Below are 47,703 nucleotides of genomic sequence, written 5' to 3'. Positions count from 1 at the left end.
TGCATTAAATAAACCTTCCATTATAAACACTCCTCATTACATTATTTAGAATAAATAATCTGCTATTTTTTAAAATCCGAAAAGTTTTCCTAGTAAACCTGCACCACTTGAAACGATATCTACAATACTTGTACCTAATTCTGAACCGTTACCTGATTTTGCTGCTTCTACTGTGTTTGCAATTGCTTCTGCTAATTTAGTCATAATTTATTTCTCCTTTATTATTTATATATTTATATTAGAATCCAAATAATTTACTTGCTAAACCTACTCCGTTTTCTACGATACTTACGATACTTGTACCTAATTTAGCACCGTCTCCTGCTATGCCAGCTTGTACTGTATCTTTAATTGCATTAAATAAACCTTCCATTATAAACACTCCTTATTATAAGATAAATGCTTATGACTGCTTTTTATGTTTTAAACGATACTGTTAATTTGTTATTTAATTAAGTATCGTTTGTTATCTATAACTATAAGACATTTGCATATAAATTTGTGTTTTATTTCATACTTCGTTAAATAGTAGTAAAAACTGTAGCAAAAGATACATTGGTTTACAGTTTTGAATGCCCAACTGTATTTTACGCAATTCCATGTCATACAATTTACAAAATAGAATTTATTTATAAAATTTATATATAAATAAAATTAACAAATGCTTTAACGATGATTATATTTGTTGTGGTATTTCTCAATATTTTTATCTGACAGTTTATACATGCATTTATTGATTCGATACAAACATCAAAAAAGCGCCACTTCAAATTGAAGTAGCGCAAACGCAAATAATCATTAAATTATATTACCTTATAGTTATATATTCAATACCACTTAGCATTAGCCTAAAACATATTTATTGTCTTAATCGTCTATATACAATTTAAGCAACTAATAAATTTAAATGATTACAACAATATATAATAATAATTGTTATGCCATAACTATATGATCAAAGCCGCGTTTAAATTTACTAGCTAAAGCATTACTTTCTGACAAAACTTTCATATATTTTGAGTATAATTTACTTGATTCAATAACAAATTTCATAAGTAACCCTATTTTGCAATTAGCAGTTTAACTTTATTAAGCCATAAATTAACAGTATATGTTGTTCACTGCGCATGTAAAAAAACAAAAAAAGACCGCTAATATATTAGCGATCTAGTCAGTAAACACATAATTTATTATGTATTTTACGTTATTAGCGTCCTGGGAGATGTTTATACACATTTACTTGATGAACATAAAAAAGAGCAGGGCCAACGTGTCAGAGAAATATTCCCTTGACACATATTTGACACCTGCAGGCTTGAAACGTTGTCATAACAACGGGTTATAGCGTCCTGGGAGGGATTCGAACCCCCGACCGATGGCTTAGAAGGCCATTGCTCTATCCAGCTGAGCTACCAGGACATTATCTTTTGAACACAAGAATAATTATATCTAATTTACACTGATAAAGCAATACTCTATCCCTTAAAAATAAATATGATTTTTCACTATTGTAAACTTTTTATCATAATATTGCTAATTTATTTAAATTCTTTAAATAGTACAATCCATTAACGTGAGCACTATTTTTACAACACTGAAATGTAAAATGTTTCTTACATTCAACGCTTTACAGTAATACGAAGATGAACCTACGATTCAATCATTTCTAGACGTAGATTCACCCCACTTATTTAGAGTACAAAATTTTCACTACTGATGATTTCATGATTTCGATTACGGAAATTTAAAGTTGCTTCTAATCTCGTATCATCAATAAGCAATTCAACATATGTTTCTTCAATATTACTTCTCGACTGTGAAATACTACCTGGATTTATGACATGCACACCATTTATTGTTTCATGTTTAGCAACATGTGTATGACCATAAAAAGCAAATTTACAGTCTGCTGCTTTTGCTTGTTCCGCTAAAGGCATTCTTGTACGATTCACTTGATATAAATGACCGTGAGTTAAAAATGCCTTAATACCATTTATATCGATTGTTTGCTCATTTGGAAACTCAGGATAAAAATCAGTATTCCCTTTCACTCTATAAAAGTAACTGAGTTCACTATCATCATAAGCGAATTCAGAGTCACCTAAGTGAATGGCAGCATCTATATCCTCATGCTGATTTATAATATCAAATAGCACACCTTGTTCAGTATGATTGTCACTAACTATAATCCATTTCGACATTATTGATCACCTTCTAGATATTCTTGTAGCTGTTCTATTGCTTTACCTCTATGACTAATTTGTCCTTTTTCTTCTGCAGTTAGCTGAGCCATTGTTTTATTTTTGTCTTCTACAAAAAAGATAGGATCATATCCAAAGCCATGTTCACCAATTTTATTTAGTGTGATTTCTCCTTGTACAGTTCCTTTAAATTGTACTGTATCTTCACCCGGTGCGCTCATGCTAATAACACAAACAAATTGTGCACTACGGTCTGTTTCATCACCTAACTGAGTTAGGAGTTTTTCAATATTTGCATTATCATCTTTTGTTTCTCCAGCATAACGCGCTGAATATATACCTGGCTCTCCATTTAAAGCAAAAACTTCCAATCCACTATCATCAGCAATAACACGCTTATTTAATGCTTCTGCAGCTGCTTCAGATTTTAGTCTTGCATTTTCTTCAAACGTGTCACCTATTTCCTCAACGTCAAAATCTTCGATGAGTTCTGAAATGCCTATAACATTATAATCAGGGAAAATAACTCTAAAATCATTTATTTTCCCTTTATTATTTGATGCAATAACAATATCTTCCATTTTTTACGCCTCACTTTAAACTTCTATTTTTTCAACTGTTGCTTTCATATTTAACCATTCTTCAATAATACGTTCGATATGTTCTGTTTCTCCTGTCGCAAAAAATTTATGTGCGGGCTGTTTCTTATAACCTGCGTGTTCATTACTGAATGTTAATAATGCACTCACTTCTCTGGCTGTTTCTAGTCCAGATGAAATAACTACTTTTTCTCCGTGAAAATAATCATTAATCGGCTGATAAAGTAAAGGATAATGTGTACATCCTAAAATAACTGTATCTGCTTTGCTATTTCTCCACTGTTTTAACGTTTGATGTATAACGATACTCGTAATCGTTGGATCCTTGTATCTCATTTGTTCTACGAGAGGCACAAAGCCTGGGCATGCCACACCAGATACTTCTACATTTGGATTTATTTGTTTAATGTGATGTCGATATGCCTCTGATTTAATCGTACCTTCTGTACCTAATATTAAAACATTCTGATTTTTTGTTGTCATAATCGCTGTTCTAGCACCTGGTTCAATAACGCCAATAACAGGTATTGCCAATAAGTTTTGTAAATGTTTTAATGCCACTGCCGTTGCAGTATTACATGCAATCACTAACATCTTGATATCAAACGTCATGAGTTTTTCAGCTAATTCTGTAGTAAATTGTCTTACCTCAGAAGCTTCTCTTGGTCCATATGGACAGCGTTTTATATCTCCTAAATAATAAATGGTTTCATTTGGTAATTGGCGCATGATTTCTTTAGCAACTGTTAAACCTCCAACGCCAGAGTCAATAACTCCAATTGGTTTCTCCATATCTTGTTCATCCTTATATATTTACTTGTCTTTTATTGTAGCATAGCTGCGTTTTCAAAATCATTTTCCAAGACCTAAAATACAAAATAGCAGACAATTCAAATGTTATACTTATCAATAGGTTAGCATCATTGATTCATAGAGTCACATCAGTGCTTCGCTATTTAACAAAATTCACAATATTACTAATGGAAAATTTTTATATAATCAGATTATCTATATATTAATATTTTAATACACTAATAACTTAAATTTTTTATTATATTATATATACTTTTTTAAAGCTTAATCACTGTATTAAATTTGTATCTATAAAATATTTCATAAAAAAATGCCAACAAAGTTTAAACTTTGTTGGCATTTTCATTATATATTAGTTTACTTGGTGGTCTGAACCAAAGAATGATTTGAACATATGGAAAGAAGTTTCACGGTTTAATGCAGCAATTGATGTCGTTAAAGGAATGCCTTTCGGACATGCGTTAACACAGTTTTGTGAGTTACCACACTCTTGTAACCCACCTGCACCCATCAATGCATTTAAACGTTCATCTTTAGTCATTGAACCTGTTGGGTGTAAGTTAAACAATCTAACTTGTGAAATAGCCTGCGCACCAACAAAATCGTTGTTTCTTGTAACGTTTGGACAAACTTCTAAACATACACCACACGTCATACATTTAGATAATTCATATGCAGTTTGACGTTTTTTCTCTGGCATACGAGGACCTGGTCCAAGGTCATACGTACCGTCAATCGGTACCCATGCTTTCATACGTTTCAAATTATCAAACATTCTACTACGATCAACTTGTAAGTCACGAATAACTGGGAATGTACTCATTGGTTCTAACTTTATTGGTTGTTCCAATTGATCAACAATTGCTGTACAAGATTGTCTTGCTTTACCATTGATAACCATAGAACAAGCACCACAAACCTCTTCTAAACAGTTCATATCCCAAATAACAGGTGTTGTTTTCTCACCTTTACTATTGACTGGATTACGTCTAATTTCCATTAAACAAGCAATAACATTTAAATTCTCTTTGTAAGGAATTTCAAATTCTTCTTCATAAGGATTAGACTCTGCATCATCTTGTCGTTTAATGATGAGCTTAATTGTATTTTGATTTTGTTGTTGGCTTTGTTGTTCGTCTTGCGCTTGAGTTTCATTTACTTCTTTAGTATCTGCCATTTTATTTACCTCCTTTAGAACTACTTGAATAGTCACGTTTACGAGGTGGGATTAAACTTACATCTACTGGCTCGTATGTAAATTTAGGCGCTTCTGTTTTTCCTTGATATGATGCTAAAGTCGTTTTTAACCATTCTTCGTCGTTTCTTTCAGGGAATTCAGGTTTATAATGTGCCCCACGAGACTCATTTCGGTTATATGCACCGATTGTAATTACACGTGCTAATACTAACATATTCCATAACTGACGCGTAAAGAATACCGCTTGGTTACTCCAAGTTTGAGTATCTTCAATATCAATATTTTGGTAACGTTCCATCAATTCTACGATTTTCTTGTCTGTTTCCAATAATGCTTTATTATCACGTACAACAGTAACGTTTGCTGTCATGACTTCACCAAGTTCTCTATGAAGTTTATACGCATTTTCTGTACCGTTCATTTTCAATAAATTATCGAATTTATCTTGTTCTTCTTTAACACGTTTTTCATAAATACTATCATCTAAATCAGTATATGATTTTTCAATATTAGCGACATATTCAATCGCATTTGGTCCTGCAACTGTTCCACCGTATATGGCAGATAACAATGAATTAGCACCTAAACGGTTACCACCATGTTGTGAGAAATCACATTCACCAGCTGCAAATAAACCTTTGATATTTGTCATTTGATCATAATCTACATAAAGTCCACCCATTGAATAGTGCACCGCTGGGAAGATTTTCATCGGTACTTTTCTTGGATCGTCACCAGTGAATTTTTCATAAATTTCAATGATTCCGCCCAATTTTACATCCAACTCATGCGGATCTTTATGTGAAAGGTCAAGGTAGACCATGTTTTCACCATTAATACCTAATTTTTGATTCACACATACATCAAAAATTTCACGTGTAGCTATATCACGAGGTACTAAATTACCATAATCTGGATATTTTTCTTCTAAGAAGTACCATGGTTTACCATCTTTATATGTCCAAATTCGGCCACCTTCACCACGAGCTGATTCACTCATCAATCGTAGTTTGTCATCGCCAGGAATTGCTGTTGGATGAATTTGAATAAACTCACCATTTGCATAAATCGCACCTTGTTGATAGACGATTGACGCAGCAGAACCAGTATTAATCATTGAGTTAGTTGTTTTACCAAATATGATACCTGGACCACCAGTAGCCATAATAACTGCATCTGAACCGAATGATTTTATTTCAGAAGATGTCATGTCTTGAGCCACAATACCTCTAGCCATATTGTCATCATCTTTGACAATGCCCAAGAATTCCCATCCTTCATATTTTGTAACTAAACCATCCACTTCATAGCTACGTACTTGTTCATCTAAGGCATACATTAATTGTTGACCAGTTGTTGCTCCAGCATATGCCGTTCTATGATACATGGTACCACCGAAGCGACGGAAATCTAGCAAGCCTTCATTTGTTCTATTGAACATTACACCCATACGATCAAGTAAATGTATAATGTTTGGCGCTTCCTCTGCCATTGCTTTTACTGGTGGTTGATTCGCTAAGAAATCTCCACCGTAAACTGTATCATCAAAGTGAACAGCAGGTGAGTCACCCTCACCTTTTGTATTCACTGCTCCGTTTATGCCACCTTGTGCACATACAGAGTGTGAACGTTTAACAGGCACTAATGAGAACAAGTCAACATGTGCGCCTTGTTCTGCTGCTTTAATTGTTGACATCAGACCGGCAAGTCCTCCACCGACAACAATAATTTTCTTCTCTGCCATAAATAGTCACTCCCCTAAATATATCTGAAACATTTTTAAATTATACGAAAGCAAGGATAGCACTTATTCCGATATATGAAACTACGATAAATACAACAAGTGATACCCATGTAAAGATTTGTTGTGATCTTTTAGATTGTAAAACACCCCATGTAACTAAAAATGACCATAAGCCATTTGCAAAGTGGAATGTTACAGCAAGTAAACAGATGATATAGAAAATTAACCAAATTGGATTAGATACAATATCATGTACCATATCGAAGTTAACTTCTTCACCTAATGCACGCTGAATACGTGTTTGCCACAAATGTATTCCGATGAAAATAAACGTTATAATACCAGTCAAACGTTGTAATAAGAACATCCAATTTCTAAATTGAGAATAATGTCCTACGTTTTCTTTTGCCGTAAAGGCAATATGTACACCATATACCGCATGATAAAGAATTGGAATATAAATCACGATAAACTCCAATGCAATCAAGAATGGTAAAGATTCCATAAATCCAGCAGCCTTGTTAAACGCTTCAACGCCTTTTGTAGCTTGATGGTTAACAAGTAGATGCACTAATAAGAATCCACCTATCGGTATTACGCCTAACAAAGAATGTAAGCGTCTTAAATAGAATTGATTTTTCGAATATGCCAAAAGGAAGTCCCCCCTGTGAAACAATTAATTTTTTGGTATCTTTTTTTAAAGTATAAATGTGATGATACTTATCAACTAAAACTAAACAACAACATGTTATGCAATCGCTTTATATTTATAGCAATATAAACTTCAACATGTATGTATAAAACAATGAAGTAATACCCCTAGTTGAATTTGACAATTGTTTTATTATTTAGATTTAAGTGATAACTTTTCTCAATTAGTAAACGCTTCCATATACTTTTAAAAAAAGAATTCCTGTTATTTGCTATTGTAACACTAATTCATAAAATTTTGGGCATGAGAATGATTCTCATGCCATATTCTTTTTTATCTATTTGTTATATAGTGCGTGATGAAGATTCTCAGCAACTTTTTGAGGTAAACCAGAAGATTTTAAATCCTCAATGCTTGCCTCTTTCATTTTCTTTATGGAACCAAAAGTTCGTAATAATTTAGTTTTTCGTTTAGAACCAATACCATCGACGGTATCTAATACTGATTGCAAGCCAGTTTTTTGGCGAGTTTGTCTATGAAATGTAATTGCAAATCTATGAACTTCGTCTTGTATTCTTTGAAGTAAATAAAATGCTTGGCTATTTTTTTTCAAAGGTACAATCTCTGCACTTTCACCGTACAAAATCTCTGAAGTTTGGTGTTTATCATTTTTACGCAACCCAGCGACTGGTATATCCAAACCTAATTCGTTTTCAAGCACATCGATAACCCCGCTCATATGACCTTTACCACCATCAACGATGATTAAATCTGGTAATGGAGTACCTTCATTTAAAACACGAGTATAACGTCTACGCACAACTTCCCTCATAGATTTATAATCATCTGGGCCATCTACCGTTTTGATTTTATATTTGCGGTATCCTTTTTTATTTGGTTTACCATCAATAAACGACACCATGGCTGAAACTGGGTGTACACCTTGGATGTTTGAATTATCAAAAGCTTCTATACGAATAGGTGTCTGAATTCCCATGCGGTCACCTAATTCTTCAATCGCCTTCACGGTACGTGATTCATCTTTAGCAATGAGTTCAAATTTATTCTCTAAAGTAACTTCAGCATTATGATTTGCTAAATCAATCATTTCTTTTTTCTTGCCCTTAATCGGCTGAACTATTTTTGTATCTACAACCGATTGGATAATATCTTTGTTTAAATTTTTAGGAATATGCACTTCTTTAGGGAGAATATGTTGATTTAAATCATAAAACTGACCTATAAAAGTATAAAATTCTTCTTCTTCCGTTTGCTGCAGCGGAATCATAGTAGCATCTCGTTTAATCATATTCCCTTGTCTTATGAAAAACACTTGAATACACATCCAACCTTTTGACACACTGTAGCCAAATACGTCTCTTATAGTATTATCTGAAGTAGTGATTTTTTGTTTCTTAGTTAAATTGTGAATATGTTGGATTAAATCTCGATACTCTTTTGCTCTTTCAAAGTCTAACGATTCACTCGCTTCGTTCATTTTCTGTTCTAAGTTATTCAGTATTGTTTTATCTTCACCATTTAAAAAATCAGTGATTTCTTTAGTCATTTCCGCATATTTATTTAAATCTACCGGGTAAACACAAGGTCCTAAACACTGACCAATATGGTAATATAAACACAATTTGTCGGGCATTTTATCACATTTTCTAAATGGATAAATTCTATCTAATAACTTTTTTGTTTCTTGAGCTGAATAAGCATTAGGATAAGGTCCAAAATATTTTCCTGTCCCTTTTTTAACTGTGCGTGTCACGATTAAACGAGGATACTTTTCTTTTGTAATTTTGATAAAAGGATAACTTTTATCGTCTTTCAACAAAATGTTATATCTCGGTTGATATTGTTTAATCAAATTAAGTTCGAGTAGTAAAGATTCTGTTTCACTCGAAGTTACAATATATTCAAAGTTTCTAATTTCTGAAACAAGTCGTGTCGTTTTAGCATCATGTGCACCTGTAAAATAAGACCTTAATCTATTTCTTAATTTTTTAGCCTTGCCGACATAAATGACTTGATCATTTCGATCTTTCATTAAATAGCAACCTGGTTCAGTGGGGACTACCGTTAATTTTTGTTTAATATCTTCTTGGTATTTTTCCATTTAAGTTCCCCTCCTTTCTTAATAAAAGTACATTGTTAAAATAGTAATTATAAAAATTTGCATAACAGTTATATAGAGATTAACGCTTGTTTGCAAATAAAACTTTTCAATTCTTACCTACATTATAGAATATACATTAGCATTAAACCAAAGTATTCATTTCCATATCAAAAATCTAACAACTAGATATTTTAATTGTTATTCATAAAATGCTTTCATCCTCAAAATGGAAGTGTGGCTCTGAAAAAAGACACTTCAAACAACTTTGGCTTCAGTTGGAATAACAAAAAGTCACAGAAAAAACCTGAGACATTCATAGATGCCCCAGGTCGTTGCGTTGTACTTTTATAAATGTTTCTCAATAACTTCTGCTAAGTTTTCTTTAGGTTGGAAACCTACAACTTTATCGACAGGCTCGCCATCTTTAAATAAGATTAAAGTTGGGATACTCATTACTTCAAATTTAGCAGCTGTTGATGGATTTTCATCTACATCAAGTTTTAAAATATTAGCTTTTCCATCATAATCACCAGCTAATTCTTCTAATACTGGAGCAATCATCTTACATGGGCCACACCAAGTTGCCCAAAAATCTACTAAATTGACACCTGATTGAATATTTTCATCAAAGTTTGAATCTGTTACTTTTACGATTGCCATAACTGCCAATCCTCCTTAAATTTCAAATGATGAAGAAATTATAACAGACTTTAAGCAAATCTGCATACCTCTTGCTCACATTTATTTCAATTCTGCGACGGTCACGCCAAATCCACCTTCACTTGGCATGCCGTTCCTATATGATGACACATTTTTATGTTGTTTTAAATGTTTTTGCACACCTTTTTGCAACGCACCAGTTCCTTTACCGTGAATAATATATACTTGTTCGTAATTACTTAACACTGCTTGATCTAAATACTGATCAACGGCAACCATTGCTTCATCATAACGGTAGCCACGTAAGTCTAGTTCCATTTTAATACTTTGACGATTTTCACGTTTAACCATTTTAGAAGGTGCTTCTTTTGTCTTTTTTGTTTTTTCTAAATCGCTGGTAGGTAATTTCATTTTAATGATGCCCATTTGAACAACTGCTTCATTATCATCTAGTAACTCTAATATTTCACCTTTTTGCCCATATGTTAGAACTTTTACTTCATCGCCAACTTTAATTTCATCCCATTTTTTCTTTTCAACATTTTGTTTCAATGATTTGGCTTCATATTGATCATCTAACTGTTTCTTTTTATTGATGAGCTCATGTTCTTTTACATCGGCACCTTTTTTGTCTCTAAGTTCACGTAATTCTTTAATAATCTCATCAGCTTCTTTAGTAGCGGCTTTCACACGCTGATTGGCTTTGTCTTTCGCCTCGCTCATTAATTGTTTCTCATGATTACGATATTTATCGTATTCTTTTTCAAGTTCATCATGTGTTTCTTGAGCTTCTCTCAGTAAGCTATCTAATTCAATTCTCTGTTCGTCTACACGTTTAGAATTTTTCTCTAATGAAGCAATCATTTCATTTATTTCTTGTTCATCTTGTCCAATCATTGCTTTCGCATTTTGAATCACTTTCATATTAAGGCCTAATTTTTTTGAAATATCGAAAGCATTAGAACGGCCCGGCACACCCATGAGCAACTTATATGTTGGGCTTAATGTATTTACATCAAACTCTACACTAGCATTCATTACTCCTGATCTGTTGTAACTATATGCTTTAAGTTCAGGATAATGCGTTGTCGCCATAACTAATGAGCCTATTTCATGAACATAATCTAGGATACTCATAGCTAAAGCAGCACCTTCACTTGGATCTGTTCCAGCACCAAGTTCATCAAAAAGTATCAAACTATTTCTGCTTGTATGCTGTAAAATTTCAACAATATTTTTCATGTGTGATGAAAATGTTGATAGTGATTGTTCAATAGATTGTTCGTCTCCGATATCACAATAAACATTTTCAAAAATGCTTAATTTACTCCCGTCTAAGGTAGGTATCAACATCCCTGATTGTGCCATCAAAATTATAAGTCCCAGTGTTTTTAACGTTACTGTTTTACCACCTGTGTTAGGTCCAGTGATGATTACCGTTTCAATATCGTCGGCAAATTCAATCGTATTAGCTACAACCGTGTCTCTATCTAATAAAGGATGAAATGCTTTAGGTAAATAAACAGTTCGTTCACTTGTAAATTCAGGTTTCGTGCCTTTGATTGAACGTGCATAGCGCGCTTTAGCAGTTAAAAAGTCAATTTGTCCCATAATATTTTCCGAAATTAAGCAGGCATCTGCTTCAGCGGCTACATAACCTGTTAACTCAGTTAAAATTCGTTCACTTTCAGCCGCTTCCTCATTGCGCAGACGACTAATCTGATTATTCATTTCAACAATAGACGCAGGTTCAATATAGAGTGTTTGACCAGAAGCTGATTGGTCATGAACGATACCATTAAAATCTTGACGATATTCTGCTTTTACTGGAATAACATTGCGGTCATTACGTACCGTTATAATAGCATCTGACAATTTTTTCTGATTTGCTTGACGTTTTACAATTTTATCTAAGTTTTGTTTTATCCGTTGCGTCGTACCAGAAATTTTACTCCGGATACCTTGTAGTTCATAACTCGCATTATCGAATAAATCATTAGCATCACATTTTTGATGAATATGTTGATACAACTCTGAAAGTACAGGCAATTGTTCCATCCTATCATGTAGAATAGCATAATTCACTGCTTCCTCTTCTTCCAATAAATTATTATAAAATGTTTTATATTGATTTTGAATTTGAATTAATCTTTTAATTGTATTAAGTTCTTTAACACTTAATACACCACCAATTGTAGCCCTATGAATCAATGATGAAACCTTTGATAATCCACTCAAACTAGGTAAACGGTGTTTATTGTATATTTGAGCAATTTCATCTGTTTCATTCATTTGAAATTCGACTGTTTGAATATCAGTTGCTGGTTCCATTTCAACAACTTTCTCTCTCCCTAAATCACTCATTGTTTCTTTTTCAACAAGTGTTTTAATTTTATCGAACTCTAGGACATTTAATGATTTTTGTCTCATACAATCCCTCTATTTCTTCAATTTTATATTATTGTCAATAAATGCTTTAAAAGATTCTCGATCCATTGTGTTTATAACTCTCTCTTTATTTACAAATCCTTTTTGTGCAGTAGCTATACCGTATTTCATAAACTCTAAATGGTCTACGTGATGCGCATCAGTATTAATCGTTAGTTTCACATTCGTATGCTTTTTAACTATATCTGAATTTAAATCTAAGCGTTTAGGATTCGCATTGATTTCTAAAATAGTATTTGTTTCTTCTGCGATTTCACATAATTTATCAATATCAGGCCCATAACCTGCACGTTTACCTATGATACGCCCCGTTGGATGTGCAATATGACGGACATAAGGATTACGACATGCTTGCTCTAGACGAAACATGATATCTTCTTGAGATTGGTTGAAACTTTGATGTATCGCTGCAATGACATAATCTAGCTGTGCTAATATTTCATCATCATAGTCTAATCGTCCATCAGGTAAAATGTCCATTTCAATGCCTGAGTATATATCAATATCATCATATTTTTCGTTTAGTGCTTTAATTTCTTCATTTTGTCGCAACAACCGTTCAACAGAAAGTCCATTTGCTACTTTTAAACTCTGAGAATGATCTGTAATAACCATAAACTGGTAACCTTTAGCGATATTAGCCTCTATCATATCTTCAATACTAAACGCGCCATCACTATATGTTGTATGCATATGAATATCACCATTGATGTCATTGATATTGATTATATCTGTTAAATCTTTGTCAAATTCACTACCATCTTCACGTATTGAAGGTGCAATCCAATTTACTCCAAAATGATTATAAATTTCTTGTTCACTGTTATATTGAATTAATGAACCATCCGCTTCTTCTATACCATACTCACTAACCTTCTCGTTTTTTTCTTTAGCCAATTGACGGATTCGAATATTATGTTCTTTTGAACCTGTAAAATGCTGTAGTGTATGGTAAAAAGCAGATGGCTCGATTAATCTAAAATCTACACCAATGGTTTCATCATCATAGGTTAACTCTAACGAAATTTTCGTTGCTCCAACTGCTACTTCTTTAACCTTGTTAGGGATTTTTAATAAAGCTTTTTGAACTTCTAATGGTTGTTCTGTGCTTATAATATAATCTAAGTCCTTACTCATTTCTTTATAGCGACGGAAACTCCCTGCAACTTCGTATTTTTCTATCGACTCGATTGAGGATAAATAATCGCTAACTTCTATATTGAGTCCTCTCATTTGATCAATTGGATAACGCTCTTTTTTCGCTCCTAACGCTTTTACTGCTTCAAGGATATTTTGTTCAGTTTTTTTAGCGAATCCACTTAGCTCACTTACTTTTCCTTCTTCACATGCTTTTTGCAATGCTTCTTTTCCATCAATATTAAGCGCTTTATATAATTTCGCTATTTTTTTGCTACCGAGTCCTTGTATTTTAAGTAGAGGAATTAATCCTTCTGGCACTTCTTCTTGTAATGTTGCTAAAGTCGTAGAATGACCTGTTTCTCTATATTCATTAATCACCTCTCCTACGCCTTTACCAATACCTTTTAACTCTGTAACATCTTCGATTTGGTCTAAAGGACGCTCATCTATTTCCAAGCTTTGAGCGGCTTTTCTATAAGCAGAAATTTTGAAAGTGTTTTCGCCTTTTATTTCCATATATACCGCAATTTTTTCTAATAATTGAATAATTTCTTTTTTAGTCATTTGTTTCACTCCATAGAAAAAGGTCAAGACAGCATCACCTAACCATTTTGGTATTTAAGTTATGCCTTGACCTCCTAGTTTTTTAAAGCTATAAATTTCACATCACTATTTTTATAGTTGTGTGATAAACATTGAGATAAACGGAATATGTAATAATATATGTTCTGTTATAATCGAATTAGATAGTTGTTGCTGTATCATCCTATTAGGATATATGGCACAACTATACAACAAAATTATATTAATAGTTACTGATGGAATAATACTTAACATCATACCAAATAACCTGCTTGTTATATTCGGTAATTTTTGTTTAAGGGTATAATCGAATATAACGATAATGCCATAACATATGACTTTTGTAATCAGCGCTATCGTTACAAATGCGACAATATGCTCAAATCGTTGCTGCAAATCTGCAAATTGAAATGCAAAATTCATATCGTAAGCGCGTGTCTTAGGATATGGCACAAATAACTCCAAACGCTGTGCTATCTGTAAATAATATTTTTGAGCCATCCACAAAGCAAAAATAGTTGCACTTAGATGTATCGTCGATAACCACACGCCTCTTCTAAAGCCAATGATGCCAATATATATGAAGATGACAACTATCGCTAAATCAAAAATCATTAATCTTCACTATGCTTCAATTGATTTATTTCTTGTCTTAAACGGTCATTTTCTTCTTCTACTTGCACTTTTTCATGCATGATATTAACCGCAGTAAGAATTGCTTTTCTAGTTGTATCTAAACCTGCACTTTTACTTGCTAACTCTTTGAGTCTCTCATCTACCAAATGTGCTACGTAACGGATATGCTCAGGATTATCTTCTCCGACTATTGTATAATGTTGATCATTTATAGTTACGTTAATCCGATTTTTAAACTCACCCATATAATAACTCCTGACTTTTAAATTTTATTTCTAATCTGAATGATTTTACTTTATTTATATTTATATGTTGGTAATTTATAATATTTATTACGAACTATTATACACGACAAGATATTTTTTTGTAAGAGGTGTGAATTGTTCTATTTGAAATATTTAATGATTATACAACAATTATTTAAATCATTTTTATTTCATATCATATTGCCATTTATATCATAAATAGCTAACTTATTTAAATTTATGATATGATATGCATTATCCAATTTTAAAATAAGTTATTTGAACAAAGAGAGGTCACTAAATGGCTAATATAGTACAAAAATTAACAAACCAAGAAATACAACAATTAATGACTAAAATTGATTTTAATACGACTAATCTTTCACAAGGTATGAAAGCACGGACGAAATATCGTAACACCGCTATTACGATATACAATTCTAATAAAGTAATGTTTCAAGGTAAAGATGCCGAATCTGTAGCAAACGCTATGTTGCCTAATAAATCAATACCTTCAAAAAGCGACACCAAACACAATCAAAGCAAACAAACTAAACAGCACATCTCCTATAATCAATTTCAATGTATCGGCAGCGACGAAGCAGGTAGTGGTGATTATTTCGGGCCACTAACGGTTTGTGCAGCCTATGTATCCAAAAAGCACGCTCAAATTTTAAAAACACTTGGTGTAGATGATTCTAAAAGACTTACTGATGCTAAAATTATAGAGATTGCCGAACAAATTATAACTTTCATCCCGCATTCTTTATTAACAATGCATAATGAAAAATACAATGAGAAACAAAAAGCCGGTTGGTCTCAAGTTAAAATGAAGGCAGTGTTACATAACGAAGCTATAAAAAATGTCGTTGCAAAAATTGACACGGATGAACTTGATTATATTGTGATTGACCAATTTGCTGAGCCTGGTGTATATAAAAGATATGCACTTAGCAATCTACCGTTTGAAAATAAGACAAAATTTGAAACAAAAGGTGAATCAAAGTCTATTGCAATCGCTGCTGCAAGTATTATTTCACGTTATGCCTTTGTGAAAAATATGGATCAACTATCAAAGCATGCAAAAGTTGAATTACCTAAAGGCGCTAGCAATAAAGTAGATTTAGCTGCTGCAAAAATAATTGATAAAAACGGTGTCCAATATTTAGACGCTATGACTAAAAAGCATTTTGCGAACAGAACAAAAGCTTTGAATTTAATAAATAAAAAACATCAATAAAAGATAATTTATAACCCAAAACGTTCTTAATGTAAAAAACAAAGCCTTGAATCATCGCCACATTTGGCATAGATTCAAGGCTTTATAATATTATCTAATCGTCGCACCTTCTGCTTGTAACGCTTCTAAAATACGATCGTGTACTTCATTTACTTTATCATCAGTGAGTGTTTGTTTTGTATCTAAATATGATAAACGAAGTGCAATTGATTTTTCATCTTCTGCCACATGTTCACCTTCATATACATCAAAGACTTCTGCATTTTGTAAAATGTCGCCACCGTTATTTTTAATCACATTAACGATTTTGGCTGATGGCATCGCGCGATTAATGACTAATGCAATATCTCTCGATACACCAGGGAATCTTGGAATTGGTTGATAATTAATATAACCAACGGAAACTGACATCAACTTATCATAATTGAGTTCAAATACATAAGTTCGTTTTAAATCATAGTCGTTTTCAGTTTGTGGATGTAATTCCCCTACAAATCCAACAATTTCATTATTCAGCTTAACCAATGCAGTTCTGCCTGGATGTAATCCACTTATTTCACCAGCTTCATATTCAAATTGAACATCTAAAATTTCAGCAATACGTTCAACAACACCTTTTGCTACAAAGAAATCAATCGCTTCTTTTTTACTTTGCCAAGTATTGACAGCATAATCGCCTGTTAGTATACCACTTAAGTATTCTACTTCGTCTGGCAATTGATCTTTTCCATTGCCAAAGAATACACGGCCCAATTCATAAAGCGCAACATGATGATTACTTCGAGCAACATTATAAGACACATCATCAATAAGATGTGGAATCAAACTCTGTCTCAAAGTGGCATGAGCTTCACTCATAGGCATCAGTAATGATATCGTTGAGCGATCCTGCAATGCAAAATCAGTTGCACGTGCTTTATCTACAAGTGAATAATTAATCGCTTGGCTTAATCCAGCACCTTCTAATGTCGCTTTTACAATTCTTGTTTTTGCTTGTCTATCATTTAGTGTGCCTGGTGTTACGTGTTCAAAAACTGGTAACGTTGATGGTATTTCATCATAACCATAGATTCGAGCAATTTCTTCGATTAGATCTTCTTTTATTGTAATATCTTTACGACGCGAAGGAACCATTACTGTCAGTGTATTACCTTCTTGTGTCGTTTCAAATCCTAATTGAACAAATATCGCTTCAATATCTTCTTTAGATAGTTCAAAACCAATTGTTTTGTTCACTTTTTCAACTGTGATTTCAATAGGTGTCACAAATTGACCTAAATCGCCTTCAGCTACACGATCTTGTAGTACTGTTCCACTTGCATATTGTTGTAGCAAATAACATGCTCTGTCCACGGCTTCGTCTACAAACTCGGTTGCAATACCTTTTTCAAATCGACTTGAAGCTTCACTACGTAAGTTTAGTCGTCGAGAAGTATGTCTAATTGAAACTGGGTCGAAAATCGCACCTTCAATAATGACATTTGTAGTATTTTCAGTCACCTCTGAGAAATCTCCGCCCATCACACCTGCAATTGCAATTGGAGTATTACCATTAGTAATAACAATATCGCTATCTTTTAATATTCTCTCTTGATCATCTAGTGTTGTCATTTTTTCCTCTGCCTTAGCTTGACGCACTTCTATTTGATCAGAACCAATTTGATCTTTATCAAACATATGCAACGGTTGACCATATTCTAATAATACATAATTTGAAATATCAACAACATTATTGATTGGTCGAATACCTGCTTTAATCAATCTCATTTGCATCCATTCTGGTGAAGGATGAATTTTAACATTTTTCACTATTCTAGCACTGTAATAAGGCACCTTGTCCTGATTTTGAACATTGATACTTAATTCATTTGTGGCTTGTTCATTCGTTAATTCACTTTGCGTTTCTGGCTTTTTCATTGGCACATTATAAAGTGCAGCTGTTTCATAAGCAGTACCTATCATACTTAACGCATCTGCTCTATTTGGTGTTAAATCAAATTCCATAACTTGATCATTTAAATATAAAGCAGTAAGTGCATCAGTACCAGGTTTGACATCTGAAGTAAATACATATATGCCTGATTCAAATTGTTTTGGAACAAGGTTTGGCGAAATACCTATTTCTTGTAATGAACAAATCATACCTTCCGAACGTTCACCGCGTAATTTTGCTCTTTTGATTTTTATACCTCCAGGTAAACGTCCACCTACTGTAGCTACAATGACGCTCTGCCCTGCATCAACATTTGGTGCACCACAGACAATTTGTACTGGCGCTTCTTCACCAATATCAACTTGGCATAAACTTAATTTATCTGCATCTGGATGGGGTGCTTTAGATTGAACATAGCCAACCACTAAATTTTTAATGTCTTTTGTGTAATCAATAATATCATCTACTTCAATACCTGTGCGTGTTATTTTTTCTGCAAGAACATTTACAGGTTGATTAATTGCTACAAACGACTCTAACCATTCTTTTGAAATAAACATTATAATTCACCTCTATCTTCTACCGCTTTAAATTGATCTAAGAAACGCACATCATTTGTATAAAAATGTCGTATATCTTCGATACCATACTTGAGCATCGCAATTCTATCTGGTCCCATGCCAAAAGCAAAACCTGTATATTTCGATGCATCAAATCCAGCCATTTCTAAAACATTTGGGTGAACCATACCAGCACCTAAAATTTCTATCCACCCTGTCTGTTTACAGACATTACAACCTGCTCCGCCACATTTGAAACATGATACGTCAACCTCTACAGATGGTTCAGTGAATGGGAAGTAGCTTGGGCGCAGACGAATTTCTCTGTCTTCACCAAATAGTTGTTTAGCTAACAATTCTAATGTACCTTTTAAATCGCTCATTTGAATATTTTCATCTACAACTAATCCTTCAATTTGCGTAAATTGGTGACTATGCGTTGCGTCATCAGAATCACGTCTGTAAACTTTACCAGGACATAAAATTTTCACTGGCCCTTGGCCATTACGTTGTTCCATTGTTCTTGCTTGAACCGGTGACGTATGCGTACGCATTAAGATATCTTCAGTAATATAAAAACTATCTTGCATATCTCTCGCCGGGTGTGATTTTGGCAAATTTAATGCTTCGAAATTGTAATAATCTTTTTCAACTTCATATCCATCTACAATTTCATAACCCAAACCTAAAAATAAATCTTCAATTTCCTCAATCGTTCTTGTTAACGGATGCTTAGCACCTATTGAAATTTTACGGCTAGGTAAAGTCACATCGATTTTTTCTTCTGTTAATTGTTGCTCTAATTTTGCATTTGCTAAAATCTCTCGACGTGATTCAATCTCACCTTCAATCGTTTGTCTCACTTCATTTACTTTTTGTCCGTATGCTGGTTTTTCTTCATTCGATAATTCTTTCATATGTTTCATCAAACCAGTCACAGAACCTTTTTTACCTAAATATTTGACTTTGACATCTTGTAGTTCTTTTTCATTTTGAGCTTCGTTTATATCTACTAATGCTTGTTGTTTAATCTCAGACATTGCCTCTGTTTGCGCCATACTTTGCCTCCTATTTAAAATCTATATTTTCAAATGATCAATAATTGCATACAAAAAAAGCTTCCATCCCTTAAAACTGGGACGAAAGCTTTCCGTGGTACCACCCAAATTTATGCACACGCATACACTTGTAATCTTTGATAACGGAAATGATTTCCGACTTAAATTTCTTTAAGTAACCAAAAAGATGAAAAAAACTAATCACAGTGGATTATCTTTCAGTCTATGAATAATCTCCCTTGAACAACTGCTACTATTAGTTTACGTCTTTTTATAGGTTAATATTTTTCATTGATGTGTTTATTATATACGAAATTCATTCAAAGGGTCAACCTTTCAAATGATACAATAATATACTTCCTGCAATTGCAACATTTAAACTTTCGGCTTGACCATATATAGGAATGTTTAAATTCTGAGTCGTTTTTTTTAATAAATCAGGATTGACACCTTCTCCTTCATTTCCAAGGAGCAGTGCAAAACTTTCTTGATGCTTCACTTGATTATAAGGAATCGCATGCTCTAATGCTGTACCATAAACATTTCCATTAAAACCTTCGATAAATTCACTTAAATCTCTCGTTATAATAGGAATATGAAAAACGCTACCTTGACTTGCACGGAGTACTTTGTCTTGATAAGGATCTGCGGTTCCTTTTTCTAACACGATTAAATCGATGCCTGCTGCATCTGCAGTGCGTATTAATGTTCCCATATTTCCTGGGTCTTGGATACGATCTAGTAACAGTACTTGTTGATATGCTTTTTCCTCATAATGCACTTTTTCTATAATCGCAAAGAACCCCTGCGGCGTAACCGTACCAGAGAGTGATTCTGCAACTTTTAAATTTATTTCATATACTTCTTCAACATCATTTACGAGTTGTTCATCTAATCTATCGATATCAATAGCAAATAATTGAAGGATTTTGATATTACTCTTATGTGCTTCGTCAATTAAGTGTACGCCTTCGATAAGCACATGACCTGTTTTATCTCTTTCACGTTTCTTTTTCAATTTATTTGCGTTTTTAATCTTATTGTTTTGTGCAGAAGTTATCATTTCCATAATATAGCCTCTTTATTTCAAATTTTAAATATATGTCTTATATTTGAACTTAATTGTTTGCATCTTCTAGCTAAGTCAAATTGATTTTCTAATATTATACTATCTCCACTATAACTTACCATATCACCTTTTTCAGGCAAAACATTATCAAGCAACTTACACTTATATGTTTTAGCAAATTGTGGATTGCTTTGATTCATAATTTGAAAATGTACGTGCGGTTCCATTGTGTTGCCCGAATTTCCTACTCGTGCAATTAATTGTCCACGTCTTATCTGCTCTCCGACACTGACTTCAAAGGAATTTGGTTTAAGATGCGCTATCATACTAAACTCTTTGTCCGTGTGTTTAATAATGATGTAATTACCTTCTGGATGTTTCATATTATTTTCTCCTGGTAGTGCATCTGCTATACCGTCTACGATATCTATTACAACACCATTTGCTGGAGCAATCACACTTTGATTATAACTATAATAACTTTCACAGCAATTAGGATTGCCATGATAAGTCAGATGATTTTTCACTAGAATCAGGTCTAATGCATAACGTTGATTTTTGTATGAGTAATGATGATTTACAAGCTCATTTTCACCACCAGCGTATACAAACCACGTGTCTAGAACTGGTATAGTATACCTTAATTTCGTTTCTTTATGTCTGTTTGACAAATTCATAGGAATAAGCACGAAACCAATAATTTCATGATACTTATTTAACGTCACACTAATACCAGATGTTTTCTTTACATCTAACCATATGTATTCTTCTTTATAATTGAGTTGTATATGTTTGTATAATTTATTTTTATGTCTAATTGTATTATATGATTTCAATAATCTTTCTAACTCGTGATAGGAGGAAATTTCTTGAAAATAATCACTAAACTGATTATACAACCATTCGCTGTCACTATTTTCTATTTTTTCTAATATTACTTGTGCATTTATTTCAATCATCATTTACACAACCCATCAATTGTATATAACATTACTATTAAAAATAAAAAATCGCTCATAAATTATTATATGAATAATTAATGAACGATTAATCTCGGCTAAACATTAGCCTTTAAATAAATGAAATTATTTAGATACAACTTCTTCACCTTTGTATGAACCACAGTTCTTACAAACACGGTGAGATAATTTGTATTCACCACAATTTGGGCATTCTGTCATACCAGGTACTGAAATTTTAAAATGCGTACGACGTTTATTTTTTCTTGTTTTTGACGTTCTTCTTTTTGGTACTGCCATGATATATCCTCCTTATATTCATACATTACTAAATTATTTTCAGACTCAATAATCTATTATACTATAAATTATTTAAATCCGCTATTGCTCTTCGTCATATAATTGTTGTAGTTTTTGAAGCCTAGGATCGATTTGCTCAGCTTCCTCTTCTTCAGCAAGCTCAACCGCTTGTTCCTCGTCAATAACTTCCCAACCATTACCTTCACGTAGCATCTGATCGCTATTATTTGCAAAAGCACGCATTGGCTTTTCAATAATAACAAGTTCTTCAGCAATATCTTTTAGATTAATCATGCCGTCTGTGGCATCATGATAATGCTCATCTTCTTCGTCATCACCTATATACGCGTTACCTTCCAAATCAAAAATTTCTTGTGATTTTATGTCAATAGGCACTTCGACTGGTACTAACGTACGCACGCACGCCATCGTATAGGTTCCAGTTATATGCATATCTGCAATGACTTCATTTGATTTGACAGTTAGTTCACCCTCAACATCAATATCAGATAAATCTATTAAATCTAATGATTTTACTAAATGATCAAAATTCACCGTTTGATGGAACTCAAATGGTTTATCTTGGAATTTTCTTAATTGTGTTATTGACCATTTCATATGGCTTCACCTCTAACAAGCACAAAATTTATTTTAACTTTATAGACAAAAGTTGTCAAGATTTTTTCTTAACACAAATTAATCTGATACAATATCTATAATGAATTCTGAAAGGGAGAATTGCAAATGAAAAGCGTTGCACTAGTCACTGAATATAATCCTTTCCACAATGGTCACTTATACCATGCCCAGACATCAAAGTCAATAACTGCTTCTGAAATATCTATAGCCATTATGAGTGGTAATTTTGTTATGAGAGGTCAACCTGCCATATATAATAAATTTACACGTACTCGAATGGCATTGAGTGCAGTGGATTTAGTCATTGAATTACCAGCGGTAGCTGCATTATCAGCAGGCCAATATTTTGCAGAAACAGCTGTCCAAATAGCGAGTTACGTTGATGCAGATCATCTATCATTTGGTAGTGAATCAGGTGACATCGATTCATTTCATGAATTGCTACAAAATATCTCTAAAATAGAACAATCGCCTGAATTTATTAAGAAACTAAAAGAAGGCAAAAGTTATCCAAGAATATTAAGTGAACTTTTAAACAATCATACATTATTATCTTCACCCAATAATACATTAGGTATTTCTTATATGCGAGCGATTCAAAAGTTAGCACCTCATATCAAACCTTGGACGATACCAAGAGAAAGCAGTCACCACCATGATTCCAATATTTCAAATTTAGATTTCGCTAGTGGCACTTCCATTCGCAATGCAATACAAGCCCATAACGACCAATGGAAATCAGTTGTTCCCGACTCAATACAACAGCTCTATCAAGAACCACAAGCAACTGTAGAAGATACGTTTCCATATATTAAATATGCTATTTTAAGTCATACGCCACAATCTCTGAAAAATATCTATACGATGTCCGAAGGATTAGAAAATCGCATATTAGATAAAATTAGATATGCTACATCATTTGAGCATTTCATGTCACTCATTAAAACAAAAAGGTATACTTATACACATATACAGCGTATTTTAATGAATATTTTACTAAACTTTCAACAAAACCATAAACATAACGCTGTAAATGCAGTGCACATTCTTGGTATGTCAGCAAAGGGTCAACAATATTTAAAATACTTAAAACAAAAATTTCCAGAACGTCATTTTATTACGCAAATAAATCAACAAAACGCGCATTTATTTGAACGAGAAATCCATTCAACACATATTTATAATTTGCTCACACACCATACAGAAACAGATTTCAATACACATGTCATACGTACTGAAAATGACTGAATGCTAATCAAAACAATTAAAACAAGATCCTAGTATTGGAGCCTGTAAATAATTTTTTAGAATTTTATTTATAGGCTTTATATATAGCGTTATTTTTATTATTTAGCTTAATTTTCAATAGTAGTATCCCATAGGTATTTTCAGTAATAATGGTAATTAATTACCTACAATTTGACTTTTATCAAAATAAATCCGTTTGCCTCATTTAGTTTTCGTATTTATAGCGTACGAAAATGACTGATGTCTATATTAAACAGCTCGAATCAACACTATGTATATAATTCAATTAATTTCTGTTCATCGACATCATATGATAAATCTACAAAATAGTCGAGTTGCCACTTTTGAGTAAGTTTTGCAGTTTTGTTTAAGTCTTTTTCCCAACTTGGATAAACACGAAAAGCCATCTTCCCTTTTTGCTTTTCAGAACTTAAAATATTTTTACGCATAAGAATTTCTTTTTGAAAAATGAATTGTCCTTTTTTCACACCATCTAATATATTAATAACTAATTTATCTTCCATCTCATCATAATTAAAAGGTACGTTGTTTCCTTGATCATTTTTACGCCATATCGCAACAAAATAGCCGTGTTTCTTTGGTGTTTTTTTAGCTAATCTACTTTTAAAAGTGACGTGATTAAACATAAAATTGATAGCTTCATATGCTTGATTCCAGTTTTCAATATTTAAGGCTTCAAACGAAAAGGCTAATTTCGTTTCTTTTAATTTATTAAATAGTGAGTTCGAATTATTATTAATGGTTATCATCCTCTTGATAGAAATTTTCATCACAGGTGTACATTGTTGACTTTCTCTCTGCTGCTCGAAAGCATAAGAACCACTAACCCAACAAGTTGAGAAGTGTATTTAGGATTACTTGAGCTTCTGCTCATGCATAAGAACCACTAACCCAACAAGTTGGGAAGTGGTTCTTTATCATTTCTTAAACTTTTCATTCAATGCTTTTTCAACATGTTCTGGTACAAAATCGGATACATTAGCCTTATATGCAGCCACTTCTTTCACTACACTGGAACTAATAAAGGAATAATTTGTACTTGTCATCATGTACATCGTTTCTACATTACTATTTAACTTTTTGTTCATTGAAGTCAATCTCAATTCATATTCAAAATCGCTTACAGCTCTCAAACCTCTAATAATTGTTTGCGCACCAATTTCATCACAAAAATCTACAAGTAATCCATTAAAATGATGTACTGTAACATTATCAAGGTGTTTTACAGATGCTTCTATTAACTCAATGCGCTCATCGACTGAAAAAGTGCCTGACTTGTTGTTATTTTTCAAAACACAAATGTGCAATTCATCAAAGCGATCGGCACTCCTATCAATGATGTCAATATGACCATATGTAATTGGATCAAAACTTCCTGGAATCACTGCTTTAGTTGTAGACATTTTAATCTCCTTTTTCTAATAACAAAGTGTCTGTTAATCCATAGTGATATCTTTTAATCACATGAAATGATTTTGTATCAATCTCTTCTTTATGATTGAACTCACAAACGATAATACCATTTTCTTTTAATAAATTAAACTTTATAATTCCGTCTAACGCTTCATCAATTAATCCCTTATCATAAGGTGGGTCTAAAAATATAACATCAAATTGTATTTCTCTTTTTGAAAGTGCTTTAAGTGCTCTATCTGCATTATTTTTATAAACTTCCGCTTGTTCATCAATGTTTAAATGTTGAAGGTTCGCTTTGATAATTTTTATTGCTTTGAAATTTTGATCTACAAAAATCACTTTTTCCATTCCTCGAGACAATGCTTCAATACCCAAGGCACCACTTCCGGCAAATAAATCTAACCCAATGCCTGATACTTCGTGTAGACTGTTAAAAATTCCTTCTTTAACTTTGTCCATCGTAGGCCGAGTGTTACGACCTTCCATACTTTCCAGTGGTTTACTTTTATGGATTCCAGAAATCACTCTCATTGAGAAACACTTCCATTCTTTAAGTTATTTTTATATAATACATACTGCATGAAAGGAGGGGCAAAATGAAACAAGCCTTTATACAATTGGGCGAGGGCCTTACAGACTTATTTGAATTTACAACGCTCATTGAATACAATCACGCACGAATCGAGCATATCGTTTATTTCCACACCCCTACTTTTGATAAACAATTATCTTCAGTGGCTATTATTATGAAACCTACCCAAGGTCAACATTTTCAGGCGATGTACATTATGGTAAATGCAGTTAAATATCCATATCCATATTCGAATAAAAAATTCAATTTAATTAACGAACAAGCAGCACGTTTCAACATTGATGTGAAAGAAATTGATGTGCAACCACCCGAGCATTTTCATTCCAACAGTATTTATTTCAATTATTTAATCAGTGTATTGAGACTTCAACGGTGGATACCACCATTACAATAGTCGTAAATAAAACAAAGTCACGTAGTTATATTTAAAGCTAATGTGACTTTGTTTATTAATAAAAAATATTTAAATTTAATACAATCACGAAAATTCATGTTGTTCTTTTGGATACTCCTTTTTAAGATATTTATAAGGAGAACCTGCTATATGTTTTACATATTTTAAGCTCATCAGTTTGTCTACAATAGTGTCAGCCTCTTCTTCATTTATATACATAATAACATAACGTTGTAACTTATTCGTACTGACTATATGTCCAAATTTTCTAATTTGGCGTTCGTGTTTCATATGTTTTAAATATATAACTAAACTTGTTCTAGATACAATATTCATACTATTATCACTCCATTTATTAGCCACTTTATAATATCATGCCTAATTCGATTAATAAATAACAATTATTTTGAACAATAGCTAACATTTGCTATATTACTGTATATACTCAAATCAAGGAGGATTTGCGCATGACAACAATAAACAAATTAATAAAAGGTGCATTTTTAGGTACGGTTGGTTTAGTAGGTAGTGTTATTTTCTTTTCTAAATATAAAGCTAAACCTACGAACCAAGAAGTTCCAGCTTTTTTCTCTAAGCCTGCACCGTACATTTTCGCACATCGTGGTGGTATGGCAGTAAAACCTGAGCTAACAAAACTCGCATTTGACAATGCTTTATCACATCACGTAGACGGATTCGAAATTGACGTGAGATTGACTAAAGATCAACAATTAGTGGTTTTTCATGATGCAGATGTTGATCGTACAACAAATGGCTCTGGAAAAGTAGCAACACATACTTTAACTGAATTAAAACAGCTAGACGCAGGTTATCATTTCAAGGATTTAAACGGCTCAACACCTTATCGTAATCATCCTGACGCTAAAATACTGACTTTTGATGAATTATTAACATTATATCCTAACACACTGATAAATGTTGATCTTAAAGATGATTCACAAAGTAATCAAGGTAAATTAGCACCTAAAATAATTTACGATATCATTGTTAAAAACCACGCGCAAAATCGAGTTTTAGTTACTAGTTTTCAAAGCGATCAAATTAATTTGTTCAAAAAAGAAAGCAACCATACAATAGCGATTGGCGCAAGCCAAAATGAAGTGGCAGAAGGCTTCTTAAAATTCAAATCAGGTTTAGGTAACACGTTTAAACCACAAGCACATACATTTCAAATGCCAGTGAATTTTAATGGTATTAAATTGACTTCTCCTAGATTTATTCAGTGGTTAAATGAACGTAACATCGTTCCAGGCTTTTATGGCATTAACAATTTAGATTTAATGAATGATTTAGTTAAAACTGGGGTGCATACGTTAGTCACTGATAGACCTGATTTAGCAGAACGTTTTAAAAACACCTATCGAAATAAATAATTATACAAAAGCTGGGTCACTACAAGTGCCCAGCTTTTATATGAATTAACACTACAGCGTTGATTTGCTATAAAGAACAGCTACAAGAACCACCTGTAGCACAACCACTTGCATCTTTTTGGAAAAATGGATTGCCAGTTTCTATCTTTACATTTTCAGATACAGCATAAGCTATTTTCACGATAACCTCATCTATTAAGTTTTGTAATGCAACCTCTTTTTGTTTGTAATCCATAACTACAGGTAGCATTTCATAAGCACGTTTACGTTTACGTGTTTCTAACATCACTTTTTGGTAATCTGGATGATATTTACCAAATCTCATGATTTCATCATATTGTTCTTTTGATTTTAAAAAGGCTTGATAGAGTAAATGTGCTTCATCGTTTTCTTGTAAATTTTGTTCTGCTTTTTTAAATGAATGATATAATCGTGAATCAAGTATTTTATCACTTAAATGCTCAATATCATCAAGAATATTCACCGTTTCTTCTGTTATCATAATAATCTCTCCTACTTATCTTCAATGAAAATAATTGTATAATATCCGTTTGACACTTCGCCGCCAACTTCATTGTATTTAGAATTTAACATCCTTGATCTATGAATATCAGAGTTTAACCAACTGTGGATTAAAGTTGGTACTTCGTTAAAATCATAACCCACATTTTGACTAGTGGAAACAAAAGAAATATTTTGTTCATTCAGCTTTTGTTTTAATGCATCTTCTGTGAATTCTACACTGTCAGTATCAATAGCTTCGTATAAATTGTATGATGCGATATGAGCTACGTCATTGTTGATTTTTAAAGGTTTTGCATCTTTTAATTTACGCATTTCATTAGTTATTTCATAAAGTGTCATCAATTGATTTGCATTCTGTTCATATGGTATTTTTTTATAATTATTTTTCACCTTTTTATCTTCTTGTGCAGTTATCATTTGATAAGGTTTAAATGCCATTAATGCTTCACTATCTAAATATCTTACACCTACGATTTCGTTAGCTTGTTGATCAATATATATTTGTGCATAAACATCATTAAATTTAATTAATGTCTGTGTTTTCATATCTGAATCAGAAAGTTCTATTTCATACGTTTTGCCATTAGCTTTAATCGTCGGTTCCGGATTGATACTGTACTTTTCGAAAACATGAGATGCATTGTCACCAATTTCTACCGGATTAGCGTTAGCATTTTTACCAGTGGCATACACAGATTTAATCTTATTTTTTTTAGTTGTTACAAGATAATATTGATCTTTTTGTTTAAAGACGTAGTTTTTAAAACCACCTTTATATGCATACACTCTATCAGCTTGTCCATAATTTTCAGTTAAATTATGTAAATCTTGTCCAATCCAAGTACCCACACCTTTTTTAAGCTTTGGATTTTCAACATTTGTTTTTGTGTTTCGAAAATCTTTATTTTGTGTTGTTTTTGACGTATCTTTATTAGGATTTTCTAAAACATCGAATTTCAAACGCGGTGAGTAAAATAAATAAATTATAAAACAAATCAATACTAATACACCAATAACTTTAATTATCAGTTTCTTCATCGCTCATCCACCTACATTATTCTTTGGTTCATTGTACATGTTTATAACAGATACAAGCAAGGCATGTCCTCAAATTTATTGATTTGTAATCATCCCTTTACATTTTCATCATAGATTATCTTAACACGACTTAATAGACAATAAAATTTTGGGTATAAAATAAATAAAGGGGTGGCAAAAATGTCAATCATTCGTATTCACGGTGCGAAACAAAATAATTTGAAAGATATTTCCGTAGATATACCAAAACATAAAATTTCTGTATTCACTGGTCGTTCTGGTTCAGGTAAGTCATCATTAGTCTTCAATACAATTGCTGCCGAATCTGAACGTTTACTTAACGAAACATATTCTACATATATACAAAACCAATTAAAACAATATAGTAAACCAAACGTAGACTTAATAGAACACTTACCCGTAGCTATGATTATCAATCAAAAAAGATTAGGGGGAAATTCACGTTCAACTGTAGGTACAATTTCTGATATATATGCTTCAGTCCGTTTATTATGGTCACGTATCGGTACACCATTTGTAGGATATTCTGATATCTTTTCTTTTAATAACCCAAAAGGTATGTGCGAAACATGCTCTGGCCTTGGATACATAGAAGATATTAACTTAGAAGAGTTATTAGATTTTGAAAAATCTTTAAATGAAGATGCAATCCGTTTCCCTTCTTTCAGACCAGATAGTTGGCGTGGTAAACGTTATTTATATTCAGGTTTATTTGATAATGACAAGAAATTAAAGCATTATACTAAAGAAGAATTGGATACTTTGTTATACACGAAACCTACCAAATTGAAAAACCCTCCTGAAAACTGGCCAAAAACTGCAAAATTCGAAGGGCTGATCCATCGATTCAGACGTTCATTTTTATTAAATGATAATTTCGAAAAAAATAAATTCAAAAATGATATTGAAAGAGTTGTGACGTCACAAAAATGTCCGACATGTGATGGCAAGAGATTAAATCAAAATGTATTAAAATCTAAAATTAACGGCTTAGATATTGCTGATTTCACACACTTATCTATTGATGATGCGATGCATTTCATAAAAAAACTAGAATCTAGTAAAGCACAATTTATAATTAACCCTTTGCTAAAGCAATTAGAATCTCTTAGTTATATCGGTCTTAACTATCTTACTTTGGATCGTGAAACGAAGACCCTGTCAGGTGGAGAGTCTCAACGTATTAAACTTATCAGACATCTAAATAGTCCTTTAAGTGACCTAGTTTATATCATTGATGAACCGAGTGTCGGGCTACATCCTGAGGATATTCAAAAAATAAATGAAATTATTCAATCGCTTAAAAACAAAGGTAACACAGTTCTAGTTGTAGAGCATGACCCTGACGTTATCAAAATCGCTGATCACATCATAGATTTAGGACCTTATGCCGGAAAAAATGGCGGTGAAATTATTTTCACTGGTAGTTATTCTAGTCTGTTATCATCAAATTCTAGTACTGGACAAGCACTAAAGAAAAAACACAAATTAAAATCAAAAGTAAGACCAACTCATGCGTTTATTAACTTAAACCATATGACGCAAAACAATTTAAAGGATATTTCAGCGCGTATTCCTAAACATGCAATGACTGTGGTAACCGGTGTAGCTGGATCTGGCAAGAGCACACTTATACACGGGGGCTTAAAAAATAATACTGATGCTATTATTATTGATCAAAAACCGGTGCACGCTTCAAGTCGTTCTCATTTATTAACATATCTTGATATATTTGAAGACGTCCGTAACTATTTCAGTAATCATACAGGCTTAAAGAAATCATTATTCAGTTACAACTCTGAAGGCGCTTGTCCTGAGTGTCATGGCAAAGGCGTGTTAAAAACTGAGCTTGCGTTTATGCCAGACTTCACTCAAATTTGTAATGTATGTGGTGGTAAAAGATATAAACCTGAAGTATTAAGTGCAACGATTGCAGGCTATTCAATAGCAGATATATTAAACTTAACGGTGGATGAAGCGTTAGATTTCTTCCATACAAATAGGTCTATTGCAGAACCTTTACAATCATTGAAGGCAACTGGCTTAAATTATATGAGTTTAGGTCAAACACTTGATACACTTTCTGGTGGTGAAATACAACGTGTTAAACTCAGCAAGTATTTAACACACACTGTAAGCGGCCATATCTTTGTATTTGATGAGCCTACCACTGGTTTACATGAAGATGATATACCAATTATTTTAGCTAGTTTTGATAATTTAATTGAGCAAGGTAACACTGTGATAATCATTGAACATAATTTAACAATGATGACGCATGCGGATTGGATTATAGATATTGGTCCATATGCTGGAAATAAAGGTGGCAAATTACTATATCAAGGGAAACCGGATGGTCTATTAACAAACACTGCTTCTGTTACAGCAAAACACTTAAATAGTTATTTATCTTAGGTTAAGATGCTTCTACACTTAATTCATATTTTCACATTTTTATTAATATAAAATAAATCCAAATGTATCTGTAACCTTTAAATAAAAAATAACCTGCGACACAAAAGTGTCGCAGGTTATTTTTAGATATAATCAATATTTTAGCTAGATTAGTCTCTCGCATCCTTAGCTAAGTATATTTATAAAACCGAAAGTTGCTTTCAATAATGATGTCGTTTCTCCGCCTGGATATAATACATAGAGTAGTACATAAACCATCACGCCTGTGATAGCAGTACAAAACCAAACAATTGATGCAATTGGTCCTACAAATCTGTGAAGTTTAAACTTGTCTTTGAACGCAGTGATAATTTGGAAAAGTCCCAATAACCCACCAATGGTAGCTAAATTGATATGAAAAATTAAGAATATTGTATAATAAATCTTAATTGATTCTGGACCGCCAAAAGCAGTATTACCAATAAATATCGTTCTCGAAGCATAAATAATAAAAAATGTTAGCGCAAATACGGCAGCAAGTAACATAAATTTTTTATGACTTTCGATTTCTCTTTTCCATATTTTACGCCATCCGATTGCAATAAGGATTGCGCTTATCACTATACATGTTGTGCTAATTGTAGGTAAGATTGGTAAATTCATAAATTCCATCCTTATTAATATTTATTAGAACATTTTAATTAATGAAACAACAACAACGAGTACGAAGAAAACTACTAAATAGTTTAAAGAATAAACAAACATTTTTGTTGCCCATTTTGTTTGATCTGAATCTTTGTTAAAACTAGTTAAACCTAAATATAACCAGCCTAAGTTTAATAACGTAGCTAATACCATAAACGTTGTACCAAGATCACTCAATAATAATGGTAATGGTAATAACAATATTAGCCATATAAACATACTCACTCTCGTGCGTTTGAAACCTTTAACAGAAGGTAACATCGGAATATTTGCCAAGCTATATTCATCTTTACGTTTTATTGCCAATGCATAAAAATGTACTGGTTGCCAACAAAATATTACTAAGAATAGCGCTACAGCAATTATACTAATATTACTCTCGATAGCTGTCCAACCTATTAACGGTGGTACAGCACCAGGAAAACTCCCAATTACTGTATTCCAAACTGTATGACGTTTAGACCAAATTGAATAAAATGACACATAGCCAACGATACCTAACAATCCAATTACACCGGATGGTATATTTAAAGCAAATAATAATGCTTCCCCTACGAGCATCATTCCAAAACTAAGTAATAATAAATTTCTATTTGAAATTTTTCCATTAACTGAAGGTCTTTGCTGTTTACTTGGCATGATACTGTCAATATCTTGATCATAGTAATTATTTAAAGCGCATGCGCCCCCCATAATTAATGTCGAACCTACCAACATCATTAAAATCTGTGGTATTGACGAGAGGAAGGAATGATTTGCCAACACAATTGCAAGCCATGAACCGGCAAACGCTGGAATTAAATTGCCCTGTACTAGTCCCATCTTAATAATTTGTTGTAACTCTTTAAACGTTACACGACTAGAATTATGCGACAAAGTTTGTTCTTTGTTCATAATTTCCCTCCTAAATTTTCCATATAATACAATGATATATCAATTTAAGGTCATTGACTACATTTATACAAAGTTATTTGTGACACTTTATCGACATTCACAAATAGTCATTTTTGTGACACAATTAGAAGTGTATTTCTTGTTATAATAATAATTAAGTTTTATTTAAAAATAAAGAAGTAAATGTAAAGAGTCTTTGGTTTACAGTATAATGGTTGTTATCATTTGAGCTGAACCATTACTCATATTCTGTTTTATTTATTTGTGGGGGGTTAATTCTTGTTTAACAAAAAAAACCTGAAATGGTTATCTGTATTGGCAGCGATAATAATGGCATTTGTACAGCTAGGAGGTGCCCTAGTTACTAAAACTGGTTCAGCTGATGGTTGTGGCTCTGACTGGCCGTTATGTCATGGTGCTTTTTTACCTCAAAATTTGCCTATACAAACAATTATTGAATTAAGTCATCGTGCAGTATCAGGTCTATCTTTAATTCTTGTTTTATGGCTAGTAATAGTTGCTTGGAAACATATTGGTTATATCAAAGAAGTTAAACCGTTATGCATGATTAGTATTGGTTTCTTATTATTACAAGCACTTGTTGGTGCAGCAGCAGTCATGTGGCAACAAAACGATTATGTTTTAGCGTTACATTTTGGTATTTCATTAATTTCATTCTCTTCAGTATTTGTTTTAGCGTTAATTATCTTTGAAGTAGACCGCAAATACGAAGCTGATGAATTATTTATTCGTAAACCACTTAGAATCTACACATGGATTATGGCAGTCATTGTATATTTAACGATTTATACTGGAGCTTTAGTTAGACACAAAGAAGCAAGTTTAGCTTATGGTCAATGGCCGCTTCCATTTAATGATTTAATACCTCATAACGTACAAGATTGGGTGAACTTCACTCACAGAGGTATGGCTTTAATCGCTTTTATTTGGATTTTAATTACGTTTATACACGCAATTAATAATTACAAAGAAAATCGAACAATTCGTTTTGGTTATACCGCTGCATTTATTTTAATAATTTTACAAGTGATTACAGGTGCTTTATCTATTATTACTGAAGTGAATTTATTAATTGCTTTATTGCACGCACTATTCATAACAATATTGTTTGGTTTAATTGCTTACTTTATTGTATTGATGCTAAGAACGATAAGAAGTGGTGGATAATCTACTTTAATTAACTTACAAAAATGCTGGGATACGTTAACCGTATCCCAGCATTTTTTAGTTTAATCTTCTTGCTCTTTTTCAATTTCTATTAATAAATCTCCTGTTTCAATCGCATCACCATTTTGTACTGTCACTTTTCTTACGACACCATCAAATGGTGCTTGAATAGTTGTTTCCATCTTCATAGCTTCAGTAATCAATAATGCTTGCCCACTCGTCACAGATTCACCTTCTGTAATTTTAACTTCTGTAACTGATCCTGGCATTTGTGCACCAATATGATTTGGATTCAGTTTATCCGCTTTGGGTTTAACGCTGGCATTGGCTTTCACATTTTCATCTTGTATAAAGATACGTCTAGCCTGACCATTCATATCATAAAATATCGTACGTACGCCTTTTTCATCAGGTTCTGTAATCGTTTTAAGTGTAATAATTAATCGCTTACCTGTATCAATCTCAATTTCTACAGTTTCATTTGCTCTCATGCCAAAGAAAAATGTTGGCGTATCAAGAAGTGATACATTGCCATATTGTTCTTGTGTCGAAATAAATTGTTCATAGACTTTAGGATATAACACATAACTGATTACATCTTGCTCAGTGACTTCTTTTTGTTGTTTTTCCTCTAATTCTTGTCTCACTGTTTCAAAATCGACTGGCTCTAAGTATTCTCCTGGGCGTTCAGTTAATGGTGTTTGACCTTTCAATATCACTTTTTGAAGGTCTTTATTGAATCCATTTACCGGCTGACCAATTTCTCCTTTAAAGAATGATACGACAGATTCAGGGAAATCTAATTTATATCCATCTTTTATTATCGTTTGTTCATCTAAATCATTTTGAACCATGTATAAAGCCATATCACCAACAACTTTTGATGAAGGTGTTACTTTAACAATATCACCGAATAAGAAATTAACACGTTTATACATATCTTTCACTTCATTAAATCTATTGCCTAAGCCTAAACTTTTCGCTTGTTGACGTAAATTCGAATATTGTCCACCTGGCATTTCATGTTGATAAATTTCTGTGTTAGGTGACTTAATATCACTTTCGAAATCGCTATAGTATTGACGTACAGTACCCCAATAATGTGATAATTCTTCCATACCATCAATATCTGCACGCATGCTTCTACCGAAACCATTCAGTGCATAATACAACGAATTACCACTAGGTTGACTGGTTAAACCACTCATAGATGCAACTGCTGTGTCAATGACATCTACACCTGCATCTATAGCTTCTTTATAAGTTAATAGCCCATTTCCGCTTGTATCATGTGTGTGTAAATGAATTGGTAAATTGACCGCTGCTTTTAATTCACCGATTAATTCATACGCAGCTTTTGGTTTTAATAAACCGGCCATATCTTTAATTGCTAAAATGTGGAATCCTTCTGATTCAAGTGTTTTCGCCATATTTATATAGTAATCTAATGTGTAAATATCAGAACGATTACTATTTAAGAAATCACCTGTATAGCAAATAGCGCCCTCTGAAATCTTACCTGCTTCTTGAACGGCTTCATTTGCCACTTTCATTTGATCTATCCAATTTAATGAATCAAATATGCGGAAGACATCTATACCTGCATCAGCACTTTCTTTCACAAATTTTTTAATGACATTATCTGGATAGTTTTTATAGCCAACAGCGTTAGATGCACGTAAAAGCATTTGGAATAAAACGTTTGGAATAGCTTTTCTTAATCTTTCAAGTCTTTCCCACGGATTTTCTTTTAAGAAGTTGTAAGCAACATCAAATGTTGCGCCGCCCCACATTTCTAATGAAAAACTATCTTTCATTACTTCTGCTGTTTTAGAAGCAATATTCATCATATCTTTAGTTCGTACGCGTGTGGCCAACAATGACTGATGTGCGTCTCTGAACGTTGTATCTGTAATTAATACATCTTCTTGTTGTTTTAACCATTCCGCAACTGCTTGTGGCCCTTTATGATCTAATAACTGCTTTGTACCTTCAAATTTTTCGACAACCTTTTTTGGAACCTGAGGAATTGGCGACGTTTCATAAATCGGTTTCGGCCTTTTTTCTACGTTAGGAAAACCATTGATAGATACATTACCTATATATTCTAATGTCTTTGTTCCTCTATCTAATGTAGGTTCAATATCAAATAACTCAGGTGTACTTTCGATAAACTTAGTCGTGTAATCTCCGGTCTTGAATTGAGTATTTCTCATTACATTAATTAAAAATGGCACATTAGTTTTCACGCCACGAATGCGCATTTCTTGTAATGAACGGTCCATTTTTTCATTTGCTTGTTTAAACGTCATACCATGTGTAGATAATTTTACAAGTAATGAATCATAATATGGTGAAATCTCGGCACCTTGGAAACCATCACCAGCGTCAAGTCTGACACCAAAGCCACCACTTGAGCGATAAGCAATAATTCTACCAGTATCTGGCATAAAGTCATTTGTTGGATCTTCCGTTGTAATACGACATTGAATCGCATAGCCTAATGTTTGAATATCTTTTTGTTGTGGCATGCCTATTTCATCATCAAATAGTTTTTCACCATCTGCTACAAGAATTTGAGTTTTAACAATATCTACACCTGTTACCATCTCAGAAATTGTATGCTCAACTTGTACACGAGGGTTAACTTCTATGAAATAGAAATCGTCTCCAGATACTAAAAATTCAACTGTACCAGCATTTACATATTCAATATTTTCCATTAATTGAATCGCAGCATCACATATACGCTCTCTTAAATCATCAGTAAGTGCAACAGATGGCGCAACTTCAACAACTTTCTGATGTCGTCTTTGGACAGAACAATCACGTTCATATAAATGAACGATGTTTCCATGTTCATCACCAATGACTTGTACTTCAATGTGTTTTGGATTATCTATATATTTTTCAATATAAACCTCACTATTACCAAAAGATTTCTCTGCTTCAGATTTTGCTCTGTGAAATGCTTCTTCCAATTCATCTTCTGAACGCACAATACGCATACCCTTACCGCCGCCACCGCTTGTAGCTTTAATCATCAATGGGTAGCCGGCTTCATTTGCAAAAGCAATTGCATCGGATTGATTATCAATTGGTCCATCTGTACCTGGAATAACTCTTAAATCAGCATTTATAGCTGTCGTTCTTGCCTTAACTTTATCCCCAAACATGTCTAGATGTTCGACACGTGGGCCGATAAACTTTATCCCCTCTTCTTGACAGCGTTTAGCAAAAGTTTCATTTTCACTTAAAAATCCATAACCAGGATGAATTGCGTCCACTCCTGCACGTTTCGCAACATCTAAAATGCGCTCTATATCCAAATATGATTCTGCTGGTCCTAAATCTTTCCCAACTAAATATGACTCATCAGCTTTATATCTATGTAAAGACCCTTTATCTTCGTTTGAATAAATCGCAACTGTTTTAATATTCAATTCTGTTGCAGCCCTAAAAATCCTTATTGCTATCTCTCCACGATTGGCTACCATAAGTTTATTAATTTGTTTCAAATCATGGTCCCCCTTAAATTTTGAATTTTCTAAAAAGTTGAATATAAAATTGATTATAGCAAAATACGAACTATGTATACAGTAAAATAGTTTTCACATTTTTTAAAATTACAATAAAACCATTACTTTTATTTTAAAGATAAGACTAACTATTTTATTGTAATTAACACTGAAAAAATGGATACCTATCGTATTTAAGAGAGATTATATCACAAAAACAACATAATATAAAGTTATCATTATTAATAACTTAAACTTATCAAAAGAGTTAAACTTATTAACTTTTTCAAAAGTAGCTTGTACAGATAAAAAAATAAGCAAACGTTTCCAACATTTGCATGTTGAATCGTTTGCTTATTTTGCACGTATTAATTATTTTTTGGCACGCTAAAATTTTTAGTATGTTTACGTTGCTGTCTTCTTTTCGATTCATCTACTTTAATTTGTTTAGCTGTAATTAACAATAGTCCCATTGCAATACTTAAGCTAATCATTGATGACCCACCAAAGCTAATAAATGGTAACGGGACACCAGTTAAAGGTATCGTGCCTGAAATACCACCTAAATTGACAAATGTTTGACTACCTATATAACTCGCAACACCTACACAAACTAATTTATAAAAGTATGAGCTTGTTTTACTCGCAAGTTCAAATGCACGATATACAATAAAGAATAATAGGCAAATGACAATTAGCCCTCCAACAAGTCCAAGTTCCTCACAAATAATAGAGAAAATAAAGTCAGTATGTGGTTCCGGCAAATAACCTAATTTCATAATACTATTTCCTAAACCACGGCCTAACAATCCTCCATTACCAATTGCAATTAATGAATTAGAAATGTGGTAACCTGTGCCACCTTCATTACTAAATGGATCTGTAAGGGTACTGAATCTAGCCGTTAAATAATCTGGCACGAGCCCTATGAGTAAAAATAAGCCACCAATAAGTACAACACCTGTAAGAACAATTAAACCATATTTTAGCGATTTTTGAACGCCAATACCTGCATAAAATAAGATTGAGAAAAAAATTATTAAAATTAATAATGTTTGCCCTACATCGCGCTGTAAAAACACAAGGCCAATACAAATAGCAGATAAAATGATTGGTGAAGTCATTAATTTAGGATTTTTAAAAACTTTTGGCCTTTTCTTTTCAATCATATATGGAATATATAATATCAAAGCAATTTTCAACAGTTCTGAAGCTTGTAAATTCATAAAGCCTAAATTAATCCAACTTTTCGAACCATTAATATTACTTCCTACTAAAAGCGTTGCCATTAATAATAAGATAATCCCAAGCATCATCCATTTTTGAAACTTAATTGTTTCCAAAAACTTCACATTCATCACAAAAGCCATAATAAAAACAAGAATGATACTCATAATTACGTACATTAATTGCCTAGTGTAAAAATATGTTCCTGTCACAGGTACACCGCCTGTTAAAGAACCTTTAGTGGCTGCAACCATACTTGCACTATATACCATGACTAAGCCAATGAGACATAACAACAAATATGTAATTACTAACGGATAATCAATATATTTAGCATTCTTGCTAATATATTGAAAAAAACTCTTTATGTTATTCATTCGACATATCATCCAATTCTATTTTATATATTCTTTACATATTAATCATTTTTAATAAAAGTTTCAGAAACGTTACGTTATTCTAAAAACCGAAATTGTTTTTTAAATTAATTGTACCTTTAACAGTATATCAAAAATTGTATTCATTTTTCGAACAAATATAATTTGTTGTTCAATCATTAATATACTAATACATCCTTTGTTATCAAACAAAAAAAGTGGCTACGATACAATCAATATAATATTGACATCTTAGCCACTTCAAATATCTTATGTAGTTTTTTAACTACTTAATTTCACTTTATATCATTTTATTTAGTAAAAATAAATTTATACTTTTAAAATTACTGAATCCAATTAAACGTTTGTAAATGCCTCATGCAATTTGGACAATTCTTTTTCTAAACGAAGCATTAAATCTTTGCCCGCTTCTCTGTCTACCAAGCCTAGTTCAACAGCAAAATCAACTTCTTTTTGTAAACCAAACATTTGCGTATCAAGAACTTCTTCATACAATGGGCATTGAGGTAATGTAAGATTATCCATTTGAACTTTGATCAATTGAAGAATCCTGTCTGCATCTTTATTTAATTGGTCATATGCCGCACTGTTTAATTTTTGGCCCTTTACCATGACATACTCCCCCTATCAATTGTAACTTTATATGTAAAAGTTTATCTTACTGATACAGAAAAAGCAAGCGAATTCAGTAATATACTAAGGCTAGTTATTTATGATAATATTAGAAATAGTGATATATTTAGTTTAGTTACATATATAATTAATGAAACGAACTACACAAATCATTGTGCTATGAGCGTTCAAGCAATTAGACATTTTTATTTATATGAAGCATCTCATATGATATAAACTATTTAATTACGTTTAAATTCACAAAAATGTCAATTATTGTAACGGCTGAACTTTTTGTCGATTCGTTTTATTTAAAATTTTTATAATACATTAGGAGTGGGATTATGATTCAAATTAAGGGTGAAGTTAAATTTCCAATTACTTTAGATAGTACAACTTGGATATTTGATGATAGAAAAGTTAAATTAGAAGATTTAGAGAGTGGTGTTTTTGACGGCACTAAACCAATCAATTTCGATGACAATCGGGAATGGAATCGTGCAATTTTAGAAGGACAAACAAATCCTCCAACACTTAATTCAGAAATTAAATATAGAAAAAGAGCAGTTTTAGAAAATTCATTTGTAATTAATATGTCACCATTTTTCAAAAATGCTGAGCCTTATGATCATGCGAAAGCAATACGTTTATTTAATGATAATGACTCAATAGAAGTGCCAATAGATTTACTACCATATCTTTTCTTCCAATTCGCTCGTGATGGTAAAAGACTTTATGAAGATAACTTCGTAGATAGTTTTGTCTATATTCCAGAACAAGGTTATTCATATGAGTTCAAGTATGTTACTCACATCGAGGTGATTTAAATGATAAAAGTGCAATGTATTATCTGTGATACCGAAGTATTCATTGATCAAAATACATTAGAAGCTAAAAGATTAAGAAATGATCCAATGCACACTTTTATGTGCGACGAATGTAAAAGTCGTCTGGATACACCAAAACAACGTAATCAAGCAACAACCTTCGACCATCGATAATCTATTTGTACAGACTTACACATCTTTTAAACCAAAAAGCAAAATATAGCTTCATCATATTAGCAATCATTAATAGCTTTGACCATCGTCATCGACTGTTAATATTTTATAAGTCAACTGGAACCTTAATCTTAAAATACGCCCTGTGAAAGTTTCTATCAATTTGAAACTTTTATAGGGTTTGTTTTATATCACCATTGCTTATCAATTAACTTTCTTGATGTGAAACAACACTGATCCTGTATACTCAAGCAACTCATGATATACTTTGAAGTTTTATCAGTAACTACTATTCTAGATTTCACGATTACTTATCAAAGATATTCGCTACAAAATCAAAATATTTATCTATCATGAATAAATACAATTAAATGATTTAATTTGATGTCATGTGTATAAAAGTTATAAGTTAATATAACACCTCTGCTTTACTAAAACGCCTAATTAATTAAAAATCGAACTAATTATATTACCAAATACAGATCATTTTTACTACTTAACAAGTGAATATCATAAAAAAAAAGCAACATCAATCTCTATATTATTCCAATAGAAATTGACATTGCCATGTTAATCAAAAGTATTTATTGCTCCAATACTATGATGATTTACTAATTACTCTTCTTCTTGCATTAATTGTTTGATTCGTTTTGCTTCTTTTTCACGCGCTGCTTTTTCTAAAATTGTTTTTCTAATGCGAATCGTTTCAGGCGTTACCTCTACTAATTCATCATCATTGATAAATTGTAATGCTTCTTCTAAAGTTAATTTTCTTGGGCGTTTCATTGTAACTGTTTGATCTTTTGTAGCTGAACGTACGTTAGTTTGGTGTTTTTCTTTCGTAATATTTACTGTTAAGTCATTTTCACGATTGTGTTCACCGACAATCATACCTTCATATACTTCAGTACCTGGTTCCATAAAGTTCGTACCACGATCTTCTAATCCCATAATCGCATATGAACTTGCTTGACCTTTGTCCATAGACACAAGCGCACCATTTCTTCTACCGCCTATACGGCCTTTAACACGAGGTTTGAATTCTTCAAAAGTATGGTTAATAATACCGTAGCCACGTGTCTGTGACATAAACTCAGTAGTATAACCGATTAAACCACGTGCTGGAACCATAAATATCAGACGAGTTAAACCATTATCAGTAGTCACCATATCTAGCATTTCACCTTTACGTTGACCTAATGATTCTATGACAGCACCTGTATATTCTTGTGGTACTTCACATTGTACACGTTCGAATGGTTCACATTTAACGCCATCAATTTCTCTTAAGATAACTTGTGGTTTTGAAACTTGTAATTCATAACCTTCACGTCTCATATTTTCAATTAAAATAGATAAATGTAGTTCACCACGTCCTGCAACTATCCATTTATCTGGAGATTCTGTTTGAGTTACTTTTAATGATACATCTGTTTCTAATTGTTCATCTAAACGCTCTTGAATTTGACGAGACGTTACGAAGTCACCTTCACGTCCAGCAAACGGTGAGTTATTAACTCTAAATGTCATTTCCAATGTAGGTTCATCTATTCTAAGAACCGGTAAAGGCTCTTGATGATCATTAGGTGTTACAGTTTCACCTACGTTAATGTCTTCCATACCTGAAACAGCAATTAAATCGCCTGCATAAGCTTCTTCAATTTCTTCACGTTTTAATCCGAAATAACCGAAAATTTTAGTTACTCTGAAATTCTTTACAGAGCCATCTAATTTTAATAAAGATACACTATCACCAACACGCATCGTTCCTCTAAATACACGTCCTACACCAATACGTCCAACATAATCGTTATAATCCAACAATGCTATTTGGAATTGTAACGGTTCTTCTCTATTATCAATTGGCGCTGGCACATAATCAATAATTGTTTCGTAAAGTGATTGCATGTTTTCATCTTGTTTTTCAGAATCTAAACTTGCAGTACCATTAACAGCTGATGCATAAACAACAGGGAAATCCAATTGTTCATCATTAGCTTCTAATTCAATAAATAAATCTAAAACTTCGTCTACTACACCTTCAGGTCTAGCTTCAGGTTTATCAATTTTATTTACTACTACTACAGGTTTTAAATTTTGTTCAAGTGCTTTTTTTAATACGAAACGTGTTTGTGGCATTGTACCTTCATAAGCGTCTACAACTAAGATTACACCATCAACCATTTTCATAATACGTTCAACTTCGCCACCGAAATCGGCGTGTCCAGGTGTATCTAAAATGTTGATTCTGTTATCTTTATAATTAATTGCCGTATTTTTAGCAAGAATTGTTATGCCTCGTTCTCTTTCTATGTCGTTAGAATCCATTGCTCTCTCATCAACATGCTCATTTTCACGGAAAATTCCTGATTGTTTTAATAATTCATCTACTAATGTTGTTTTACCATGGTCAACGTGAGCGATGATTGCGATATTACGAACATCTTCTCTTATTTTAGTCATTTTATATAATTTCCTTTCTCGAGTAAATTCCCACTTTTCTTTGCAACTTTTTTATTATATCATATAATTGGTTAAAGAAAACTATAAAGGTGTGGTTGGGATGCAACAAAAAAAATCTAAATCAATATTCTGGGTACTCGCTATCATAGCGGTTATATTTTTGCTTTTGTTTAGCTTTAGTATCGCTGCTACAAATGTTCCAATGATGATTTTAACATTTATACTATTCATTGCAACATTTGGGTGCGGTTTCACTTTAAAAAAGAAATATCGTGAGAATAATTGGTTATAATTATAAAATAAATGAGGACAGAAAATCATTAAAAAATGTATTTTCTGTCCTTTTTTATATGTTAATTTTATTTAAAAATGCTTTAAAGTTTGTATTTAACACGCTACTAATTAATCCATCATTGACTTTCTGTATCACATCACTTACTTTAAAAGTTAAAATTTGATTAGTTATATGATTCAAAACAATCATCTTAATGTTTTAATCGTTTTTGTAATGCTTCTATCATTTCATTATTTTTTTGAAAATGAAATTCTAATAGTTCTGCATGTAATTGAGGATTTGCCATTACTATGGAACTCGGTTCATATATAGACAAGGCATTTCCCATTAAATCTGTGCCTATGCCACCTACTTCTTGCAAAATGATTAAACCACCAGCAAAATCCCAAGGTTGTAATCTAGGTGTAATGTAGCCTCCTAATTTACCCGTAGCTACATGAATAATTTCTAAGGCAGCCGAGCCATAAGCCCTTGCACTTCTAGCTTCATCCACAATTGGTTTGAACACTTCACCTAACTTTGGCTTTGTAAGCCAATTTGGATTAATACCAATTATACTTGTTTTTAAAGGACTCGATTGAATAGTAGATAACGAATTCCCATTTTCAAATGCACCATCTCCAACTTTTGCATGGTAAAGTTTATCATTTATGACATCGTATACAAATCCTGCATATGGTTTGCCATCATTAAATATGCCTATAGAAATTGCAAAATTTTCTTTTTGATGTACAAAATTCAACGTCCCATCGATTGGGTCAACAACCCATACAATACCTGATTCATCTTTAAGGTCATGTCCATGTCCCTCTTCACCAATTACTAAATGTTCTGGATAAGTCTGCTTAATATTGTCAAAAATATACTTTTCAGTCGCTTTATCAACATTCGTCACTAAATCATTGGGATTTGACTTAGTTTCTATTTCTATACCTTGTTTCATGATTTTTTTTACATTGATGCCCGCTTCTAAAATAAGGCCTTTTGCAAACTCATAAACAGTCATTGTATCCCTCTCCTTTTTCACGACTCACTTTTCATTAATATTTAATAAGATAAAGTTCTATATATTTAAAATAGTCAATTGTATGTAATATCATATTAGTTAATAATACTATGTTTTTACCCTGATTCATAGGTTTATACACGTTTCTGTGCAATGTAATATCGTTCAAAGAAAAATGCAATGGCAATGTTTATAGAATAATATTGTGCTAAAATAAAAATAATAATTACATACTAGGAGGTTAAAATGGCTAAATATACATTTAAAGCAAACGATTTTAAAGCATTTACTGTTGATGGTTTAGATAACAGAATGGAAGCTTTGAATAAACATGTTCGACCACAATTACATGAATTAGGAGAATATTTTTCCCAATATTTAGAGGCAACAACAGGAGAAGTATTTTATCCTCACGTTGCTAAACATGCAAGACGAAGTGTAAATCCGCCTAAGGATACATGGGTTGCATTTGCAACTAACAATCGCGGTTATAAAATGTTACCTCATTTTCAAATAGGTCTTTTTGAAAACCAATTATTTGTCATGTATGGTGTTATGCACGAAGCAAAAGATAAAGCGCAGCGTGTGAAGGTTTTTGAAGAACAATTTCAAACCCTTAAAAACTTACCATCCGATTATAGTTTAAGCTTGGACCACATGTCTCAAGAAAAAACTTACATCGCAAACATGTCAGACGATGATATACAGAGTGCAATTGATCGTGTTAAAAAAGTGAAAAAAGGTGAATTATTTGTTGCACGCACACTTGCCCCAAATGCGAATGAATTAAAAACAGATAAAGCTTTCTTAAACTTTTTAGAAGAGACTTTCGCACAGTTATTAAAATTTTATAAATAATGTTTAACTCCGATTCTATAAAGCAACCAAGGTATAAATAGCTTAGACATTATAAAAAGAGTGGGACAGAAATTTATTATTATTAAAAAAATTCGTCGTCCCACTCCAGTTATGTTGATTAGAATTAAAAAAAGAATAATATGAAAGAGTTTAGGTCATCGTTGAGTCGACCTAGACTCTTTTTTTATGTTAATAAATGTACTTTAACGTATTTCGTTAACTAACTTTAAATTAACGGACAGAAGCAAAAAAAATATATTTATTTAATTTCTATGTCTGTATCCTTATTAAATCCAAAAATTATACTCATAACTAAACTGCTAACATAGACAATACTTTGTTAGCAGTTAGCGTATATTTTCAATTTTTTATAAATCTTTTAATGGTACGAATCGTTCACATAATTTAATAAATATATGGATCCTCATCTTTTTTCTTTTTTAATTCTTGCTCTGGATTCATGTCACTTTTTTGTCGTGAATCATTATTCTTGCCATTTTCACTATTGTCATTTGACTTCATTTGATATTGTGATTGAATTTTGTCTTTTTTTACTAACAGCATAATACCAGCAATTATCCAAAGTATTAATGCGATAAAATTACCAGTAAAAATACTAATTAAAGCCGCTGCAATTAAAAGACACCCAGCTAAAATTCTGTTTCCTTTAATTGTAAAAACACCACAGAATCCTAGAATCGTCGCGAATAATAAAAATCCACCTTGCATTAATATCGACGCTTTAAGTGCATCTGCTGATATAGACATACCTTGCTGTTCATATATTTGATTTAATGCTTCCTTGGATTCGGGAAAATTCAATAAAATTAACCCCAAAATCATGAGTATTAAAAATAATAAACTAAGACCGTTTGCAATCCAAGCAAGGATTTTTTCTGCTTTCCGATTCATCATTTTTTCCTCCTATTCTTTCATTATCACTATCATAGCAAATTTAACAATATTACAAAATTACAAAGTATTATTTTCTATATTTCAAAATATTAATTTACTAATAAAAAATTAAAAGCAGTAAAATTTTAACCTAATAATTTTTCTTTGTTAGGTTGACCTAATAATTTTTTTGGAGTAATCTATAAAAAGTTAGTTAGAAGTATAGGAGGTATCACTATTGACTAATAATATAAAAATGCATAATAAAAGTTTAGAAGAAATCAACAATACGGTTTCTATTAATACCAATGGTAAATTTAGTCAAAAGTTATTATCTTATTTAGGTCCAGGATTATTAGTAGCAGTTGGTTACATGGATCCAGGTAACTGGATTACTTCAATGCAAGGTGGTGCACAATTTGGATACATTTTGCTATTCGTCATTTTACTCTCTAGCTTATCAGCAATGTTACTACAAAGTATGACGGTAAGATTAGGAATAGCTACAGGTATGGATTTAGCACAAGCTACAAAATATTACTTAAATAAACCATTATCTTTTGTGTTTTGGATTATTGCTGAATTAGCAATTATTGCAACCGATATCGCAGAAGTAATCGGAAGTGCGATAGCATTAGATTTATTGTTTGGCATTCCATTACTTGTTGGTGCGCTTATCACCGTATTAGATGTATTTTTATTACTCTTTATTATGCGATTTGGTTTCCGAAAGATAGAAGCAATCGTAGGTACGTTAATTTTCACTGTACTTGTGATCTTTATATTTGAAGTGTTTATCGCTT

45 protein-coding genes and 1 tRNA gene (1 of these 46 cut by a window edge) are annotated in these 47,703 nt (G+C 32.4%); 11 read left to right on the top strand and 35 right to left on the bottom strand.

The features are described 5' to 3' along the window. Positions 1-69: 69 nt before the first annotated feature. The 15 genes from HMPREF2586_RS08585 to zapA form a co-directional block, all read right to left on the bottom strand. Positions 70-204 (bottom strand): beta-class phenol-soluble modulin, encoded by a 135-nt coding sequence (locus HMPREF2586_RS08585; RefSeq protein ID WP_046208718.1) that lies wholly within the window; start codon positions 202-204, stop codon positions 70-72. Between the two features lie 34 nt (positions 205-238). Next, positions 239-373 (bottom strand): beta-class phenol-soluble modulin, encoded by a 135-nt coding sequence (locus tag HMPREF2586_RS08580; RefSeq protein ID WP_019469301.1) that lies wholly within the window; start codon positions 371-373, stop codon positions 239-241. A 972-nt stretch (positions 374-1,345) separates the two neighbouring features. Next, positions 1,346-1,419 (bottom strand) — tRNA-Arg (locus tag HMPREF2586_RS08575). Between the two features lie 272 nt (positions 1,420-1,691). Then, complete coding sequence (locus HMPREF2586_RS08570) at positions 1,692-2,201, bottom strand: YfcE family phosphodiesterase (protein ID WP_070658370.1); 510 nt, start codon at positions 2,199-2,201, stop codon at positions 1,692-1,694. After that, complete coding sequence (locus HMPREF2586_RS08565; protein WP_070658368.1) at positions 2,201-2,782, bottom strand: XTP/dITP diphosphatase; 582 nt, start codon at positions 2,780-2,782, stop codon at positions 2,201-2,203. Before HMPREF2586_RS08565 ends, HMPREF2586_RS08570 begins: the two co-directional genes overlap by 1 nt. 15 nt (positions 2,783-2,797) lie before the next feature. Next, a complete protein-coding gene (gene racE / locus HMPREF2586_RS08560) occupies positions 2,798-3,592 on the bottom strand; it encodes a glutamate racemase (RefSeq protein WP_046207831.1) in 795 nt (264 codons plus the stop codon). Between the two features lie 373 nt (positions 3,593-3,965). After that, positions 3,966-4,790 carry a succinate dehydrogenase iron-sulfur subunit gene (sdhB, locus tag HMPREF2586_RS08555; protein ID WP_046207832.1) on the bottom strand — a complete coding sequence of 275 codons (825 nt, stop codon included), beginning with the start codon at positions 4,788-4,790 and terminating at the stop codon, positions 3,966-3,968. A gap of 1 nt (position 4,791) precedes the next feature. After that, entirely contained in the window at positions 4,792-6,555 is a 1,764-nt protein-coding gene (gene sdhA / locus HMPREF2586_RS08550; protein WP_046207833.1) for a succinate dehydrogenase flavoprotein subunit, read from the bottom strand. A gap of 40 nt (positions 6,556-6,595) precedes the next feature. Continuing rightward, entirely contained in the window at positions 6,596-7,207 is a 612-nt protein-coding gene (sdhC, locus tag HMPREF2586_RS08545; protein ID WP_046207834.1) for a succinate dehydrogenase, cytochrome b556 subunit, read from the bottom strand. Positions 7,208-7,544: 337 nt separating this feature from the next. Continuing rightward, positions 7,545-9,329, bottom strand: coding sequence for an excinuclease ABC subunit UvrC (gene uvrC / locus HMPREF2586_RS08540; RefSeq protein WP_046207835.1), 1,785 nt, complete (start codon positions 9,327-9,329; stop codon positions 7,545-7,547). 345 nt (positions 9,330-9,674) lie between these two features. After that, complete coding sequence (gene trxA, locus HMPREF2586_RS08535; protein WP_019469293.1) at positions 9,675-9,989, bottom strand: thioredoxin; 315 nt, start codon at positions 9,987-9,989, stop codon at positions 9,675-9,677. 81 nt (positions 9,990-10,070) lie between these two features. Further along, a complete protein-coding gene (locus tag HMPREF2586_RS08530; RefSeq protein WP_070658366.1) occupies positions 10,071-12,419 on the bottom strand; it encodes an endonuclease MutS2 in 2,349 nt (782 codons plus the stop codon). A gap of 9 nt (positions 12,420-12,428) precedes the next feature. Continuing rightward, positions 12,429-14,141, bottom strand: coding sequence for a DNA polymerase/3'-5' exonuclease PolX (gene polX, locus HMPREF2586_RS08525; RefSeq protein ID WP_064209083.1), 1,713 nt, complete (start codon positions 14,139-14,141; stop codon positions 12,429-12,431). A gap of 111 nt (positions 14,142-14,252) precedes the next feature. Continuing rightward, on the bottom strand, positions 14,253-14,774 hold the full coding sequence (locus HMPREF2586_RS08520) for a CvpA family protein (RefSeq protein ID WP_046207838.1): 522 nt from the start codon (positions 14,772-14,774) through the stop codon (positions 14,253-14,255). Next, a complete protein-coding gene (gene zapA / locus HMPREF2586_RS08515; RefSeq protein ID WP_019469289.1) occupies positions 14,774-15,040 on the bottom strand; it encodes a cell division protein ZapA in 267 nt (88 codons plus the stop codon). The genes HMPREF2586_RS08520 and zapA overlap by 1 nt, the downstream gene beginning before the upstream one ends. Positions 15,041-15,341: 301 nt before the next feature. Between zapA and rnhC the strand changes: the two genes are divergently transcribed. Beyond that, positions 15,342-16,280, top strand: a complete 939-nt coding sequence (gene rnhC / locus HMPREF2586_RS08510; RefSeq protein ID WP_046207839.1) for a ribonuclease HIII — start codon at positions 15,342-15,344, stop codon at positions 16,278-16,280. 90 nt (positions 16,281-16,370) lie between these two features. Here rnhC and pheT read toward each other — a convergent pair whose 3' ends face one another. The 6 genes from pheT to HMPREF2586_RS08480 all read right to left on the bottom strand — a co-directional run bounded on the left by pheT (position 16,371) and on the right by HMPREF2586_RS08480 (position 22,777). Next, on the bottom strand, positions 16,371-18,773 hold the full coding sequence (gene pheT, locus HMPREF2586_RS08505) for a phenylalanine--tRNA ligase subunit beta (protein ID WP_064209086.1): 2,403 nt from the start codon (positions 18,771-18,773) through the stop codon (positions 16,371-16,373). Beyond that, positions 18,773-19,831: a phenylalanine--tRNA ligase subunit alpha gene (gene pheS / locus HMPREF2586_RS08500; RefSeq protein WP_064209087.1), complete on the bottom strand. Its 1,059-nt coding sequence runs from the start codon at positions 19,829-19,831 to the stop codon at positions 18,773-18,775. The genes pheT and pheS overlap by 1 nt, the downstream gene beginning before the upstream one ends. Positions 19,832-20,159: 328 nt before the next feature. Then, positions 20,160-20,900, bottom strand: a complete 741-nt coding sequence (locus tag HMPREF2586_RS08495; RefSeq protein WP_070658364.1) for a TrmH family RNA methyltransferase — start codon at positions 20,898-20,900, stop codon at positions 20,160-20,162. 17 nt (positions 20,901-20,917) lie between these two features. Continuing rightward, entirely contained in the window at positions 20,918-21,862 is a 945-nt protein-coding gene (locus tag HMPREF2586_RS08490; protein ID WP_080937831.1) for a M23 family metallopeptidase, read from the bottom strand. Between the two features lie 123 nt (positions 21,863-21,985). Next, positions 21,986-22,159 carry a 50S ribosomal protein L32 gene (gene rpmF, locus HMPREF2586_RS08485; RefSeq protein WP_019469283.1) on the bottom strand — a complete coding sequence of 58 codons (174 nt, stop codon included), beginning with the start codon at positions 22,157-22,159 and terminating at the stop codon, positions 21,986-21,988. 81 nt (positions 22,160-22,240) lie between these two features. Continuing rightward, positions 22,241-22,777 (bottom strand): YceD family protein, encoded by a 537-nt coding sequence (locus HMPREF2586_RS08480; protein WP_070812713.1) that lies wholly within the window; start codon positions 22,775-22,777, stop codon positions 22,241-22,243. A gap of 126 nt (positions 22,778-22,903) precedes the next feature. Here HMPREF2586_RS08480 and HMPREF2586_RS08475 point away from each other — a divergent pair, with 126 nt between their 5' ends. Further along, complete coding sequence (locus HMPREF2586_RS08475) at positions 22,904-24,046, top strand: nucleotidyltransferase (protein ID WP_070658360.1); 1,143 nt, start codon at positions 22,904-22,906, stop codon at positions 24,044-24,046. A gap of 269 nt (positions 24,047-24,315) precedes the next feature. Here the strand turns inward: HMPREF2586_RS08475 and HMPREF2586_RS08470 are convergent, their stop codons facing one another. The 3 genes from HMPREF2586_RS08470 to rsmD form a co-directional block, all read right to left on the bottom strand. Next, positions 24,316-24,837 carry a MepB family protein gene (locus tag HMPREF2586_RS08470; protein ID WP_238394754.1) on the bottom strand — a complete coding sequence of 174 codons (522 nt, stop codon included), beginning with the start codon at positions 24,835-24,837 and terminating at the stop codon, positions 24,316-24,318. Positions 24,838-24,984: 147 nt separating this feature from the next. Then, positions 24,985-25,470: a pantetheine-phosphate adenylyltransferase gene (gene coaD / locus HMPREF2586_RS08465; protein ID WP_019469279.1), complete on the bottom strand. Its 486-nt coding sequence runs from the start codon at positions 25,468-25,470 to the stop codon at positions 24,985-24,987. Between the two features lies 1 nt (position 25,471). Next, the gene (rsmD, locus tag HMPREF2586_RS08460; protein WP_046207846.1) at positions 25,472-26,014 is read right to left on the bottom strand and encodes a 16S rRNA (guanine(966)-N(2))-methyltransferase RsmD; all 543 of its coding nucleotides are present in this window, start codon (positions 26,012-26,014) and stop codon (positions 25,472-25,474) included. Between the two features lie 65 nt (positions 26,015-26,079). Here rsmD and HMPREF2586_RS08455 point away from each other — a divergent pair, with 65 nt between their 5' ends. After that, complete coding sequence (locus tag HMPREF2586_RS08455; protein WP_064209090.1) at positions 26,080-26,469, top strand: DUF7147 family protein; 390 nt, start codon at positions 26,080-26,082, stop codon at positions 26,467-26,469. An 84-nt stretch (positions 26,470-26,553) separates the two neighbouring features. Here HMPREF2586_RS08455 and HMPREF2586_RS08450 read toward each other — a convergent pair whose 3' ends face one another. After that, complete coding sequence (locus tag HMPREF2586_RS08450) at positions 26,554-26,805, bottom strand: YlbG family protein (protein ID WP_064209091.1); 252 nt, start codon at positions 26,803-26,805, stop codon at positions 26,554-26,556. Positions 26,806-26,936: 131 nt separating this feature from the next. Here HMPREF2586_RS08450 and HMPREF2586_RS08445 point away from each other — a divergent pair, with 131 nt between their 5' ends. After that, positions 26,937-27,863 (top strand): glycerophosphodiester phosphodiesterase family protein, encoded by a 927-nt coding sequence (locus HMPREF2586_RS08445; RefSeq protein WP_064209092.1) that lies wholly within the window; start codon positions 26,937-26,939, stop codon positions 27,861-27,863. A gap of 67 nt (positions 27,864-27,930) precedes the next feature. Here HMPREF2586_RS08445 and HMPREF2586_RS08440 read toward each other — a convergent pair whose 3' ends face one another. Further along, complete coding sequence (locus HMPREF2586_RS08440; protein WP_046207850.1) at positions 27,931-28,365, bottom strand: YlbF/YmcA family competence regulator; 435 nt, start codon at positions 28,363-28,365, stop codon at positions 27,931-27,933. 11 nt (positions 28,366-28,376) lie between these two features. After that, positions 28,377-29,426, bottom strand: coding sequence for a CAP-associated domain-containing protein (locus tag HMPREF2586_RS08435; RefSeq protein ID WP_046207851.1), 1,050 nt, complete (start codon positions 29,424-29,426; stop codon positions 28,377-28,379). A gap of 180 nt (positions 29,427-29,606) precedes the next feature. Between HMPREF2586_RS08435 and HMPREF2586_RS08430 the strand changes: the two genes are divergently transcribed. Then, the gene (locus HMPREF2586_RS08430) at positions 29,607-31,862 is read left to right on the top strand and encodes an ATP-binding cassette domain-containing protein (protein ID WP_070658359.1); all 2,256 of its coding nucleotides are present in this window, start codon (positions 29,607-29,609) and stop codon (positions 31,860-31,862) included. Between the two features lie 165 nt (positions 31,863-32,027). On the opposite strand, the gene HMPREF2586_RS08425 is transcribed toward HMPREF2586_RS08430, so the two are convergent. Beyond that, on the bottom strand, positions 32,028-32,504 hold the full coding sequence (locus HMPREF2586_RS08425; RefSeq protein WP_046207853.1) for a DUF420 domain-containing protein: 477 nt from the start codon (positions 32,502-32,504) through the stop codon (positions 32,028-32,030). A 24-nt stretch (positions 32,505-32,528) separates the two neighbouring features. Further along, positions 32,529-33,440: a heme o synthase gene (gene cyoE / locus HMPREF2586_RS08420; protein WP_070658357.1), complete on the bottom strand. Its 912-nt coding sequence runs from the start codon at positions 33,438-33,440 to the stop codon at positions 32,529-32,531. Positions 33,441-33,719: 279 nt separating this feature from the next. Here cyoE and HMPREF2586_RS08415 point away from each other — a divergent pair, with 279 nt between their 5' ends. Beyond that, positions 33,720-34,628, top strand: a complete 909-nt coding sequence (locus tag HMPREF2586_RS08415; RefSeq protein ID WP_046207855.1) for a COX15/CtaA family protein — start codon at positions 33,720-33,722, stop codon at positions 34,626-34,628. A gap of 62 nt (positions 34,629-34,690) precedes the next feature. Here HMPREF2586_RS08415 and HMPREF2586_RS08410 read toward each other — a convergent pair whose 3' ends face one another. The 3 genes from HMPREF2586_RS08410 to HMPREF2586_RS08400 form a co-directional block, all read right to left on the bottom strand. Then, a complete protein-coding gene (locus tag HMPREF2586_RS08410; RefSeq protein WP_046207856.1) occupies positions 34,691-38,146 on the bottom strand; it encodes a pyruvate carboxylase in 3,456 nt (1,151 codons plus the stop codon). Between the two features lie 368 nt (positions 38,147-38,514). Next, positions 38,515-39,750, bottom strand: coding sequence for a cell division peptidoglycan polymerase FtsW (gene ftsW / locus HMPREF2586_RS08405; RefSeq protein WP_046207857.1), 1,236 nt, complete (start codon positions 39,748-39,750; stop codon positions 38,515-38,517). A 357-nt stretch (positions 39,751-40,107) separates the two neighbouring features. Further along, the gene (locus HMPREF2586_RS08400) at positions 40,108-40,383 is read right to left on the bottom strand and encodes an Fpa/YlaN family protein (RefSeq protein WP_019469266.1); all 276 of its coding nucleotides are present in this window, start codon (positions 40,381-40,383) and stop codon (positions 40,108-40,110) included. 344 nt (positions 40,384-40,727) lie between these two features. On the opposite strand from HMPREF2586_RS08400, the gene HMPREF2586_RS08395 reads away from it, so the two are divergent. Beyond that, entirely contained in the window at positions 40,728-41,210 is a 483-nt protein-coding gene (locus HMPREF2586_RS08395; RefSeq protein ID WP_046207858.1) for a hypothetical protein, read from the top strand. Next, on the top strand, positions 41,211-41,384 hold the full coding sequence (locus HMPREF2586_RS12655) for a DUF2197 domain-containing protein (RefSeq protein ID WP_073342466.1): 174 nt from the start codon (positions 41,211-41,213) through the stop codon (positions 41,382-41,384). Between the two features lie 615 nt (positions 41,385-41,999). Here HMPREF2586_RS12655 and typA read toward each other — a convergent pair. Beyond that, the gene (gene typA / locus HMPREF2586_RS08390) at positions 42,000-43,847 is read right to left on the bottom strand and encodes a translational GTPase TypA (RefSeq protein WP_046207859.1); all 1,848 of its coding nucleotides are present in this window, start codon (positions 43,845-43,847) and stop codon (positions 42,000-42,002) included. Positions 43,848-43,947: 100 nt separating this feature from the next. Here typA and HMPREF2586_RS08385 point away from each other — a divergent pair, with 100 nt between their 5' ends. Further along, positions 43,948-44,139, top strand: a complete 192-nt coding sequence (locus tag HMPREF2586_RS08385; protein ID WP_046207860.1) for a DUF5325 family protein — start codon at positions 43,948-43,950, stop codon at positions 44,137-44,139. Positions 44,140-44,332: 193 nt separating this feature from the next. Here HMPREF2586_RS08385 and HMPREF2586_RS08380 read toward each other — a convergent pair whose 3' ends face one another. Next, on the bottom strand, positions 44,333-45,148 hold the full coding sequence (locus HMPREF2586_RS08380; RefSeq protein ID WP_046207861.1) for an inositol monophosphatase family protein: 816 nt from the start codon (positions 45,146-45,148) through the stop codon (positions 44,333-44,335). A 246-nt stretch (positions 45,149-45,394) separates the two neighbouring features. Here HMPREF2586_RS08380 and HMPREF2586_RS08375 point away from each other — a divergent pair, with 246 nt between their 5' ends. Then, a complete protein-coding gene (locus tag HMPREF2586_RS08375; RefSeq protein ID WP_046207862.1) occupies positions 45,395-46,006 on the top strand; it encodes a YktB family protein in 612 nt (203 codons plus the stop codon). A gap of 405 nt (positions 46,007-46,411) precedes the next feature. Here the strand turns inward: HMPREF2586_RS08375 and HMPREF2586_RS08370 are convergent, their stop codons facing one another. Next, the gene (locus tag HMPREF2586_RS08370) at positions 46,412-46,918 is read right to left on the bottom strand and encodes a DUF4064 domain-containing protein (RefSeq protein ID WP_070658352.1); all 507 of its coding nucleotides are present in this window, start codon (positions 46,916-46,918) and stop codon (positions 46,412-46,414) included. 238 nt (positions 46,919-47,156) lie between these two features. On the opposite strand from HMPREF2586_RS08370, the gene HMPREF2586_RS08365 reads away from it, so the two are divergent. Further along, positions 47,157-47,703, top strand: partial view of an Nramp family divalent metal transporter gene (locus HMPREF2586_RS08365; protein WP_064209130.1) — the 5' end (the start) only. 779 nt of this gene lie beyond the right edge of the window; only the first 547 of its 1,326 coding nucleotides appear in the window; it begins with the start codon at positions 47,157-47,159; the stop codon falls past the right edge of the window.

It is taken from the genome of Staphylococcus sp. HMSC034G07, assembly GCF_001835975.1.
Classification (GTDB): Bacteria; Bacillota; Bacilli; order Staphylococcales; family Staphylococcaceae; genus Staphylococcus; species Staphylococcus ureilyticus.
This window is presented reverse-complemented; position numbering and strand designations above follow the sequence as displayed.

What these genes read in the sequence shown, in the direction of transcription:
- ftsW (WP_046207857.1), bottom strand. Translation starts at nt 39,750, where the DNA reads ATGAATAACATAAAGAGTTTTTTTCAATATATTAGCAAGAATGCTAAA.
- pheS (WP_064209087.1), bottom strand. Translation starts at nt 19,831, where the DNA reads ATGGCGCAAACAGAGGCAATGTCTGAGATTAAACAACAAGCATTAGTA.
- HMPREF2586_RS12655 (WP_073342466.1), top strand. Translation starts at nt 41,211, where the DNA reads ATGATAAAAGTGCAATGTATTATCTGTGATACCGAAGTATTCATTGAT.
- HMPREF2586_RS08395 (WP_046207858.1), top strand. Translation starts at nt 40,728, where the DNA reads ATGATTCAAATTAAGGGTGAAGTTAAATTTCCAATTACTTTAGATAGT.
- HMPREF2586_RS08490 (WP_080937831.1), bottom strand. Translation starts at nt 21,862, where the DNA reads ATGATGATTGAAATAAATGCACAAGTAATATTAGAAAAAATAGAAAAT.
- typA (WP_046207859.1), bottom strand. Translation starts at nt 43,847, where the DNA reads ATGACTAAAATAAGAGAAGATGTTCGTAATATCGCAATCATCGCTCAC.
- coaD (WP_019469279.1), bottom strand. Translation starts at nt 25,470, where the DNA reads ATGTCTACAACTAAAGCAGTGATTCCAGGAAGTTTTGATCCAATTACA.
- HMPREF2586_RS08385 (WP_046207860.1), top strand. Translation starts at nt 43,948, where the DNA reads ATGCAACAAAAAAAATCTAAATCAATATTCTGGGTACTCGCTATCATA.
- HMPREF2586_RS08370 (WP_070658352.1), bottom strand. Translation starts at nt 46,918, where the DNA reads ATGAATCGGAAAGCAGAAAAAATCCTTGCTTGGATTGCAAACGGTCTT.
- polX (WP_064209083.1), bottom strand. Translation starts at nt 14,141, where the DNA reads ATGACTAAAAAAGAAATTATTCAATTATTAGAAAAAATTGCGGTATAT.
- HMPREF2586_RS08495 (WP_070658364.1), bottom strand. Translation starts at nt 20,900, where the DNA reads ATGGAAATGATAACTTCTGCACAAAACAATAAGATTAAAAACGCAAAT.
- HMPREF2586_RS08570 (WP_070658370.1), bottom strand. Translation starts at nt 2,201, where the DNA reads ATGTCGAAATGGATTATAGTTAGTGACAATCATACTGAACAAGGTGTG.
- sdhA (WP_046207833.1), bottom strand. Translation starts at nt 6,555, where the DNA reads ATGGCAGAGAAGAAAATTATTGTTGTCGGTGGAGGACTTGCCGGTCTG.
- HMPREF2586_RS08520 (WP_046207838.1), bottom strand. Translation starts at nt 14,774, where the DNA reads ATGATTTTTGATTTAGCGATAGTTGTCATCTTCATATATATTGGCATC.
- rsmD (WP_046207846.1), bottom strand. Translation starts at nt 26,014, where the DNA reads ATGAGAGTGATTTCTGGAATCCATAAAAGTAAACCACTGGAAAGTATG.
- HMPREF2586_RS08475 (WP_070658360.1), top strand. Translation starts at nt 22,904, where the DNA reads ATGAAAAGCGTTGCACTAGTCACTGAATATAATCCTTTCCACAATGGT.
- HMPREF2586_RS08480 (WP_070812713.1), bottom strand. Translation starts at nt 22,777, where the DNA reads ATGAAATGGTCAATAACACAATTAAGAAAATTCCAAGATAAACCATTT.
- HMPREF2586_RS08445 (WP_064209092.1), top strand. Translation starts at nt 26,937, where the DNA reads ATGACAACAATAAACAAATTAATAAAAGGTGCATTTTTAGGTACGGTT.
- HMPREF2586_RS08530 (WP_070658366.1), bottom strand. Translation starts at nt 12,419, where the DNA reads ATGAGACAAAAATCATTAAATGTCCTAGAGTTCGATAAAATTAAAACA.
- zapA (WP_019469289.1), bottom strand. Translation starts at nt 15,040, where the DNA reads ATGGGTGAGTTTAAAAATCGGATTAACGTAACTATAAATGATCAACAT.
- HMPREF2586_RS08435 (WP_046207851.1), bottom strand. Translation starts at nt 29,426, where the DNA reads ATGAAGAAACTGATAATTAAAGTTATTGGTGTATTAGTATTGATTTGT.
- HMPREF2586_RS08425 (WP_046207853.1), bottom strand. Translation starts at nt 32,504, where the DNA reads ATGAATTTACCAATCTTACCTACAATTAGCACAACATGTATAGTGATA.
- HMPREF2586_RS08400 (WP_019469266.1), bottom strand. Translation starts at nt 40,383, where the DNA reads ATGGTAAAGGGCCAAAAATTAAACAGTGCGGCATATGACCAATTAAAT.
- uvrC (WP_046207835.1), bottom strand. Translation starts at nt 9,329, where the DNA reads ATGGAAAAATACCAAGAAGATATTAAACAAAAATTAACGGTAGTCCCC.
- rnhC (WP_046207839.1), top strand. Translation starts at nt 15,342, where the DNA reads ATGGCTAATATAGTACAAAAATTAACAAACCAAGAAATACAACAATTA.
- trxA (WP_019469293.1), bottom strand. Translation starts at nt 9,989, where the DNA reads ATGGCAATCGTAAAAGTAACAGATTCAAACTTTGATGAAAATATTCAA.
- HMPREF2586_RS08375 (WP_046207862.1), top strand. Translation starts at nt 45,395, where the DNA reads ATGGCTAAATATACATTTAAAGCAAACGATTTTAAAGCATTTACTGTT.
- HMPREF2586_RS08580 (WP_019469301.1), bottom strand. Translation starts at nt 373, where the DNA reads ATGGAAGGTTTATTTAATGCAATTAAAGATACAGTACAAGCTGGCATA.
- HMPREF2586_RS08450 (WP_064209091.1), bottom strand. Translation starts at nt 26,805, where the DNA reads ATGAATATTGTATCTAGAACAAGTTTAGTTATATATTTAAAACATATG.
- pheT (WP_064209086.1), bottom strand. Translation starts at nt 18,773, where the DNA reads ATGTTTATTTCAAAAGAATGGTTAGAGTCGTTTGTAGCAATTAATCAA.
- rpmF (WP_019469283.1), bottom strand. Translation starts at nt 22,159, where the DNA reads ATGGCAGTACCAAAAAGAAGAACGTCAAAAACAAGAAAAAATAAACGT.
- HMPREF2586_RS08430 (WP_070658359.1), top strand. Translation starts at nt 29,607, where the DNA reads ATGTCAATCATTCGTATTCACGGTGCGAAACAAAATAATTTGAAAGAT.
- HMPREF2586_RS08380 (WP_046207861.1), bottom strand. Translation starts at nt 45,148, where the DNA reads ATGACTGTTTATGAGTTTGCAAAAGGCCTTATTTTAGAAGCGGGCATC.
- HMPREF2586_RS08470 (WP_238394754.1), bottom strand. Translation starts at nt 24,837, where the DNA reads ATGAAAATTTCTATCAAGAGGATGATAACCATTAATAATAATTCGAAC.
- racE (WP_046207831.1), bottom strand. Translation starts at nt 3,592, where the DNA reads ATGGAGAAACCAATTGGAGTTATTGACTCTGGCGTTGGAGGTTTAACA.
- HMPREF2586_RS08565 (WP_070658368.1), bottom strand. Translation starts at nt 2,782, where the DNA reads ATGGAAGATATTGTTATTGCATCAAATAATAAAGGGAAAATAAATGAT.
- cyoE (WP_070658357.1), bottom strand. Translation starts at nt 33,440, where the DNA reads ATGAACAAAGAACAAACTTTGTCGCATAATTCTAGTCGTGTAACGTTT.
- HMPREF2586_RS08585 (WP_046208718.1), bottom strand. Translation starts at nt 204, where the DNA reads ATGACTAAATTAGCAGAAGCAATTGCAAACACAGTAGAAGCAGCAAAA.
- HMPREF2586_RS08440 (WP_046207850.1), bottom strand. Translation starts at nt 28,365, where the DNA reads ATGATAACAGAAGAAACGGTGAATATTCTTGATGATATTGAGCATTTA.
- sdhB (WP_046207832.1), bottom strand. Translation starts at nt 4,790, where the DNA reads ATGGCAGATACTAAAGAAGTAAATGAAACTCAAGCGCAAGACGAACAA.
- HMPREF2586_RS08455 (WP_064209090.1), top strand. Translation starts at nt 26,080, where the DNA reads ATGAAACAAGCCTTTATACAATTGGGCGAGGGCCTTACAGACTTATTT.